Raw genomic sequence first — 57,671 nt, forward strand, 5'->3', positions numbered from 1 at the left:
TTGACGCCTTTTTGCAACGCGAAATGCTGGGTTAAATGGGTGGGGCGCCTTTCACGCTGCTAATGCGTTGTCTGCCCCCCTCAACCCCGGTCACTTACTGATGTAAGTTCCCGGGGATTTCGGGTCTTGACGCCTTTTTGCAACGCGAAATGCTGGGTTAAATGGGCGGGGCGCCTTTCACGCTGCAAATGCGTTGTCTGCGCCCGCTCGCGCTGCGCTTACCAGGGCTATAGTTGCCAGGTAGCCCGGCTAAGCGAAGCGCCGCCGGGTTCTTCCTTGGCCATGCTCCGCTTATTGGGGCTACGGCTTAATGCTTTTCCCAACCGGTCTGCTGGGCGCTAAAGCCGAGCGCCTGCATAAAGGCCGCCATCACGCCGCGGTCTTCCACCCCGCGGTCGGCGACGCGCCAGCTATTGATCGCCGGGTTATCACGCAATGTCTCTTCCACTAAATATTGCCCGACGCCGCGGCGGCGGGTCACTTCACGCACGCACAGATCGCTGAGCTCACCTTCGACGCCGCGCAGGGTAACGCGCACAGCGCCCAACAGGCGCTCGTTAAAGCGGGCGGCATAGAGACGATGGTTTTCATCCAGGGTCAGCGTCGACAGATCCTGCGACGGCCAGATTTTCCCCAGATCAATGCGATCCTGATCGCTGAAGTGCTGTAAACGGATAATAGTCAGTTTCATGGGCGGCAAGTCCAGTGCAAAACAGAGGCGCCAGTGTACCCAAAATTGCTGTCTGGCGGAGCGCTGTTTTTTGCGCATACATCAGGGGATTCGTTTTCCTGGCGTTGTTGGGGTAGCGCAATCCGTCATGGATCGAAAAATAAGCAGGATTTTAACCTAATGTGCAGCGTTTTATTCCGCCTTATGTATCGTTATTTTATGCTGCCGCATGGACTTTTTTTTGTTTATCTTCAGCAAAATACAGAATATTATCTTTGCTTAATCGACTGAAAAATAGAGATTTTAATCTGTTTTTTAGTGAAAAGCTGCGCTAAACCATTAAACTCAATGGTAAAAATGGCGTTGTTTAATAAAAGCACAGAATGCTTTTTAACCATAAAAATACAAAACATTTACACCACATCACGAACGGGGTTCTGCAGCATGAAAAGGAACGCGAAAACCATCGTCGCGGGCATTGTCGCATTAGCGATGTCGCACGCGGCGATGGCCAAGGATATTAAGGTCGCCGTGGTCGGCGCGATGTCGGGTCCGGTGGCCCAGTGGGGCGACATGGAGTTCAACGGCGCGCGTCAGGCGATTAAAGACATCAACGCCAGCGGCGGTATTAAGGGCGACAAGCTGGTGGCCGTCGAATATGACGACGCCTGCGATCCGAAGCAAGCGGTCGCGGTGGCCAACAAAATCGTCAACGACGGTATTCAGTACGTTATCGGCCACCTGTGCTCCTCTTCCACCCAGCCGGCTTCCGATATCTATGAGGATGAAGGCATCCTGATGATCTCCCCGGGAGCGACCAACCCGGAGCTGACCCAGCGCGGCTATCAGTACATCATGCGTACCGCCGGCCTCGACTCCTCGCAGGGGCCGACCGCGGCGAAATATATCGTCGAGAAAGTCAAACCGCAGCGTATCGCCATCATTCATGACAAGCAGCAGTACGGCGAAGGGCTGGCGCGTTCGGTGCAGGACAACCTGAAAAAAGCCGGGGCCAACATCGTCTTCTTTGACGGCATCACCGCGGGCGAGAAAGATTTCTCCGCGCTGCTGGCGCGCCTGAAGAAAGAGAACATCGACTTCGTCTACTACGGCGGTTACTACCCGGAAATGGGCCAAATGCTGCGCCAGGCGCGCTCCGTGGGGCTGAAAACCGTGTTTATGGGGCCGGAAGGGGTCGGCAACGCCTCGCTGTCCAATATCGCGGGCGCCGCGGCGGAAGGGATGCTGGTGACGATGCCAAAACGCTACGATCAGGACCCTGCCAACAGCGCCATCGTCAACGCGCTGAAAGCGGAGAAGAAAGATCCGAGCGGGCCGTATGTCTGGATCACTTACGCCGCGGTTCAGTCGCTGGCGCAGGCAATGGACAGAACCGGCAGCCAGCAGCCGCTGGATTTAATCAAAGATTTGAAAGCGCACGGGGCGAAAACCGTGATTGGGCCGCTGACCTGGGATGAAAAAGGCGATCTGAAGGGATTTGAGTTTGGTGTCTTCCAGTGGCACGCCGACGGCTCTTCGAGCGCGGCGAAATAAGCGCTGAAGATGAGTTATCCCTCCGCCCGCGAGCCGCGGGCGGTTTGAAAAAGGTTACCTTATGTCCGAGCAGTTTCTCTATTTTCTGCAGCAGATGTTTAACGGCGTCACGCTGGGCAGTACCTACGCGCTGATCGCCATCGGCTATACGATGGTGTACGGCATTATCGGCATGATCAACTTCGCCCATGGCGAGGTCTACATGATTGGCAGCTATGTCTCCTTCATGATCATCGCCGCGCTGATGATGATGGGTATCGACACCAGCTGGCTGCTGGTCGCCGCCGGCTTCGTGGGCGCCATTGTGATTGCCAGCGCCTACGGCTGGAGCATTGAGCGCGTGGCCTATCGGCCGGTGCGTAATTCCAAGCGTCTGATTGCGCTGATCTCCGCTATCGGGATGTCTATCTTCCTGCAGAACTACGTCAGCCTGACCCAGGGCTCCCGCGACGTGGCGCTGCCGAGCCTGTTTAATGGCCAGTGGGTCGTCGGCCACAGCGACAGCTTCTCCGCGACGATCACCACCATGCAGCTGGTGATCTGGGTGGTGACCTTTATCGCCATGCTGGCCCTGACGCTGTTCATTCGCTACTCGCGGATGGGGCGCGCCTGCCGCGCCTGTGCCGAAGACCTGAAAATGGCGAGCCTGCTCGGCATTAACACCGATCGCGTCATTGCCCTGACCTTTGTCATCGGCGCAGCGATGGCGGCGGTGGCGGGCGTGCTGCTGGGTCAGTTCTACGGCGTGATTAACCCCTACATCGGCTTTATGGCCGGGATGAAGGCCTTCACCGCCGCCGTGCTCGGCGGTATCGGCAGTATCCCCGGCGCGATGATCGGCGGCCTGATCCTGGGTATTGCCGAGGCGCTCTCTTCTGCCTATCTCAGCACCGAATATAAGGATGTGGTTTCCTTTGCGCTGCTGATTCTGGTGCTGTTAGTGATGCCGACCGGCATTCTGGGCCGCCCGGAGGTGGAAAAAGTATGAAACCGATGCAAATTGCAATGGCGCTGCTCTCTGCTGCGATGTTCTTCATTCTGGCGGGCGTCTTTATGGGCGTGCAGCTGGAGCTGAACGGCACCAAACTGGTGGTGGATACCGCCGCCGATATTCGCTGGCAGTGGATCTTCATCGGCACCGCGGTGGTCTTTTTCTTCCAGCTGCTGCGGCCGCTGTTCCAGAAAGCGGTTAAGAACGTCTCCGGGCCGAAGTTTATTATGCCGGCGATTGAGGGCTCGACGGTGAAGCAGAAGTTGTTCCTGATAGCCCTGCTGGTGATTGCCGTGGCCTGGCCGTTTATGGTGTCGCGCGGTACGGTGGATATCGCCACCCTGACGATGATCTATATCATTCTCGGCCTTGGGCTGAACGTGGTGGTCGGCCTTTCCGGCCTGCTGGTCCTGGGCTACGGCGGGTTCTACGCCATCGGCGCGTATACCTTCGCGCTGCTGAACCACTATTACGGTCTCGGCTTCTGGACCTGTCTGCCGCTGGCCGGCCTGGTCTCCGCGGCGGCTGGCTTCCTGCTTGGCTTCCCGGTGCTGCGTCTGCGCGGCGACTACCTGGCGATCGTGACCTTAGGCTTCGGCGAGATCGTGCGTATTCTGCTGCTCAACAATACCGAAATCACCGGCGGGCCAAACGGCATCAGCCAGATCCCGAAACCGACCTTCTTTGGCCTCGAATTCAGCCGCAGCGCCCGCGAAGGCGGCTGGGATACCTTCAGCAACTTCTTCGGCGTCAAATACGATCCCTCCGACCGGGTCATTTTCCTCTATCTGGTGGCGCTGCTGCTGGTGGTGCTGAGCCTGTTCGTTATCAACCGCCTGCTGCGGATGCCGCTGGGGCGGGCGTGGGAAGCGCTGCGTGAAGATGAGATCGCCTGTCGTTCGCTGGGCCTGAGCCCGACGCGCATCAAGCTGACCGCCTTTACCATCAGCGCCGCGTTTGCCGGCTTCGCCGGGACGCTGTTCGCCGCGCGCCAGGGCTTCGTCAGCCCGGAATCCTTTACCTTCGCCGAGTCCGCCTTTGTACTGGCGATCGTCGTGCTGGGCGGGATGGGCTCGCAGTTTGCGGTGATCCTGGCGGCTATTCTGCTGGTGGTGTCGCGTGAGCTGATGCGTGACTTTAACGAATACAGCATGTTAATGCTCGGCGGCCTGATGGTGCTGATGATGATCTGGCGTCCGCAGGGGCTTCTGCCAATGACGCGCGTGCAGTTGAAGCTGAAAAACGGTCAGGCGAAAGGAGAGCAGGCATGAGTCAGCCATTATTATCCGTCAGCGGCCTGATGATGCGTTTCGGCGGTCTGCTGGCCGTTAACAATGTGTCGCTGGAGCTCAAAGAGCGCGAGATCGTCTCGCTGATCGGCCCCAACGGCGCCGGGAAGACCACCGTCTTTAACTGCCTGACCGGTTTTTACAAGCCCACCGGCGGCACCATTCTGCTGCGCGACCAGCATCTGGAAGGGCTGCCGGGCCAGCAGATTGCCCGGATGGGCGTGGTGCGGACCTTCCAGCACGTGCGCCTGTTCCGCGAAATGACGGTCATTGAAAACCTGCTGGTGGCGCAACATCAGCAGCTGAAAACCGGGCTCTTCTCCGGCCTGCTGAAAACGCCGGCCTTCCGTCGGGCGCAGAGCGAAGCGCTGGACCGCGCGGCCACCTGGCTTGAGCGTATCGGCCTGCTGGAGCACGCTAACCGGCAGGCCAGCAACCTGGCCTATGGCGACCAGCGCCGGCTGGAGATTGCCCGCTGCATGGTCACCCAGCCGGAAATTCTGATGCTCGATGAACCGGCGGCGGGGCTGAACCCGAAAGAGACCAAAGAGCTGGACGAGCTTATCGCCGAGCTGCGTAACCATCACAACACCACCATCCTGCTTATCGAACACGATATGAAGCTGGTGATGGGCATTTCCGATCGCATCTACGTCGTGAACCAGGGGACACCGCTGGCCAACGGGACGCCGGAAGAGATTCGTAATAACCCGGACGTGATCCGCGCATACCTTGGTGAGGCATAAGATGGAAAACGCGATGTTAACTTTTGACAACGTCAGCGCCCACTACGGCAAGATTCAGGCGCTGCACAACGTCAGCCTGCATATCAAACAGGGCGAGATCGTCACGCTTATCGGCGCCAACGGCGCGGGGAAAACCACCCTGCTCGGCACGCTGTGCGGCGATCCGCGCGCCTCCAGCGGGCGTATTGTCTTTGACGGTAAGGATATTACCGACTGGCAGACGGCGAAGATCATGCGCGAGGCGGTGGCGATCGTCCCGGAAGGGCGGCGCGTCTTTTCGCGAATGACGGTGGAAGAGAACCTGGCGATGGGCGGTTTTTTTGCCGACCGCGATCAGTTCCAGACCCGCATCAAATGGGTGTATGAGCTGTTTCCGCGTCTGCACGAGCGCCGTATCCAGCGCGCCGGCACCATGTCCGGCGGCGAACAGCAGATGCTGGCCATCGGCCGCGCCCTGATGAGCCAGCCGCGTCTGCTGCTGCTGGATGAACCGTCGCTGGGGCTGGCGCCGATCATCATTCAGCAGATCTTCGATACCATCGAGCAGCTGCGCGAGCAGGGGATGACTATCTTCCTGGTTGAGCAGAACGCCAACCAGGCGCTGAAGCTGGCCGATCGCGGCTACGTGCTGGAGAACGGCCACGTGGTGCTGGAGGATACCGGCGACGCGCTGCTGGCCAACGAGGCGGTGCGCAGCGCCTATCTCGGCGGTTAATTCATCGCAACCCGGCGTCATTCACTTCGCCGGATAGTAGCCCGGGCGAGGCGCTTGCGCCGACCCCGGGAGCCGATCGCACAACTATTATCCGTGTCTCAGCTCCCACTTTACTTCCCCCGTCCTTTCATCGGCTTGTCATCTCTCTGACCCGTTACTATCTTTTTTTTGTAATAAAAAAGTTATTTTTCTGTAATTCGAACATGTCATGTTACCCCGCGAGCATAAAACGCGTGAAATCGCGCATCCGGCACAACAAGAGAGATAACCGATGATATCGTTACGACATACAGCTTTAGGACTGGCGCTGAGCCTGGCTTTTGCCGGTCAGGCCCTGGCGGTTACCACCATCCCGTTCTGGCACTCAATGGAAGGCGAACTGGGTAAAGAAGTGGATTCTCTGGCGCAACGCTTTAACGCGGCCAATCCTGATTATAAAATCGTTCCGGTATACAAGGGCAACTATGAACAGAGCCTGAGCGCCGGTATCGCCGCCTTCCGTACCGGCAATGCGCCGGCGATCCTGCAGGTGTATGAAGTGGGTACCGCCACCATGATGGCGTCAAAAGCCATTAAGCCGGTCTACCAGGTGTTCAGCGAGGCGGGCATCACGTTTGATGAATCGCAGTTTGTGCCGACGGTCGCCGGGTATTACACCGATTCGAAAACCGGCCATCTGCTCTCCCAGCCGTTTAACAGCTCCACGCCGGTGCTGTACTACAACAAAGACGCCTTCAAAAAAGCCGGCTTAGATCCGGAGCAGCCGCCGAAGACCTGGCAGGATCTGGCGGCCTACACCGCGAAGCTGAAAGCCGCCGGAATGAAGTGCGGCTACGCCAGCGGCTGGCAGGGCTGGATCCAGATTGAGAACTTCAGCGCCTGGCACGGCCTGCCGGTGGCGACGAAAAACAATGGCTTTGACGGCACCGACGCGGTTCTTGAGTTCAACAAGCCGGAGCAGGTGAAGCATATCGCGCTGCTCGAAGAGATGAACAAGAAGGGCGATTTCAGCTACTTCGGGCGTAAAGACGAGTCCACCGAAAAGTTCTATAACGGCGACTGCGCCATTACCACTGCCTCGTCCGGCTCGCTGGCCGATATCCGCCAGTACGCCAAATTTAACTACGGCGTCGGCATGATGCCCTACGATGCCGACGTGAAAGGCGCGCCGCAGAACGCCATCATCGGCGGGGCCAGCCTGTGGGTGATGCAGGGTAAAGACAAAGAGACCTACACCGGCGTGGCGAAGTTCCTCGACTTCCTGACCAAACCGGAAAATGCCGCCGAATGGCACCAGAAAACCGGCTATCTGCCGATCACCACCGCGGCCTACGATCTGACCCGCCAGCAGGGCTTCTATGATAAGAACCCGGGCGCCGATATCGCCGCGCGCCAGATGCTGAACAAGCCGCCGTTGCCGTTCACCAAAGGCCTGCGTCTGGGCAACATGCCGCAAATCCGCACCATCGTCGATGAAGAGCTGGAGAGCGTGTGGACCGGCAAGAAAACCCCGCAACAGGCGCTGGATTCCGCCGTTCAGCGTGGGAATCAGCTGCTGCGCCGCTTCGAACAAGCGACCAAATCGTAATCTGTAACTTGCCCGGTGGCGCTGCGCTTACCGGGCCTACGATGTGCCTTATGTAGGCCGGGTAGGGCGTAGCCGCCACCCGGCATTGTTCAGGAACCCAATCTCAATGTCATCATCCCGTCCGGTATTCCGCTCGCGCTGGCTGCCCTATGTCCTGGTCGCGCCGCAGCTGATTATCACGCTGATTTTCTTTATCTGGCCCGCGGGCGAAGCGCTGTGGTATTCGCTGCAGAGCGTCGATCCGTTTGGCCTGTCCAGCCAGTTTGTCGGCCTGGATAACTTCGTAGCGCTGTTCCATGACCCGTACTATCTGGACTCGTTCTGGACCACTATCAAATTCAGCGCCCTGGTGACCGTCAGCGGCCTGCTTATTTCGCTCTTTTTCGCTGCGCTGGTCGACTACGTGGTGCGCGGCAGCCGCTTCTATCAGACCCTGATGCTGCTGCCGTATGCCGTGGCCCCCGCGGTGGCGGCGGTGCTGTGGATCTTCCTCTTTAACCCCGGGCGCGGGCTGATCACCCATTTCCTCGGCGAGCTGGGCTACGACTGGAACCACGCGCAGAACAGCGGCCAGGCGATGTTCCTGGTGGTCTTCGCCTCGGTATGGAAGCAGATAAGTTACAACTTCCTGTTTTTCTTCGCCGCGCTGCAGTCGATCCCGCGTTCGCTGGTTGAGGCTGCCGCTATCGACGGCGCCGGGCCAATCCGCCGCTTCTTCAGGCTGGCGCTGCCGCTGATTGCGCCGGTGAGTTTCTTCCTGCTGGTGGTCAACCTGGTTTACGCCTTCTTCGACACCTTCCCGGTGATCGATGCCGCCACCGCCGGCGGCCCGGTGCAGGCGACCACCACCCTGATTTACAAAATCTATCGCGAAGGTTTCGCCGGGCTCGATCTTTCCGCTTCCGCCGCGCAGTCGGTGGTGCTGATGTTCCTCGTCATTATCCTGACGGTGGTGCAGTTCCGTTACGTTGAAAGTAAGGTGCGTTACCAATGATTGAGAACCGTCGCGGGCTGACGATTTTCAGCCACACCATGCTGATTCTGGGCATCGCCGTCATTTTATTCCCGCTGTACGTCGCCTTCGTGGCGGCGACGCTGGATAACCAATCGGTGTTCGAAACGCCGATGACGCTGATCCCCGGCGGACATCTGCTGGAGAACATGAAGACCATCTGGGTGAACGGCGTTGGCGTCAACAGCGCGCCGTTCTGGCTGATGATGCTCAACAGCTTCATCATGGCGTTCGCCATTACGGTGGGCAAAATCGTCGTGTCGATGCTGTCGGCGTTCGCCATCGTCTGGTTCCGCTTTCCGCTGCGTAACCTGTTCTTCTGGATGATTTTTATCACGCTAATGCTGCCGGTTGAGGTGCGTATTTTCCCGACGGTGGAAGTGATCGCCAATCTCAACATGCTCGACAGCTACGCCGGGCTTACGCTGCCGCTAATGGCCTCGGCCACCGCCACCTTCCTGTTCCGCCAGTTCTTTATGACCCTGCCGGACGAGCTGATTGAAGCGGCGCGTATCGATGGCGCTTCGCCGATGCGCTTCTTTCGCGACATCGTGCTGCCGCTGTCGAAAACCAACCTCGCGGCGCTGTTCGTCATCACTTTTATCTACGGCTGGAATCAGTATCTGTGGCCGTTGCTGATTATTCAGGATGTGAATCTTGGCACCGCCGTCGCCGGCATCAAAGGCATGATCGCCACCGGCGAAGGTACTACCCAGTGGAATCAGGTGATGGCGGCGATGCTGCTGACCCTGATCCCGCCGGTTGTCATCGTTTTAGCCATGCAGCGCGCATTTGTGCGTGGCCTGGTCGATAGTGAGAAATAAAATGGCTGGTTTAAAACTACAGGCAGTAAGCAAAAGCTGGGATGGCAAAACCCAGGTGATTCAACCGCTGACGCTGGACGTGGCGGACGGGGAATTTATCGTCATGGTCGGCCCGTCGGGCTGCGGGAAATCAACGCTGCTGCGGATGGTCGCCGGACTGGAGCGGGTGACCAGCGGCGATATCTGGATCGACCGCAAGCGGGTCACCGAGATGGAGCCGAAGGATCGCGGCATCGCCATGGTGTTCCAGAACTATGCCCTTTATCCGCATATGAGCGTGGAAGAGAACATGGCGTGGGGGCTGAAGATCCGCGGCATGGGTAAGGGATTGATCGCCGAGCGGGTGCAGGAGGCGGCGCGTATTCTTGAGCTGGACGGCCTGCTCAAGCGCCGCCCGCGCGAGCTCTCCGGCGGCCAGCGCCAGCGCGTGGCGATGGGCCGCGCCATCGTGCGTGACCCGGCGGTATTCCTCTTCGACGAACCGTTGTCAAACCTCGACGCCAAGCTGCGCGTGCAGATGCGTCTTGAGCTGCAACAGCTGCATCGCCGCCTGAAAACCACCTCGCTGTACGTTACCCATGACCAGGTGGAGGCGATGACCCTCGCCCAGCGGGTGATGGTGATGAATAAAGGCGTTGCCGAGCAGATCGGCACCCCGGTGGAAGTGTATGAGAAGCCGGCCAGCCGCTTTGTGGCGAGCTTTATCGGCAGCCCGGCCATGAACCTGCTGGAAGGGCGCATCAGCGATGACGGCGGTCGCTTTGAGCTGGCGGGCGGCATCCAGCTGCCGACGAATCATGAGCACCGGCGCCACGCCGGGCGTAAAATGACCCTCGGTATCCGCCCGGAGCATTTTATCTTAAGCTCGCAGGCGCAAGGCGGCATTCCGCTGCTGATGGACTCCCTGGAAATTTTAGGCGCCGATAACCTTGCCCACGGGCGCTGGGGCGAACAGAAGCTGGTGGTCAGACTGCCGCACCAGCAGCGCCCGGCGGCAGGCAGCACGCTATGGCTGCATCTGCCTTTGGAACATCTGCACCTCTTTGATGGTGAAACAGGACAACGCGCATGAGTAACTGGCCTTATCCCCGTATCGTCGCCCATCGCGGCGGCGGTAAACTGGCGCCGGAGAACACCCTGGCGGCTATCGACGTCGGCGCTCGCTACGGGCACACGATGATTGAATTTGACGCCAAGCTGTCAAAGGACGGGCAGATATTTCTGCTGCATGACGATAATCTCGAACGCACCAGCAACGGCTGGGGCGTGGCGGGGGAGCTGCCATGGGACGATCTGCTGAAGGTGGATGCCGGTAGCTGGTTCAGCCGTGAATTTAAGGGCGAGCCGCTGCCACTGCTCTCCCAGGTGGCGGAGCGCTGCCGCCGTCACGGCATGATGGCGAATATCGAAATTAAGCCGACCACCGGCCTTGGGCCGCTGACCGGCAACGTGGTGGCCCTGGCGGCGCGGGAGCTGTGGGCGGGAATGGCCGCGCCGCTGCTGTCGTCGTTTGAAATCGATGCCCTGGAAGCGGCGCAGGAAGCCGCCCCCGAGCTGCCGCGTGGGCTGCTGCTGGATGAGTGGCGTGAGGACTGGCGGGAGTTGACCACCCGGCTGGGCTGCGTCTCCATTCACCTTAACCACAAGCTGCTGGACGCCGGGCGGGTGGCAAGCCTGAAACAGGCCGGCCTGCATATCCTGGTGTATACCGTTAACAAACCCCAGCGCGCCGCCGAGCTGCTGCGCTGGGGCGTAGACTGCATCTGCACCGATGCCATTGACGTCATCGGGCCCCATTTCCAGCCTTAATAACCGCTGCGCGGCGGCTGGCCTTTACGGGTTGGTCTGCCGCAGCATCCCTCCGTTGTTGTTCGGCAGCACCTGCTGCGGCGGATTGAGATTCCCGCCCTGCGCCGCGCGCTGCTGATTGGTCTGCAGCTGGTTTTGCAAATGCTGCTGCTGGGAGCGAGTCTGATTGTTCAGATTCTGCTTCAGCATGCTCTGTTGCTGCTGTTGCTGCACCTTCATCTCATTTTGCATGCGCTGCTGGCTGGGGACCACGTAACCCGGCTGGTTGGGGTTGTTATCAATATTGATTGGCTGGGCTAAAACGCCGAGCGGCATCAGCGCCGCCAGAAATAACATCGCTTTCATGGTTTTCTCCTCCCGTGCGTGGGATCACTTAAGTGTACCTCGAATCCGCCATAACAATGATTTTTTAGGAGTTATCAACCAGGCTTAAGCGGGGAATGAAACCTACCTATCAGGAGTAAGACAATGATAAAAACAACAATCTGGCGTCAGGTGGTCATCGCTGCGTTGCTGGCGGGCGGTAGTTTTACCGTCGCCGCCAGTCCACCGCCGCCGCCGCCGGTCTCTTATGGCGTAGAGGAGGATGTATTCCACCCGGTGCGCGCCCGGCAGGGCATGGTGGCCTCGGTGGATGCGCTGGCCACCCGCGTCGGGGTGGATATTCTGCGCCAGGGCGGCAACGCCGTCGATGCGGCGGTGGCGGTTGGCTACGCGCTGGCGGTCACTCATCCGCAGGCGGGGAATATCGGCGGCGGCGGTTTTATGATGCTGCGGACGAAAGACGGCAAGACTACGGCGATCGATTTCCGCGAAATGGCGCCAGAGCAGGCCACCCGCGACATGTTCCTCGACGACCAGGGTAACCCGGACAGTAAAAAATCGCTCACCTCGCATCTGGCCTCCGGCACGCCAGGCAGCGTGGCGGGCTTCTCTCTTGCCCTGGAAAAATACGGCACCATGCCGCTGAACAAAGTGATCCGCCCGGCAATCAAGCTGGCGGAAGAGGGCTTTATTGTTAACGATGCGCTGGCGGACGATCTGAAGACCTACGGCAGCGAAGTGATCCCGCAGCACGAAAACAGTAAAGCGATCTTCTGGAAGAACGGCGAGCCGCTGAAGAAGGGCGACCGGCTGGTACAGAAGAACCTGGGGAAAAGCCTCGAGCTGATTGCCGAGCACGGTCCGGATGCCTTCTATAAAGGCGCTATTGCCGACCAGATCGCGGACGAGATGAAAAAGCACGGCGGGCTTATCACCAAAGCCGACCTCGCTAACTATAAGGCCGTGGAGCGCACGCCGATTAGCGGCGAATATCGCGGGTATGAGATCTACTCTATGCCGCCGCCCTCCTCCGGCGGGATCCACATCGTGCAGATCCTCAATATCCTCGAAAACTTCGATCTGCAGAAATATGGCTTTGGCAGCGCCGACGCTATGCAGGTGATGGCGGAGGCGGAGAAACACGCCTATGCCGACCGCTCTGAATATCTCGGCGACCCTGACTTCGTCAAAGTGCCGTGGCAGGCGCTGACCAGCAAAGCCTACGCCAAAGCGATTGCCGCCGAGATCGACGTCAATAAGGCGAAGCCTTCCAGCCAGATCCGCCCGGGCAAGCTGGCGCCCTATGAAAGCAACCAGACCACCCACTTCTCGGTGGTCGATAAAGACGGCAATGCGGTGGCGGTGACCTATACGTTGAATACCACCTTCGGCACCGGCATTGTGGCGGGGGACTCCGGCATTCTGCTGAATAACCAGATGGATGATTTCTCGGCGAAGCCCGGCGTACCTAACGTCTATGGCCTGGTGGGCGGCGACGCCAATGCGGTGGAGCCGAAAAAACGCCCGCTGTCGTCGATGTCGCCGACCATTGTGGTGAAAGACGGCAAAACCTGGCTGGTGACCGGCAGCCCGGGCGGCAGCCGGATCATCACCACTGTGCTGCAGATGGTGGTCAATACCATCGATTTCGGGATGAACGTCGCAGAAGCCACCAACGCCCCGCGCTTCCATCATCAATGGTTGCCGGATGAGCTGCGGGTGGAGAAAGGCTTTAGTCCGGATACCCTGAAGCTGCTGGAGGCGAAAGGGCAGAAAGTGGCGCTGAAAGAGGCGATGGGCAGCACTCAGAGCATTATGGTGGGGCCGGACGGGATGCTGTATGGCGCCTCCGACCCGCGTTCGCCGGATGATTTAACGGCGGGGTATTGATATGTTGCCCGGTGGCGCTGCTGCGCTTACCGGGCCAACCACTGCACGAACGTAGGTTGGGTAAGGCGAAGCCGCCACCCGGCAACATGCTACTTCATTCTCGCCATATAATATGCATCCACATATTCACCGTTGCGCAGCGCGTAACGCTTGCCTGTGCCTTCGATCTCAAATCCGTGTTTTTTGTACACCGCAATCGCCGGCTTGTTATCGGCGAACACCGTCAGCTCAATGCGGTCAATGCGCAGCCAGTTATCGCACAGGTCGATCATCTCGCGCATCAGCGCGCTGCCGATACCGCGCCCCTGATGGCCGGCGGCAACCGCCATGCCAAAGGTCGCCACGTGGCTGCGACGAGGGCGCGGTTCGACATGGAGCGACAGATGCCCGGTAACCCGATCGTCCAGCGTCGCCACCAGATGGAAGGTATGGGGTTTGGGCTGTAGCTTCTCCTGCCAGGCTTCCATGGCGGGGTAAGGGATCTGTAGCGTGTCATGATAGACCTCCGGGTGCGCCATCAGCATACGTAAAGGTTCAGCATCGCGCGGTTCGGCATGGCGTATCACGATGTCACTCATTCCCTTATCCTCTGTTTGGTGGTTGATTCTCCTTCACCATCTCTGACGGCAGCCGGGGAGTCAATGCCGTTTTTTGCAAAAAAAAGATAGACAAGTGCGAATGAGAATGATTATTATTGTCCTGCATTCAGGAAGACCCTTGCGGAAAGCCTGAAAGCACGACATTGCTCACATTGCTTCCAGTATTACTTTAGCCAGCCGGGTGCTGGCTTTTTTTTTGCTGCAACCTCAGGCGCTTTGCGGCCTGGCGGACATCACGCCGTCTTCCGCAACCAGGCCGATGAGATGACTTTTGCTTTCCGCCGCGGCCAGCACCTCGGCGCTGCCGGTGAACTGGCCGCCCTTTTTAATCGCCAGCGAGCGATAGGCGAGGGTGCCATCCAGATTGCCGTGCTCCTCAATGGTGATGCTGTCGCCGCGGCACTGGCCCTGAACCTTGCCATCAATAATCAGCTCACGGCAGCTGATGTTGCCCTCGACCTGACCTTCACGCATCACCTTAATCAGATGTTCTTTCGCCTCAATGTTGCCGGTAAGCTGGCCGTGAATATAGACATGGCCGCTGGCGACAATATTGCCGACGAAATGCACCCCGCTGGCGATGACCGTAGTTTCTTGTTTTTTGCTGGCGACCGCCTGGGATTCTGGGTTGTTTGCCGGAGGCGTGGCCACTTCTGACGTCTGAGGTTCCGTTTTATTTTTCTTAATAAACATCGCGTTAATTTTGTTCCGTTGGCTATGGAGGAGAAAGGCGACCAGTGCGCAGGCGGCCGCCAGGCGCGCCGGCACGATCGCATCGACAGACCAGGCGATCAGCGCGAGAAGCCAGAAAAAAAGGGCGCCGTTTAAGGCGAGATACTGTTTGTCCATCCGTAGCGGCTGGCTACTCCGTTAGTCATCAGCAACGTCCTGGTTTGCCCTCCACTTATCCGCAGTTTCGCCATTGAGATCAAGATATTTAACCGAAAAATGCCGATTTAATCTGTTGTTAATCAATGAGTTATTAATAATTACGTATGGATGGTACGCGACCTATTTTTTTGACGAATCTTCACGGAAAACGGACTGAGAGGATGAAGTCATGTCCCGGCTTGCGCTATGGTTGAAGGTAGCTCATTAACTAAGGACAGCGTTATGACTCTGCACTGCGCATTTATTGGCTTCGGCAAAAGCACCACCCGCTACCATCTTCCTTACGTGTTACACCGCCAGGACCGCTGGCAGGTGGCGCACATCTATCGCCGTCGGGCGAAGCCCGAGGAGCAGGCGCCGCAGTATTCCCACATCCATTTCACCAGCGATCTCGATGAAGTATTAAACGACCCGCAGGTCAGGCTGGTGGTGGTCTGCACCCATGCCGACAGCCATTTTGACTATGCGAAAAAGGCGCTGGAGGCGGGGAAAAACGTGCTGGTGGAAAAGCCGTTCACCCCGACGCTGGAGGAAGCCAAGACCCTGTTTGCGCTGGCGAACAGCAAAGGCCTGACGGTGACGCCCTACCAGAACCGCCGCTTCGACTCCTGCTTCCTGACCACTAAAAAGGTGATTGAGAGCGGCAAACTTGGCGAACTGGTGGAGATTGAAAGCCATTTTGACAACTACCGCCCGCTGGCGGAGACCAACCCCGGCGGCCCGCAAAACGGCGAGTTCTATGGCCTTGGCGTGCATACCCTGGACCAGATTATTTCGCTGTTCGGCCGCCCGGACCATGTCGCTTACGATCTGCGCTCGCTGCGCAACAAAGCTAACCCGGATGATACCTTTGAGGCCCAGCTGTTCTACGGCGATCTGAAGGCCATCGTTAAGACCAGCCACCTGGTGCAGATCGACTACCCGAAATTCATCGTCCACGGCCATAAAGGCTCGTTTGTGAAATATGGTATCGACCAGCAGGAGACCAGCCTGAAAGCCAATATCATGCCGGGCGAGCCGGGCTTTGGCGCGGACGACAGCGTCGGCGAGCTGGTGTATGTCAACGAGGCGGGGGAGACGGTGCGCGAAGCGGTCCCGCTGGAGAGCGGCGACTATGGCCGGGTCTACGACGCGCTGTACGACACCCTCGTCAACGGCCAGCCAAATTACGTCAAGGAATCTGACGTTCTTACCAATATGGAGATCCTGCAGCGCGGCTTTGAGCAGCCCTCACCGGCCACCATTACTCTGGTGAAATAAGCCCAAGCGGCTCCTCTGCGCTTGTTCATATTTTTTGAACAGAGGAGTCAATTTTCACCCTCTATGATCGTCGGCGAAATGGGTCCACACTGATTCCATCGAAAACATATGGGGGTGCAACATGATCTACTTACGCAAAGCGAACGAACGTGGCCACGCTAACCATGGCTGGCTGGATTCCTGGCATACTTTCTCTTTCGCCAACTACTACGACCCGAACTTTATGGGCTTCTCCGCCCTGCGGGTGATTAACGACGACGTCATCGACGCCGGTCAGGGCTTCGGTACCCACCCGCATAAAGATATGGAGATCCTGACCTATGTACTGGAAGGGGCGGTGGAGCACCAGGACAGCATGGGCAACAAAGAGCAGGTGCCGGCGGGCGAGTTCCAGATCATGAGCGCGGGTACCGGGGTGCGTCACTCTGAGTACAACCCGAGCAAAACCGATCGTCTGCGTTTGTACCAGATCTGGATTATTCCGGAAGAAACCGGCATTACCCCGCGCTACGAGCAGCGCCGCTTCGACGCCGCCCAGGGCAAACAGCTGGTGCTGTCGCCGGATGCACGGGATGGCTCACTGAAGGTCTATCAGGATATGGAGCTGTATCGCTGGGCGCTGCTGAAAGATGAGCAGTCGGTTCACCAGATTGCCGCGGAACGTCGCGTTTGGATCCAGGTCGTCAAAGGCGAAGTGACCATCAACGGTACCAAAGCCACCACCAGCGATGGTCTGGCTATCTGGGACGAGCAGGCGATTTCGGTTCATGCCGACAGCGATAGCGAAATCCTGCTGTTCGATCTGCCGCCGGTTTGATCATTATCTGAGGTCGTCTATACCCAAAATAATTTGAGTTGCAGAAAGGCGGCGACGCAGAGAATCCCCAGGAGCTTAGTTAAGTAAGTGACTGGGGGTGAGCGAGGAAAGCCAACGCGCATGCAACTCGAAGTATGATGGGTATAAATAAATTGCGTAGCCTTCCCTCATGTTAGGGAAGGTTGCGCTTTGTCCGTGATAAACTGAGAAAATGTTCCCCGTTGATCACAGTCAGGACGATGAAAAAGAAAAGACCCGTACTTCAGGATGTAGCCGATCTTGTCGGCGTGACCAAAATGACGGTCAGTCGCTATTTACGCAACCCGGAGCAGGTCTCCGAAGCGCTGCGTGGCAAGATTGCCGTTGCCCTCGATGAACTGGGTTATATTCCCAATCGCGCCCCTGACATTCTCTCCAACGCCACCAGCCGCGCCATTGGCGTGCTGCTGCCATCGTTAACCAACCAGGTGTTCTCGGAAGTGCTGCGCGGGATTGAAAGCGTCACTGACGCCTTCGGCTATCAAACCATGCTGGCGCACTACGGCTACAAGCCGGAAATGGAAGAGAAACGCCTCGAATCGATGCTCTCCTGGAACATTGACGGCCTGATCCTCACCGAACGCACCCATACGCCCCGCACCCTGAAGATGATTGAAGTCGCCGGCATTCCGGTGGTGGAGCTAATGGACAGCCAGTCACCGTGCCTCGATATCGCGGTCGGTTTCGATAACTTCGAAGCGGCGCGGCAGATGACGACGGCGATTATCGCCCGCGGCCACCGCCACGTTGCTTATCTCGGCGCGCGTCTTGATGAACGTACTATCATCAAACAGAAGGGGTACGAGCGGGCGATGCTCGATGCGGGCATGACGCCCTACAGCGTGATGGTGGAGCAGTCCTCGTCCTATTCATCCGGGATTGAGCTGATGCGCCAGGCGCGCCGCGAATACCCGCAGCTTGACGGCATCTTTTGCACCAACGATGACCTCGCGGTCGGCGCGGCCTTTGAGTGCCAGCGCCTGGGGCTGAAGATCCCGGACGACATGGCGATAGCCGGTTTCCACGGCCACGATATCGGCCAGGTGATGGAGCCGCGGCTGGCCAGCGTCCTGACCCCGCGCGAGCGGATGGGGCGCATTGGCGCCGAACGTCTGCTGGCGCGCATTCGTGGCGAAGCGATTACCCCTAAGATGTTAGATTTAGGTTTCACATTGTCACCGGGCGGATCAATTTAAACTGACAAGTTTGAAGTAGATCACACATATTCACATCTGGCACGAATGGATATTGCTTCTCCACAGGTCCGGCATGACAATGTTACCGATAACAGTTACCCGTAACAATTAACCGATACGCCGCCTTCGCGCTCAATGAGTCAGCCCCGGCGCGGCGTACCTGTCCGGTGGGAGGATGCTTTGAGCACGACTAATCATGATCACCACGTCTACGTTCTGATGGGCGTTTCCGGCAGCGGGAAATCCGCTGTCGCCAGCGAAGTGGCGCATCAGCTGCATGCCGCGTTTCTCGACGGCGACTTTCTGCATCCGCGCAGCAATATCACCAAGATGGCCTCCGGTGAGCCGCTCAACGATGACGACCGTACCCCGTGGCTGCAGGCGCTAAATGACGCCGCGTTTGCCATGCAGCGTACCAATAAGGTGTCGCTGATCGTCTGTTCGGCGCTGAAGAAGAGCTATCGCGACATTCTGCGCAAGGGCAACCCGAACCTCTCCTTCATCTACCTGAAAGGCGACTTCGAGGTGATCGAAAACCGTCTGAAGGCGCGTAAAGGGCACTTCTTCAAAACCCAAATGTTGGTGACGCAGTTTGAAACGCTGCAGGAACCAGGCGCCGACGAGAGCGATGTGCTTATCGTCGATATCGACCAGCCGCTGGAAGGCGTGGTGGCCAGCACCATTGAGGTGATCAACAAAGGCAGTCACTAGTGAGTACTTTAACGCTTGTTTTAACAGCAGTCGGCTCGGTATTGCTGCTGCTGTTTTTAGTCATGAAGGCGCGGATGCACGCCTTCGTGGCTTTGATGGTGGTTTCTATTGGCGCAGGTCTCTTCTCCGGCATGCCGCTGGATAAAATCGCGGCGACGATGGAGAAGGGGATGGGCGGTACGCTGGGCTTCCTGGCGATCGTCGTCGCGCTGGGCGCGATGTTCGGGAAGATCCTGCATGAAACGGGGGCGGTCGATCAGATTGCCGTCAAGATGCTCAAATCCTTCGGCCACAATCGCGCGCACTATGCGATTGGTCTCGCCGGCCTCATCTGCGCGCTGCCGCTGTTTTTCGAAGTGGCGATCGTGCTACTGATCAGCGTCGCCTTCTCGATGGCGCGCCATACCGGCACTAACCTCGTGAAGCTGGTGATCCCGCTGTTTGCCGGGGTGGCCGCCGCCGCGGCGTTCCTGCTGCCGGGACCGGCGCCGATGCTGCTGGCGTCGCAAATGCACGCCGACTTTGGCTGGATGATCCTGATTGGCCTGTGCGCGGCCATTCCGGGAATGATTATCGCCGGGCCGCTGTGGGGCAACTTCATCAGCCGCTACGTTGAGCTGCATATTCCTGACGACGTGACGGAGCCGCATCTCGGCGAAGGCAAAATGCCCTCCTTCGGCTTCAGCCTGTCGCTGATCCTGCTGCCGCTGGTGCTGGTAGGCCTGAAAACCATCGCCGCGCGCTTTGTGCCGGTGGGGTCGACCGCTTACGAATGGTTTGAATTTATCGGTCACCCATTCACCGCGATCCTGGTAGCCTGCCTGGTGGCAATCTACGGCCTGGCGGTACGTCAGGGGATGGCGAAAGACCGGGTGATGGAGATCTGCGGTCATGCGCTGCAGCCGGCGGGCATTATCCTGCTGGTGATCGGGGCAGGCGGCGTCTTCAAGCAGGTGTTGGTTGACTCCGGCGTCGGCCCGGCGCTGGGTGAAGCGCTGACCGGTATGGGGCTGCCGATCGCCATTACCTGCTTCGTGCTGGCGGCGGCGGTGCGTATCATCCAGGGCTCCGCCACCGTGGCGTGCCTGACGGCGGTCGGCCTGGTGATGCCGGTGATTGAGCAGCTGAACTACAGCGGCGCGCAGATGGCGGCCTTGTCTATCTGTATCGCCGGCGGCTCGATTGTCGTGAGCCATGTGAACGACGCCGGCTTCTGGCTGTTCGGTAAATTTACCGGCGCCACCGAAGCCCAGACGCTGAAAACCTGGACGATGATGGAAACCATCCTCGGCACCACCGGGGCGATTGTCGGCATGATCGCCTTCCAGCTGCTGAGCTAAGTCTGTTCGCCACCCGCTCGCGGGTGGCCAAAAGCCAGGGTAACGCCGTTTACCCTGGCTTCCCGGCGATAAGCCGCGCTTTTTCCCTCTTTTCTCTTCCCGCTCCTCGCCCTTATTAGCGCTACGACGATGCTCGTATCCTTCGGCAAGCCTTGCTGCACCTGGGTTTGTTGCCTCTTTTTGGCAAGGGGAAAATCAGCGGATTTCGCGCTTAATCCATAATCAGGATCAATAAAATCGCGACGGAAAATGTTCCATTCCCTGGGTGATTTCCCCGATAATCATTGCGCTTTGACGACGACCAGCGACGGTGGACAATGTGCAGGATAAGTTGCTTTTCTGATTGTTCAGCAATCATTGATTAATTTCACTTGCGACTTTAGCTGCATTTTGTAAGGTGAGGGATAATCCAGTTGGAAACTGGTCAGGCACAAACAGCACACACCTCGCAGGAATACGTTATGAAAAATGTTGGTTTTATCGGCTGGCGCGGAATGGTCGGCTCTGTTCTCATGCAACGCATGGTTGAAGAGCGCGATTTCGACGCCATTCGCCCGGTGTTCTTCTCTACCTCCCAGCTGGGACAGCCAGCGCCGTCTTTCGGCGGTAGCACCGGTGGCACGCTCCAGGATGCGTTCGATCTGGACGCGCTGAAGGCACTGGACATTATTGTCACGTGCCAGGGCGGCGATTACACCAACGAGATTTACCCGAAGCTGCGCGAAAGCGGCTGGCAGGGTTACTGGATTGACGCTGCCTCTTCGCTGCGCATGAAGGACGATGCGATCATTATCCTCGACCCGGTTAACCAGGACGTGATCACCGCCGGCCTGAACAACGGCGTAAAAACCTTTGTCGGCGGCAACTGCACCGTCAGCCTGATGCTGATGTCCCTCGGCGGCCTGTTTGCCCAGGATCTGGTGGAGTGGGTCAGCGTGGCGACATACCAGGCGGCTTCCGGTGGCGGCGCGCGTCATATGCGCGAACTGCTGAGCCAGATGGGCCAGCTGCACAACCACGTCGCGGCAGAGCTGGCGGACCCGGCTTCCGCCATTCTGGATATCGAGCGCAAAGTGACGTCGCTGACCCGCAGCGGCGAGCTGCCGGTGGATAACTTCGGCGTACCGCTGGCGGGCAGCCTGATCCCGTGGATCGACAAACAGCTGGATAACGGCCAGAGCCGCGAAGAGTGGAAAGGCCAGGCGGAGACCAACAAGATCCTCGCCACCTCGTCCGTTATCCCGGTAGACGGCCTGTGCGTCCGCGTTGGCGCGCTGCGCTGCCACAGCCAGGCGTTCACCATCAAGCTGAAAAAAGATGTCTCTATCCCGACCGTTGAGGAGCTGCTGGCCGCGCACAACCCGTGGGCCAAAGTGGTACCGAACGATCGCGACATTACCATGCGCGAGCTGACCCCAGCCGCGGTGACTGGCACCCTGACCACCCCGGTAGGTCGCCTGCGTAAACTGAATATGGGGCCGGAGTATCTGTCGGCCTTTACCGTTGGCGACCAGCTGCTGTGGGGCGCCGCGGAGCCGCTGCGCCGGATGCTTCGCCAGCTGGCGTAAGCGCAGGATGAACAGAAAGGGGGTCTTCGAGCCCCCTTTTTTTTTGCGTAATACAAGGAGTAAACGCGGATGTTAGATTTTTCCCCACGGAGGTAACTCAGCCTTGGCTATGCTTTAAGTAAGGAATTCCTTACCTGAAGGTGGGACGGAGCAGAAGGATGCAGAAAGCGCTGCGCCGTTCAGGTCAAAAAAAGTCGCCAGTTACAGGAATGAGCGACACTTACAACAGGATGAAAGCATGTCTAATCATATCGATAGAGACGTGATTAATGCGCTAATCGCCGGTCATTTCGCGGACCCTTTTTCCGTGCTCGGCATGCACCGTACCGACGCCGGGCTGGAAGTGCGCGCATTATTACCCGATGCCACCGATGTGTGGGTTATTGAACCGAAAACCGGACGCAAAGTCGGCAAGCTCGAATGCCTCGACTCGCGTGGTTTCTTCAGCGGCGTTCTGCCGCGGCGTAAAAATGCCTTTCGCTATCAGCTGGCCGTCACCTGGCACGGGCAGCAGAATCTGATTGATGACCCTTATCGCTTTGGTCCGCTGCTGCAGGATCTTGACGTCTGGCTGCTGTCGGAAGGGACCCACCTGCGCCCTTACGAAACGCTGGGCGCGCACGCCGCCACCATGGACGGCGTCACCGGCACCCGTTTCTCGGTATGGGCGCCGAACGCCCGTCGCGTCTCGGTGGTGGGGCAGTTTAACTACTGGGACGGCCGGCGCCACCCGATGCGATTCCGCAAAGAGTCCGGCATCTGGGAACTGTTCGTCCCCGGCGCGCACAATGGCCAGCTGTATAAATTCGAGCTGATTGACGCCCACGGCCATCTGCGGGTCAAAGCCGACCCTTACGCCTTTGAATCGCAAATGCGTCCGGAAAGCGCCTCGCTTATCTGCGATCTGCCGCCTAAAGTCGAACAGCCGGCGGACCGCAAAGCGGCGAACCAGTTCGATGCCCCTGTCTCTATCTATGAAGTGCATCTTGGCTCATGGCGTCGCCATACCGACAATAATTTCTGGCTGAGCTACCGCGAGCTGGCCGACCAGCTGGTGCCCTACGCAAAATGGATGGGCTTCACCCATCTCGAGCTGCTGCCGGTTAACGAGCACCCGTTCGACGGCAGCTGGGGCTATCAACCCACCGGCCTCTATGCGCCGACCCGCCGGTTCGGCACCCGCGATGATTTCCGTTACTTTATCAACGCCGCGCACGCCGCCGGGCTAAACGTCATTCTGGACTGGGTGCCTGGCCACTTCCCGGCGGATGATTTTGCCCTTGCCTCTTTCGATGGCACCGCGCTGTATGAGCACAGCGATCCGCGCGAGGGGTATCACCAGGACTGGAACACCCTGATCTACAACTACGGACGCCGCGAAGTCAGCAACTTCCTGGTGGGAAATGCGCTGTACTGGATCGAACGCTTCGGCATCGATGCTCTGCGCGTCGACGCGGTGGCCTCGATGATCTATCGCGACTATAGCCGCAAGGCGGGGGAGTGGATCCCCAACGAATACGGCGGCCGGGAAAATCTGGAAGCCATTGAGTTTCTGCGCAACACCAACCGCATCCTTGGCGAACAGACGCCGGGCGCGGTCACCATGGCGGAAGAGTCCACCGATTTCGCCGGGGTAACCCGTCCGCCAGCCGGCGGCGGCCTCGGTTTCTGGTTCAAATGGAACCTCGGCTGGATGCACGACACCCTGGATTACATGAAACTCGATCCGGTGCACCGCCGCTTCCATCACGACAAAATGACCTTCGGCATGCTCTACAACTACACCGAGAACTTTGTGCTGCCGCTCTCCCACGATGAAGTGGTGCACGGCAAAAAATCGATTCTCGACCGCATGCCGGGGGACGCCTGGCAGAAGTTCGCCAACCTGCGCGCCTACTACGGCTGGCTGTTCGCCTTCCCGGGGAAAAAGCTGCTGTTTATGGGCAATGAGTTCGCCCAGGGCCGCGAGTGGAACCACGACGGCAGCCTCGACTGGCATCTACTGGAGGGCGGCGACAACTGGCACCACGGCGTCCAGCGGCTGGTGCGCGACCTGAACCATACCTATCGCCACCATAAGGCGCTGCACGAGCTGGACTTTGACCCGTACGGCTTCGAATGGCTGGTGGTGGATGACCACGAGCGCTCAGTGTTTGTCTTTGTGCGCCGCGACCGGGCGGGGAACGAGATTATCGTCGCCAGCAACTTCACGCCGGTGCCGCGCCACGACTACCGCTTCGGCATCAACCAGCCGGGCCGCTGGCGCGAGGCGTTGAATACCGACTCAATGCACTATCACGGCAGCAACCAGGGCAACGGCGGGGTGGTGGAAAGCTATGCCATCCCCAGCCACGGTCGCGAACATTCGCTGTCCCTGACCCTGCCGCCGCTGGCGACGATCTGGCTGGTCCGGGAGGCGCAATGACCAACCTCGCGGCAGGCAAGCCTGCGCCGTTGGGCGCCAGCTATGACGGCAAGGGGGTGAACTTCGCCCTCTTCTCCGCCCACGCGGAGCGGGTGGAGCTGTGCGTGTTCGACGAGCAGGGCAACGAGCAACGCTTCGATCTCCCGGCGCGCAGCGGCGATATCTGGCACGGCTGGCTGGCTGCCGTCGGGCCGGGCCTGCGCTACGGCTACCGGGTGCATGGCCCCTGGGATCCGGCGCAGGGACACCGCTTTAACCCGGCCAAGCTGCTGCTCGATCCCTGCGCTCACCGGGTTGAGGGCGATCTGCCGGACGACGAGCGCCTGCACGGCGGAATGTGGCAGCCGGATCATCGCGATAGCGCCGCGATAGCGCCAAAATCGCAGGTAGTGGATCTGCGTTACGACTGGCTGGGCGATAAACCGCCGCGTACCCCGTGGGGGGAGACGGTGATTTATGAAGCGCACGTGAAAGGGCTCACCCTGCTTAATCCGCAGCTGCCGGAAGCCATTCGCGGAACGTATAAGGCGCTGGGCCACCCGGTGATGATCGCTTACTTCAAATCGCTGGGCATCAGCGCCCTTGAACTGTTGCCGGTGGCGCAGTTCGCCAGCGAGCCGCGACTGCAGCGGATGGGGTTGAGCAACTACTGGGGCTACAACCCGCTGGCCTGGTTCGCGCTGGATCCGCGCTATGCCAGCGACCCGACGCGCGCCCTGGATGAGTTTCGCGATGCGGTTAAGGCGCTGCATGCCGCCGGTATCGAGGTGATTCTGGATATCGTGCTCAACCATAGCGCGGAAATCGATCTTGAAGGTCCCACCGTCTCCCTGCGCGGAATCGACAACCGTAGCTATTATTGGGTAAGGGAAGATGGCGATTATCACAACTGGACCGGGTGCGGGAATACGCTCAATCTTAGCCACCCGGGGGTAGTGGAACTGGCGCGCCAGTGTTTGCGCTTCTGGGTGGATGAGTGCCATGTCGACGGTTTTCGCTTCGATCTCGCCTCAGTGATGGGGCGGACGCCGGAATTCCGCCAGGATGCGCCGCTGTTCGAGGCTATCCGCCACGACAGCGTGCTGTCGCAGGTGAAACTGATCGCCGAACCCTGGGATATCGGCCCGGGGGGCTACCAGGTGGGCAATTTTCCCCCGCTGTTCGCCGAGTGGAACGACCATTTTCGCGATAGCGCCCGCCGCTTCTGGCTGCAGCAAAACGTCTCCCTGGGGGATTTCGCGCAACGCTTCGCGGCCTCCAGCGATCTCTTTGCCCGTGATGGCAAGCCGCCATCGGCGACGGTCAATCTGGTGACGGCCCACGATGGCTTCACGCTGCGCGACTGCGTTTGTTTCAATCAGAAACACAATGAGGCGAACGGGGAGGAGAATCGCGATGGGACTAACAATAACTACAGCAACAATCATGGTATAGAAGGATTAGAAGCTAATTTTGCGGTGATTGAACGGCGACGCGCCAGCGTGCATGCGCTGCTGACGACGCTGCTGCTGGCTCAGGGGACGCCGATGCTGCTGGCGGGCGATGAGCAGGGCCACAGCCAGCACGGCAACAATAATGCCTACTGTCAGGACAACGCCCTGACCTGGCTCGACTGGCGCCAGGCGAACCCGGGATTAACCGCCTTTACCGCGGCGCTGATCCACCTGCGCCGGCGCATTCCGGCGCTCACCCGCAACCGCTGGTGGCAGGAGGGGGATGGCAGCGTCCGCTGGCTTAATCGCCATGTCCAGCCGCTGACTGCCGGGGAGTGGCAGCAGGGGGCAGCGTGTATGCAGATCCAGTTGTCGGATCGCTGGCTGCTCACGCTGAACGCCACCGCAGAGGTGGTCGATATGGTTTTACCCGAGGGGGAATGGCGCGCCGTTCCTCCATTCGCCGGAGAGGATAATCCGGTCATCATGGCTGTCTGGCATGGGCCCGCGCACGGAGTGTGCGTATTTCAAAGGTCGTAAGCCCTGAAGCTTCCGGTTGAACCCGTGGCGGCGGCGCGGCGGGATGAGCAGGAAAGCGGGGGTGTAAAAAGGAGTTAATCATGGTTAGGCTTGAAAAAAACGATCCGCTGATGCTGGCGCGTCAATTACCTATCAAATCCGTGGCGTTGATCCTCGCGGGCGGCCGTGGCACCCGGCTTAAGGATCTCACCATTAAGCGTGCGAAACCTGCCGTTCACTTCGGCGGCAAGTTCCGTATTATCGATTTCGCATTATCTAACTGCATTAACTCAGGGATCCGCCGCATCGGCGTTATTACCCAGTATCAGTCGCATACGCTGGTGCAGCACATCCAGCGCGGCTGGTCGTTCTTCAGCGAAGAGATGAACGAGTTTGTCGATCTGCTGCCGGCCCAACAGCGCGTACACGGCGAAAACTGGTATCGCGGCACGGCGGACGCGGTGACGCAGAACCTGGACATCATCAGCCGCTACAAGGCCGAGTACGTGGTGATCCTCGCGGGCGACCATATTTATAAGCAGGACTACTCGCGCATGCTGATCGACCATGTCGAAAAAGGGGCGCGTTGCACCGTGGCCTGCATGCCGGTGCCCATTGAAGAGGCATCCGCCTTCGGCGTCATGGCGGTCGACGAAAACGAAAAAATCATTGAGTTTGTCGAGAAACCCGCCAACCCGCCGGCGATGCCGACCGACCCGACCAAATCGCTGGCCAGCATGGGCATTTATGTCTTCGACGCCGCCTATCTTTATGAGCTGCTGGAGGAAGACGATCGCAACGAGAACTCCAGCCATGATTTCGGCAAAGACATCATTCCGAAGATCACCGAAGCTGGCATGGCTTATGCACATCCTTTCCCGCTCTCCTGCGTGCAGTCCGACCCGAACGCCGAGCCGTACTGGCGCGACGTGGGGACGCTGGAGGCCTACTGGAAGGCCAACCTCGATCTGGCGTCAGTCACGCCGGAGCTGGATATGTACGACCAGAACTGGCCGATCCGTACCCATATGGAATCGCTGCCGCCGGCGAAGTTCGTGCAGGACCGTTCCGGAAGCCACGGCATGACCCTGAACTCGCTGGTCTCCGGGGGCTGCATTATCTCCGGGTCGGTGGTGGTGCAGTCGGTGCTGTTCCCGCGCGTGCGGGTGAACTCATTCTGTAACATTGATTCGGCAGTCTTGTTGCCAGATGTCTGGGTGGGGCGCTCATGCCGCCTGCGTCGCTGCGTGATTGACCGCGCCTGCGTCATCCCGGAAGGAATGGTGATTGGTGAGAACGCGGAAGAGGATGCACGCCGCTTCTATCGCTCAGAGGAAGGTATCGTGCTGGTGACCCGCGACATGCTGCGGAAATTGGGGCACAAACAGGAGCGCTAATGCAGGTCTTACATGTATGTTCTGAGATGTTCCCGCTGTTAAAGACGGGCGGTCTGGCGGACGTCATCGGCGCGCTGCCGGCGGCGCAAATCGCGGAGGGTATCGATACGCGCGTGCTGTTGCCGGCGTTTCCCGATATCCGCCGCGGCGTGGTGGATGCCCAGGTGGTGACCCGCCGGGATACGTTCGCCGGGCGGATCACGCTGCTGTACGGCCACTTTAACGGCGTGGGGATCTATCTGATAGACGCCCCGCATCTCTATGACCGGCCGGGGAGCCCTTACCACGATACCAACCAGCACGCTTATACCGACAACGTTCTGCGCTTTGCGCTGCTGGGCTGGGTGGGAAGCGAAATGGCCAGCGGACTGGATCCGTTCTGGCGCCCGGATGTGGTCCATGCCCACGACTGGCACGCCGGCCTGACGCCGGCCTACCTGGCGGCGCGCGGGCGTCCGGCTAAATCGGTCTTTACCGTGCACAACCTGGCGTACCAGGGGATGTTTTACTCCTGGCATATGAATGATATCGAGCTGCCGTGGTCGTTTTACAACATGCATGGCCTCGAGTTTAACGGCCAGATCTCGTTTCTGAAGGCCGGCCTTTACTACGCCGACCATATTACGGCGGTGAGCCCGACCTACGCGCGCGAGATCACCGAGCCGCAGTACGCCTACGGCATGGAGGGGCTGCTGCGTCAGCGCCATCATGAAGGGCGGCTGTCGGGAATTCTCAATGGCGTTGACGACGGTATCTGGAGCCCGCAAAACGACCTCCTGCTGCCGATGCGCTACGATCGCGACACGCTGGAGGAGAAGGCGGAGAACAAGCGTCAGCTGCAGATCGCCATGGGCCTGAAGGTCGATGATAAAGCGCCGCTGTTTGCCGTCGTCAGCCGTCTCACCAGCCAGAAAGGGCTCGATCTGGTGCTTGAAGCGCTGCCGGGCCTGCTTGAGCAGGGCGGCCAGCTGGCGCTGCTGGGCGCCGGCGACCCGGTTCTGCAGGAAGGGTTCCTCGCCGCCGCTGCCGAACACCCGGGCAAGGTGGGGGTGCAGATTGGCTATCATGAGGCCTTCTCCCACCGCATTATGGGGGGCGCCGACGTCATTCTGGTCCCGAGCCGCTTTGAACCCTGCGGCCTGACCCAGCTGTACGGTCTGAAGTACGGTACGCTGCCGCTGGTGCGCCGCACCGGCGGGCTGGCGGACACGGTCTCTGACAGTTCGCTGGAGAACCTTGCCGATGGTCTGGCGACAGGTTTTGTCTTTGAGGACAGCAATGCGCTGTCATTGCTGCGCGCTATACGTCGCGCCTTTGTCCTCTGGTCGCGCCCATCGCTCTGGCGCTATGTGCAGCGTCAGGCGATGAATATGGATTTTAGCTGGCAGGTTGCCGCGAACTCCTATCGCGAACTTTATCAACGCTTGATGTAATCACTGGAGTCATTGTTATGAATGTACCCTTTAGCTATGCATCACCGACGCTGAGCGTTGAGGCGTTAAAACATTCTATTGCCTATAAGCTGATGTTTATCATCGGTAAAGATCCGGCCATCGCCAACAAGCATGAATGGCTTAACGCCACGCTGTTTGCCGTTCGCGATCGCATGGTGGAGCGCTGGCTGCGCTCCAACCGCGCGCAGCTCTCGCAGGAAGTGCGCCAGGTATACTATCTGTCGATGGAGTTCCTGATCGGCCGTACCCTCTCGAATGCCCTGTTGTCGCTCGGCATCTATGACGATGTGAGCAGCGCGCTGGCGGAGATGGGGCTCGATCTCGAAGAGCTGATCGATGAAGAGAACGACCCGGGGCTTGGCAACGGCGGTCTGGGTCGCCTGGCGGCCTGCTTCCTTGACTCCCTGGCGGCGCTGGGTCTGCCGGGACGTGGCTACGGGATCCGCTACGACTACGGGATGTTTAAACAGAATATCGTCGATGGCCGGCAAAAAGAGTCCCCTGACTACTGGCTGGAGTACGGTAACCCGTGGGAGTTTGAGCGCCACAACACCCGCTATAAAGTGCGCTTCGGCGGCCGCATTCAGCAGGAGGGGAAGAAAACCCGCTGGATAGAGACGGAAGAGATCATTGCCGAAGCCTACGATCAGATTATCCCCGGCTTTGACACCGACGCCACCAACACGCTGCGTCTGTGGAGCGCGCAGGCCAGTAGCGAAATTAACCTCGGTAAGTTTAACCAGGGCGACTACTTCGCCGCGGTAGAGGATAAGAACCACTCCGAAAACGTCTCCCGCGTCCTCTATCCGGACGACTCGACCTACTCCGGCCGCGAGCTGCGCCTGCGCCAGGAGTATTTCCTCGTCTCGGCCACGGTGCAGGATATTCTGAACCGCCACTATCTGTTGCATAAGACCTATGACAACCTGGCGGACAAGATAGCCATCCACCTGAATGACACCCACCCGGTGCTGTCGATACCGGAGCTGATGCGCCTGCTTATCGACGAGCATAAATTCAGCTGGGACGAGGCGTTCGAGGTGACCTGTCAGGTCTTCTCCTATACCAACCATACCCTGATGAGCGAAGCGCTCGAGACCTGGCCGGTGGATATGCTGGGCAAAATTCTCCCGCGCCATCTGCAGATTATCTTTGAGATTAACGACTACTTCCTCAAGACCCTGCAGGAGCAGTATCCCAACGATACCGCGCTGCTCAGCCGGACCTCGATTATCGACGAGTCAAACGGCCGTCGCGTGCGGATGGCCTGGCTGGCGGTGGTGGTCAGCCACAAGGTCAATGGGGTGTCGGAGCTACATTCCCGATTGATGGTGGAGTCGCTGTTTGCCGAATTCGCCAAAATTTTCCCGATGCGCTTTATCAACGTGACCAACGGCGTCACGCCGCGCCGCTGGCTGGCGCTGGCCAACCCGCCGCTCTCCAAAGTGCTGGATGAGCATATCGGCCGCACCTGGCGGACCGATCTGAGCCAGCTTGACGAGCTGAAGCAGCATATCGACTATCCGACGGTCAATCAGGCAGTGCGTCAGGCTAAACTGGAAAACAAACAGCGGCTGGCCAGCTATATTGCGCAGCAGCTTAATGTGGTGGTGAATCCGAAGGCGCTGTTTGATGTGCAGATCAAACGCATTCACGAGTACAAACGCCAGCTGATGAATGTGCTGCACGTCATTACCCGCTATAACCGGATCAAAGCCGATCCGCAGGCGGAGTGGGTGCCGCGGGTGAACATTTTCGCCGGTAAGGCGGCTTCAGCCTACTACATGGCCAAGCATATTATTCACCTGATCAACGATGTGGCGGCGGTGATCAATAACGATCCGCAGATTGGCGACAAGCTGAAGGTCGTTTTTATCCCCAATTACAGCGTCAGCCTGGCGCAGCTGATCATTCCGGCGGCAGACCTGTCGGAACAGATCTCGCTCGCAGGCACGGAAGCCTCCGGCACCAGTAATATGAAGTTTGCCCTTAACGGCGCGCTGACGATCGGCACCCTCGACGGGGCGAACGTGGAGATGCAGGAGCACGTGGGCGAAGAGAATATCTTTATCTTCGGCAACACCGCGGAAGAGGTGGAGGAGCTGCGTCGCAGCGGCTATAAACCTCGCGAATATTACGAGCAGGATGAAGAGCTTCACCAGGCGCTGACGCAGATCGGTACCGGCGTTTTCAGTCCGGCGGAACCGGGGCGCTACCGCGACCTGCTGGATTCGCTGATTAACTTTGGCGACCACTACCAGGTGCTGGCGGACTATCGTAGCTATGTGGACTGCCAGGATCGCGTCGACGAGCTGTATCAACATCCGGAAGAGTGGGCCTACAAGGCGATGCTGAATATTGCCAATATGGGCTACTTCTCTTCCGACCGGACGATCCAGGAGTACGCGAAATATATCTGGCATATCGACCCGGTAAGGCTGTAAGCCAGTCAACGTAACACAACGGGGCCATTTGGCCCCGTTGTTTCATTATTGCGGTTGGATCCGGCCTCAGGCGTTTCCCCAGGCCCGCGCAGCCGGGCGCGTTAAGACGCTAACGACAGCTCAGACTTTCCCGCATGCTGCGCCAGCCATTCGCTGATGCGCGCCTGCTGCTCGCCATTCAGCCACATGCCCTGTTTGGTTCGACGCCAGATGGCGTCATCCAGGCTGCGCACCCATTCATGCTCAACCAGATACTTCAGCTCGGCTTCATAAAACTCATGGCCGAAATCTTCCCCCAGATCGCTCAGGGCGCTGGCTTCCTTGAGGATCCACTCGCTGTTGCTCCCGTAGGTGCGGGCATAATGGCGGGCCAGTGATTCACTGATGAACGGGAAGCGACGGCGCAGTTTTGCCGCGTAGTCGTCGCGGTCGCCGCCGATATCGCCGCCGGGGAGCACCGCGGTTTTGGTCCATGCCGGGCCGATCCCTTTGTAATAGGGGGTCAGTTTTTCCAGCGCATGCTCGGCCAGTTTGCGATAGGTGGTCAGCTTCCCGCCGAAGACGGAGAGCAGCGGCGCCTGGCCGTTCTCATCGTGAATATCCAGCGTGTAGTCGCGGGTGATCGCCTGCGGTGAATCCGACTCGTCATCGCACAGCGGACGGACGCCGGAGTAGGTCCAGACGATATCGTCCCGGCTGAGGGTCTTTTTAAAGTGCGCGTTATAGACGTTCAGCAGGTAATTAATCTCTTTATCATCAATGGCCACCGCTTTCGGATCGCCCTTATACTCGACGTCCGTCGTGCCGATGATGGAGAACTCATCCATCCACGGGATAACAAACACAATACGTTTATCTTCGTTTTGCAGAATGTAGGCCTGCTTCTGGGTATGCACCCGCGGCACCACGATGTGGCTGCCCTTGATCAGGCGAATACCGTAAGGCGAGCGGAGATGCATCCCTTCGTCGAAGAACTGTTTGACCCATGGACCGGTGGCATTGACCAGACCGCGCGCCTTCCAGGTAAACTTCTCGCCGCTATCGATATCTTCCGCTTCCACCACCCACAGGCCGTTCTCCCGTTTTGCCGAGATGGCGCGAGTGCGGGTCCGCACCTCGCCGCCTTTGCGGACGACCATCTGCGCGTTGGCCAGCACCAGGCGGGCATCGTCGACCCAGCAGTCGGAATATTCGAAACCGCGCACAATTTCCGGCTTAAGTACCGATTCTGCGCCAAAACGCAAGCCGGTGGATCCCGGCAGACTGGTGCGTTTGCCCAGATGATCGTACATAAACAAGCCGATACGGATCATCCATGCCGGACGCAGATGCGGGCGATGCGGGAGACGAAAGCGCATCGGGAAGGCGATATGCGGGGCCATTTTTAACAGCACTTCGCGTTCGGCCAGCGCTTCGCTGACCAGGCGGAACTCATAGTGTTCGAGGTAGCGTAGCCCGCCGTGGATCAGTTTGGAACTGGCGCTGGAGGTGGCGCAGGCGAGATCGCGCGCTTCCAGCATCAGTACGGATAAACCACGCCCGGCGGCATCTGCCGCGATACCGGCACCGTTGATGCCTCCGCCTATCACAATCAGATCTTTGGTTTCCACGTTCTTACCCTCTCACACTTTCGTTTAAGCTCACAAATGCTCGATATCGCTCACTATAGCAAACAAACGCGCTTTTGGTAACATCAAAAAAACATTTTGGAGTGATGGGTGTAACATATTGGCGTTTCTTTACCGCCTGACGGTACACTACAGGGTAAAATTGGGCCGGCCACTGCCCGTCATGACGAGAAAGAGAAGAGAACCATGGAACAGTTTGAATGTATCAACGTTGAAGAAGCGCACCAGAAACTGCATCAGCAGACGGCGGTTTTGGTCGATATCCGCGATCCGCAAAGCTATGCGATGGGCCATACGCCGGGCGCGTTTCATCTGACCAACGATACCCTGGGCGCGTTTATGCGTGACCACGACTTTGACACGGCGGTGATGGTGATGTGCTATCACGGCAACAGCAGCAAGGGCGCCGCGCAGTATCTGCTGCAGCAGGGGTTTGATAAGGTCTACAGCGTTGACGGCGGGTTCGACGCCTGGCATCGCCATTTCCCGGCGGAAGTGGCGCACGGGACGTTTTAACGACTGGCAGGTATACTATCTCCCTTTGTGTGGAATAAGCGATTCGCTGCATGTTAATGATTACCTCTTTTGCCAACCCGCGCGTGGCCCAGGCGTTTGTCGATTATATGGCGACGCAGGGGATTATCCTGACTATCCAGCAGCACACCCAGAGCGACGTCTGGCTGGCTGATGAGAGTCAGGCCGGGCGCGTCAGGGCTGAGCTGGCGCGTTTTCTCGAAAACCCGGCGGACCCGCGCTATCTGGCGGCGAGCTGGCAGTCCGGACAGACCAACAGCGGGTTGCGCTATCAGCGCTTTCCTTTCTTTGCCACGCTGCGGCATAACGCCGGCCCGTTCACCTGGGCGATTCTGCTGATCTGCATCGCGGTGTTCATCCTGCAAAATCTGCTGGGCGATCAGCCGGTGATGATTTGGCTGGCCTGGCCCTACGATCCTTCGCTGCAGTTCGAAGCCTGGCGCTATTTCAGCCATGCTTTCATGCATTTCTCGCTGATGCATATTCTCTTCAACCTGCTATGGTGGTGGTATCTCGGCGGCGCGGTGGAAAAGCGCATCGGCAGCGGCAAGCTGGTGGTGATCACCGTCATCAGCGCTCTGCTGAGCGGCTTTGTGCAGCACCAGTTTAGCGGCCCGTGGTTTGGCGGGCTGTCGGGCGTGGTTTACGCGCTGATGGGCTATGTCTGGCTGCGGGGCGAGCGCGATCCGCAGAGCGGTATTTATCTGCAGCGCGGGTTGATACTCTTCTCTTTAGTGTGGTTAATTGCTGGCTGGTTTGACGTTTTCGGCATGGCGATCGCCAACGGCGCGCACGTGGCTGGTCTGGCGACCGGCCTGGCGATGGCGTTTGTCGATACCTTGCATGGGCGAAAACGCGCATAAAGACTTACCGACAGGGGTCGGGTAGGCGACATTTTTCCAGGGATATTTCATGAAACAAACACAACGTCATGACGCCATTATCGAGCTGGTAAAAAAACAGGGTTACGTCAGCACGGAAGAGCTGGTTGAGCAGTTCGCGGTCAGCCCGCAGACCATCCGCCGCGACCTGAACGATTTAGCCGAACAGAAAATGATCCTCCGTCATCACGGCGGCGCGGCGCTGCCCTCCAGCTCGGTGAACACCTCCTGGCACGATCGCAAAGCGACCCAGACGGCGGAGAAAGAGCGTATCGCCCGGCGGGTGGCCAGCGAGATCCCGGACGGGGCGACGCTGTTTATCGATATCGGCACCACGCCGGAAGCGGTGGCGCACGCCCTGCTCGATCACAACGATTTGCGGATTGTGACCAATAACCTGAACGTCGCCAACACGCTGATGGTGAAAGAGGACTTCCGCATTATTCTCGCCGGCGGCGAACTGCGCAGCCGCGACGGCGGGATCATCGGGGAAGCCACCCTCGACTTTATCTCGCAGTTCCGTCTCGACTTCGGCATTCTCGGCATCAGCGGCGTCGACAGCGATGGCTCGCTGCTGGAGTTTGATTATCATGAAGTGCGCACCAAGCGCGCGATTATTGAGAATTCACGCCACGTGATGCTGGTGGTGGATCATACCAAGTTTGGCCGCAACGCGATGGTCAACATGGGCAGCATCAGCATGGTCGATGCGGTCTATACCGATGTGCTGCCCCCGGCGGGCGTGCTCAAGGTCATCACCGATAACAACCTCCAGCTCGAGCTGTGCTAAGCGACAACGGCGTCGTCAGACGCCGTATCCCATCATCTTAAGCAACTGCTGGGCATGCTGCACCGCGTCCTGACGGTGGGCGACGCCCAGTTTCTGATACAGGTTGCGAATATGGGTCTTGATGGTGGTGGCCGCCACGTCAAGCTCGCCGGCAATCTGCTCGTTGCTGTAGCCGGAATAGATTAAGCCAAGCACCTGCCATTCGCGCTGGGTCAGCGGGCTGGTGCGGATAAGCTCCGGCACCTCGGGGTGATTCAGCAGCCGCTCGACGAACCCTTCGTCAAAGTGGGCGAATTTGTGGCGATGATGCTGGTTGATGTCGCGCAGAATACGCTGGGCGCGATGCTGCTCCAGCTCCGGCAGGGTGTTCAGCTGGATCAGCTGGCGCAGCTGCTGGGCCATCGCCTCGCCTTCAATCACAAAGTGGTTGATAAAGCCGGTGCGGTTGGCGAGCGTCAGGGCTTCCAGCAGGGCTTTCTGCGCTTCGCTCTTGCGTCCTGCCTGCCAGTACAGCTGGTTGAGCAGCAGCAGGTTGCGGTTGAGATCGCTCATCAAACGCAGTGAGCGCGCATTTTCGTTCAGCTCTTCCAGCACCATTTCCGCCGGTTCGAAATCGCCCAGCAGGATCTGCGCGCGGGCAATATTGCGCCACTGGCTCTGCAGGAAGTGGTTATTGGCGAATTCCGGCTTCGGCGTCTGGCGCAGCCAGTTGGCCGCCGCGGTTTTATCGCCGGTCATCTGCCAGTAGATCACCCGCACCTTGTCGGCGTTGGAGACCCAGTCGCTGTGGTAGTGACCGATACCGAGCAGGTTTTCCAGCCGGTTCAGGTGGCTACGGGCATTATCCAGATCGCCGCGCGCCAGCGAGCATTGCACCATCAGCGCCAGGCACTGCAGCTGCTGCTGCGGTTGATAAGTTGAGAGAACCGCCATCCCCTGGCGGGCGCAGGCTTCAGCCTCGTCGAGGCGCGCCCATGCCCACAGCAGCTGAGAGCGGATGCGCAGCAGGAACTCATGCATCGGCAGCTGCTCAAGATGCTGTTCGCGTACCAGATGGAAGGCTTTCTCCTGGCTCTCCCAGGCGGCCTGCAGGAAGCCCTGGGCGAACAGAATTTCGCTTTGCTGAATGATGCTCCACAGGGCGTAATGCCAGACGTCGTGACGGCGGGCCATCTGTTCGGTCTGCTGCATCACGGCGAGAGATTTGGTCAGTTTCCCCTTACAGTGGAGGACTTCGCCATGTACTGAGGTGGCGACGATGCGGCTGTAATAGTTGGCCAGCGGCAGCTCTTCCAGCGCCACCATCGACAGACGTTCCGCTTCGTCCTGGTCGCCGTCGTTAATCGCCACCTGCGCGCGCAGGGCGTTGAAGTCGCCATGCATCGCGGTATCCATTTCGACGCTCATCTCCTGCTCGGCGCGCGCCAGCAGGGTATTGACTTCGCTGTAGCGATGCTGGCTCTGCATCAGCCAGGCCTGCAGCAGGATCAGGCGCGGATTTTCCAGCAGATTTGACCAGGGCAGCGCCGACAGCGACTGCTCCAGCAGACCCAGTTCGCTATGGTTGAACATGCCCCAGGCGTGATTGAGCAAGATATCGCGCAGCATTTTGGCATCGCCGGCCGCCAGCGCATGGTGGATGGCCTCGCTGGGGAAGCCTTGCGCCATCCAGCTCTCCGCCGCGGCGCGGTGGATCTCCGGCAGTTCAACCGCCAGCTCCCACTGACAGCGCTGGCGCAGGAAACTGCCAAACAGCGGGTGATAGCGGAACCATTCGCCGGAATCATCCATCCGCTGCAGGAACAGCCCCTGACGTTCGATCTCCTCCAGCTGCATCTGGCCATTCTCTTCGCCGGTGACGCGCACGATTAACGCGTCGTTCATTGAGCGCAGCAGAGAGCTCTTCAGCAAAAAGTTGCGCGTGCGGGCGTCGACGTTATCCAGCACTTCATCCACCAGATAATCCGACAGATGGCTGGCGTTAATCCCGGCGAGGCGACGGGCGGAGTGTTGGGCGGAGGAGTTATTCTGGCGGGCGGAGAGGGCGATGAGCTGCAGCGCGGTGGCCCACCCGGCGACGTCGTCGCACAGCCGACTGCTGTCGTCGGCTTCGATAGGCGATGTCAGACGACAGTCGAAAAATTGTTTCGCTTCCTGGTGGGTAAAGGCCAGCTGCTGGCTGCCAATCTCCAGCAGCTGATCGCGGACGCGCAGGTTGGCAATGCCCAGCTGCGGCAGGTTCCGCGACAGGACCACGAGGGTCATATTCTCCGGCTGATGGCGCAGGAAAAAGCGCATCGCGTCATGGATCACCGGATTATTGATCAGGTGATAATCATCAATGACGAGGTACAGCGGGCGCTGCCAGTCGGCGAGTTCAATAAACAGCTGCGCAAAAAGAGAGGAGAGGCTGGCGTACTGGCGCTTTTGCACCATCGCTTCACTGGCCGCGCAGTGGTTGCCGGTGGCCTGCTGGATCGCCGCGATCAGATAGCTGGCAAAACGCTCCTGCTGGTTGTCGCCTTCGTCCAGCGAAAACCAGCCAAGATCGTTTTTACCTGCGGCCCACTGAGAAATGAGCGTTGTTTTACCGTACCCGGCAGGACTGGTGATCAGCACGAGACGATAATTGTTCGCGCCGGAAAGTTTCGCCAGTAAACGCTCACGAACCACGGTGTGTTCAAGGCGGACCGGACGACTTAATTTGGACGGAATCAACATAGTTCTACATTTCGCTGTGCAAGAGAGAGGTTGCGATTTTTTTTGCGCTTCGTAATTAATATCTAATAAGGTCGGTGATTATGAAATTTATTGCAAGTTATGTCCGAAGTTTATGCTCTTGAATTTGCTCTATGTCACAAATTTCGACATTGGTTGCGAATGGGTAAAAATCGCAGGCAGGACTCGTCCTCAGCGGTTTTTAGCCGGCAGCTGGCGGAGCGGGGAGAGATTTATTTTATATCGGGAGTAGTTGTTTGTTTTTATTAAATTATTGTCAGTGATTTCTTAGAAGTAATCTTTTTTGCGGAGTAATGTGATGAAATGTGCTTATTTTCCCGGAGGTCGCAATTTATTTTTTTAATAACCAGGCGAAAGGCGGGAAGCGTTTTGCCGCGTAGTGGCCTGTAACAAATTTTTACCCTGCACAGGTGACATCTCGACTGTCATACAGCGGTGATTTTTACAGCATATTTTGGCCTTCTCACCCACACTATAGTGGCCAGGATCACACTTTTCGCTCATCCCCGGTACTCCTCCCTGTCTAATCCCCGTCGGGATGAGGACGATGAATCGGGAGGTCGGCACACTAGCGCCATCGTTTTAGTAAAGGACCCGGATCTCATTATGTCACAGACTTCATTTAACAAAGCTCAGTTTCAGGCTGCACTGACGCGTCAGTGGCAGCGTTTTGGTTTACAGTCCGCTTCCGAGATGACGCAGCGTCAATGGTGGCGCGCCGTCAGCGGAGCGCTGGCGGAACTTCTGTCGGCGCAGCCGGTGGCAAAACCAGCGCAAGGACAACGTCACGTTAACTACATCTCGATGGAGTTTCTGATTGGTCGCCTGACCGGCAACAACCTGCTCAACCTGGGCTGGTACGAGGGCGTGAGCGACGCGCTGAAAGGCTATGACGTCAACCTCACCGATCTGCTGGAAGAAGAGACCGACCCGGCGCTGGGTAACGGCGGCCTGGGCCGTCTGGCAGCCTGCTTCCTCGACTCCATGGCGACCGTGGGGCAGTCGGCGACCGGCTACGGCCTCAATTACCAGTATGGTCTGTTCCGCCAATCCTTTGACGATGGCCAGCAGAAGGAAGCCCCGGACGACTGGGGTCGCAGCAGCTACCCGTGGTTCCGCCATAACGAGGCGCTGGATGTCCAGGTCGGCATCGGCGGCAAAGTCAGCAAAAACGGCGAATGGCAGCCGGCGTTCGTCATTACCGGCGAAGCCTGGGATCTGCCGGTGCTCGGCTATCGCAACAACGTCGCCCAGCCGCTGCGTCTGTGGCAGGCCAAACACGCCCATCCGTTTAACCTGACCAAATTCAACGACGGCGATTTCCTGCGCGCCGAGCAGCAGGGCATCGACGCGGAAAAACTGACTAAGGTGCTGTACCCGAACGACAACCATCAGGCCGGTAAAAAACTGCGCCTGATGCAGCAGTACTTCCAGTGCGCCTGCTCAGTGGCCGATATCCTGCGTCGTCATCATCTGGCAGGCCGCAAGCTGGCCGAGCTGGCGGATTACGAAGTGATCCAGCTGAACGATACGCACCCGACCATCGCCATCCCGGAACTGCTGCGCGTGCTGATCGACGAGCACCAGCTGAGCTGGGACGACGCCTGGGCGATCACCAGCAAAACCTTTGCTTACACCAACCATACCCTGATGCCGGAAGCGCTGGAGTGCTGGGATGAGAAGCTGGTGAAAGCGCTGCTGCCGCGCCATATGCAGATCATCAACGCGATTAACGACAAATTTAAACTGCTGGTGGACAAAACCTGGCCGGGCGATAAGCAGGTCTGGGCGAAACTGGCGGTGGTGCATGACAAGCAGGTGCGGATGGCCAACATGTGCGTGGTGGGCGGTTTTGCCGTCAACGGCGTGGCGGCGCTGCACTCGGACCTGGTGGTGAAAGATCTGTTCCCGGAATATAACCAGCTGTGGCCGAACAAATTCCATAACGTGACCAACGGCATCACGCCGCGCCGCTGGATCAAGCAGTGCAACCCGGCGCTGGCCACGCTGCTGGATGAGACGCTGAAAAAAGAGTGGGCCAATGACCTCGACCAGCTGATCAATCTGGAAAAATACGCTGACGATGCGGCATTCCGTCAGACTTATCGCGATATCAAGCAGGCCAACAAAGTTCATCTGGCTGAGTTTGTGAAGCAACGTACCGGGATTGAGATCAACCCGCAGGCGATTTTCGACATTCAGATCAAACGTCTGCACGAGTACAAGCGTCAGCACCTCAACCTGCTGCATATCCTTGCGCTGTACAAAGAGATCCGCGAAAACCCGCAGGCCGACCGCGTTCCGCGCGTCTTCCTGTTCGGCGCGAAAGCGGCGCCGGGCTACTATCTGGCGAAAAACATTATTTTTGCCATCAACAAGGTAGCGGAAGCGATCAACAACGACCCGAAAGTCGGCGATAAGCTGAAAGTGGTCTTCCTGCCGGACTATTGTGTATCGGCTGCGGAAAAACTGATCCCGGCGGCGGATATCTCCGAGCAGATCTCCACCGCGGGCAAAGAAGCCTCTGGCACCGGCAACATGAAGCTGGCGCTGAACGGCGCGCTGACCGTCGGGACGCTGGATGGCGCCAACGTGGAAATCGCCGAGCAGGTCGGTGAAGAGAACATCTTTATCTTCGGCCACACGGTAGAAGAAGTGAAAGCCCTGAAAGCGAAAGGCTACGATCCGCTGAAATGGCGTAAAAAAGACAAACTGCTCGATGCAGTGCTTAAGGAGCTGGAGAACGGCACCTATAGCAACGGCGATAAGCATGCCTTCGACCAGATGCTGCATAGTCTGCTGCAGGGCGGCGACCCGTATCTGGTGCTGGCCGATTTCGAGGCCTACGTGGCGGCGCAAAAACGGGTAGATGAGCTGTATCGCGACCAGGAGGCCTGGACCCGCGCGACAATCCTCAACACTGCGCGCTGCGGCATGTTCAGCTCCGACCGCTCGATCCGCGATTATCAGCAACGTATCTGGCAGGCGAAACGCTAAAGGAAGGCCTATGGAGAGTAAACGCCTCGATAATGCCGCGCTGGCGGCGGGCATCAGCCCCAGCTATATCAACGCGCACGGCAAGCCGCAGTCTATCGCGGCTGTCACCAAACAGCGTCTGCTGGATGCGATGCATCGCTCAACCGCCGCCACGAAAGTGGCGGTTAACCCGCTGCCGAACGTGAAGATCTTCACCCACGGCAAAAAAATGTCGCTGCCGGTGGCAGGACGCGGTGAGTATCAGTGGATCCTGACCACTGAGGACGGTAAGCAGTATCAGGGTAAAACCCGCGGCGGCGAGACGCTGCCGCTGCCGGCCAGACTGCCGGAGGGGTATCACTCCCTGACGCTCACCCAGGAGGGGGAGCGCTGGCACTGCCGGACCATCGTCGCCCCGGCCCGCTGCTATGAGCCGCAGCCGCTGAAAGAGGGGAAAAAGCTGTGGGGCACCTGCGTGCAGCTGTATACCCTGCGTTCGGAGAAAAACTGGGGGATCGGCGATTTTGGCGATCTGCGCGCCATGCTCCCGGAAATCGCCCGCCGCGGCGGGTCGTTTATTGGCCTCAACCCGATCCATGCCCTCTATCCGGCGAACCCGGAGAGCGCCAGTCCGTATAGCCCGTCTTCACGGCGCTGGCTGAACGTCATCTACATCGACGTCAACGCGGTTGAAGATTTCCAGCGTAGCGAAGAGGCGCAGGCATGGTGGCAGTCCGCTGCGACCCAGCAGGCCTTGCAGGCGGCGCGGCAAACGGATGATGTGGATTACACCGCCGTCACCACGCTGAAAATGACCGCGCTGCGTATGGCGTGGAAACGATTCTCCCGTCGTGAAGATGAACAGATGACGGCGTTCCGCGAGTTTGTTCTGCGCGAAGGGGAAAGCCTCTACTGGCAGGCCGCTTTCGATGCGCTGCACGCCTGGCAGGTTCAACAGGACCCGCTGCGCTGGGGCTGGCCGGCCTGGCCGAAGGCCTTTCAGGATATCGACAGCCCGGAGGTGAAAGCCTTCTGCGTCGAGCATGAGGACGACGTCAGTTTCTATCTCTGGCTACAGTGGCTGGCCTGGAGCCAGTTTGCCGCCTGCTGGGAAACCAGCCAGCGCGACGGGATGCCGATCGGCCTCTACCGCGATCTGGCGGTGGGCGTCGCTGAAGGCGGGTCGGAGACCTGGTGCGACCGTGAGCTGTACTGTCTGAAAGCGTCCGTGGGCGCGCCGCCGGATATTCTGGGTCCGCTGGGCCAGAACTGGGGCCTGCCGCCGATGGATCCGCATATTATTGCCGCTCGCGCCTATGAGCCGTTTATCGACCTGCTGCGCGCCAATATGCAGAACTGCGGCGCGCTGCGTATCGATCACGTGATGTCGGTGCTGCGTCTGTGGTGGATCCCCTATGGTGAAACCGCCGACCATGGCGCTTACGTTCAGTATCCCGTCGACGATCTGCTGTCGCTTCTGGCGCTGGAAAGCCAGCGTCATCGCTGCATGGTGATCGGCGAAGATCTGGGCACGGTACCGGTGGAGATCGTCAACAAGTTACGCAACAGCGGCGTCTATTCGTATAAGGTGCTCTATTTTGAGAGTGATGCAGAGAAAACGTTCCGCGCGCCGGCGCTGTACCCGGAGCAATCAATGGCTGTGGCGACGACGCACGACCTGCCCACCCTCCGCGGCTACTGGGAAAGCGGCGATCTGACGTTAGGCAAAGCGCTGGGTCTCTATCCTGATGAGGTGGTGCTGCGCGGGCTGTACCAGGACCGTGAGCTGGCGAAGCAAGGGCTGCTGGATGCGCTGCATAAGTACGGCTGTCTGCCCAAGCGTGCCGGCCATAAGGCCTCCCTGATGAGTATGACGGGGATCCTCAACCGGGGGATGCAACGTTATATTGCCGACAGCAACAGCGCCCTGCTGGGCCTGCAGCCGGAAGACTGGCTGGAGATGGCGTCGCCGGTCAATATTCCGGGCACCAGCACTGAGTACCCAAACTGGCGCCGGAAGCTGTCCGTCACCCTTGAGCAGATGTTTGCCGATGAACAGGTCAATAAGCTGATTAAGGATCTGGATAAACGGCGCAAGGCTGCGAGCAAAAAAGCCGCCTCCTGATGACTCCCCGCCGCGCGCACCTCAGCGCGGCGAAGAGTATGTCCGATAAAAAAGGCCGGTCCGCATCATGCGGACCGGCCTTTTTCTATGGCGGGAGTAACCTTACACCACCATCCCCAGCAGCAGACAGCCTACCAGGCCGCAGACCGAGATAATGGTTTCCAGCACCGACCAGGACCTGATGGTCTCGCCGATGGTCAGGTTAAAGTACTCTTTGAACAGCCAGAAGCCCGGATCGTTCACGTGGGAGAAGATAACGCTGCCGGAGCCGACCGCGATAACCATCAGCTCCGGGCTGACGCCGGTGGTGGCGATCAGCGGCGCGGCGATCCCGCCCGCGGTGATGGCGGCAACGGTCGCCGAACCCAGCGCGATACGCAGCACCGCGGCGATGGACCAGGCCATAAACAGCGGAGACATATTCGATTCGTGCATGATAGAAGCGATATATTTATCCATGCCGCTATCCACCAGCACCTGTTTGAAGGCGCCGCCGCCGCCGATGATCAACAGCATCATGGCGATGATTTTAATCGAAGAGGTCAGGGTATCGTTGATCTGCTCCATGGAGCGGCCGCGGTTCAAACCGAAGGTGAACAGCGCGATCAGTACCGCAATCAGGGTGGCCATGACCGGGTCGCCGAAGAACTCGGCAATCGGCAGGAAGGCGTGGCCCTTCGGGAGGATCATCTCGGCAACGGCGCGCATCGCCATCAGGATCACCGGAACCAGCGAGGTCCAGACGCTGACGCCAAAGCCAGGCATCTCTTCTTCAGTGAACACTTTCGGGTTATGCAGGCCTTCCGGGATCGGCTTATCAATGCCTTTCAGGAAACGGGCGAAAACCGGGCCGGCGAGAATAACCGTCGGGATAGCCAGAATGGTGCCGTAGAGCAGCGTTTTACCCATATCGGCGTGGAAGATGGTGGCGATCGCGGTCGGACCCGGGTGCGGCGGCAGGAAGCCATGGGTGACGGAGAGCGCGGCGGCCATCGGTACGCCGACGTACAGCAGCGGAATACGGGCCGAGGCGGCGATGGTAAACACCAGCGGCAGCATCAGCACGAAGCCCACCTCATAGAACAGGGCGAAACCGACGGTGAAGCCGGTCAGGACCACGGCCCATTGAATATGCTTCTTACCGAATTTATTGATAAGCGTGGTGGCGATACGCTGAGCGCCGCCGCAGTCTGCCAGCAGCTTACCGAGCATAGCGCCGAAGCCCATGATCAGCGCGAGGCTGCCAAGGGTACCGCCGACACCGTTCTTGATGGAGACGATCACTTTATCCAGCGGCATACCCTGCATTAATCCGACGGCGAGCGCCACCAGAACCAGCGCAATGAAGCCGTTCATTTTGAAACGGATCATTAACAGCAATAACAGGGCAACCCCGATAGCAACGATGATTAATGGCATGATTTACCTGGCCTTAATTTGTTATGGGTAACGTCAAAGTTTCAACCTTTACAACATTCGCTCCGACAGGGAGCAAAATAGTCTGGCACCGTAAACGCTTGCATTATCCTTACCCAGAGAAAGGATAGCTGGCTATTTTTTTGCCGGTGGCGCCTGAAGGGGATGATACGGGTAACATGTGAGGGTTGAGAATCACCTTGCGGGGGAAAATGTTAAATATGAGACTTAAGTCATACTCTTTCCCCGGTTTTTGCCGGTCGTGTAGCGGGAGATGTTGCGCGGTAACACAGAAAGGAGAAAGGAGAGCCGGCGACAGGCTGCCGCCGGAGGGAAGGCTTAGTAGTAGGAGTGCTCGCCGCGCTGGTGCTCGGTCAGATCGCGAACCCCTTTCAGCTCCGGAAACTCGTTCAGCAGCTGTTTTTCAATACCTTCTTTCAGGGTCACGTCGACCATCGAGCAGCCGTTGCATCCGCCGCCGAACTGCAGGATAGCCAGACCGTCGTCGGTGATCTCCATCAGCGACACGCGGCCGCCGTGCCCGGCCAGCTGCGGGTTAATCTGCGACTGCAGCAGGTACTCGACGCGCTCCATCAGCGGGGCATCGTCAGCGACTTTGCGCATTTTGGCGTTCGGCGCTTTCAGGGTCAGCTGCGAGCCAAGCTGGTCGGTGACGAAATCAATTTCAGCGTCTTCCAGATAGGGCGCGCTGAGCTCATCGACATAGGCGGTCAGCTGTTCAAATTTCAGCGCCGTGTCGGTGTCTTCCACCGCATCCGGTGGGCAGTAGGATACGCCGCACTCAGCGTTTGGGGTGCCGGGATTAATCACAAATACGCGAATTTGCGTCCCTTCTTCCTGATTTGCCAGCAGTTTGGCAAAGTGCGCTTGTGCAGCATCGGAAATACGGATCATAGCGTTGGCCTAATAGTTGACTATTTTACTGGGTTATAATACGCCCATCAGCGGGGGTCTACAAGGTACGGCATACACACCATACCTGAACCGTCGCGGCGCCGTTTCGCAAAAGCAGGCGGGATATCTCGGCGACGGTGCTGCCGGTCGTGACGACATCATCCACCAGAGCGATATGGAGTCCCTGCACGGCAAATTCAAGCTGAAAGGCATTTTTCAGGTTCTGCCTGCGCAGGCGGGCATTAAGCGAATGCTGCACGGCGCCCGCTCGCTGGCGCGTCAGGCCGTCGCGACGCCAGACGCACCCACGCCAGCGGGCTAACGGTCGGCACAGCTCATCGCACTGATTATAACCCCGGCGCCAGCGGCGGCGATGCCCCAGCGGCACGCCGACCAGCGCGTCTACCGGCGGCAAATCGTCACGCTGTTTAAGGCGCAGCAGCAGCAGGCGCGCCAGGGCGGGGCCCAGTTCCGGACGATGGTGAAACTTCAGCTGCCGCACCAGATCGCTCAGCGGCGGACGATAGTCATTGACCGCCACCATCCGATGCCAGGGAGGCGGCTTTTGCAGGCAGCGGCCGCAGGGATGCCGGGACATTGCCGACGGCAGTCCGCACTGCGGGCAGAGCGGGGGGCAGGCGAGCAGGGCGCGGCTGCAGCGAGAGCAGATCCCCCAGCGGGCGACCGCCAGCGGCATTTGGCATAGCCAGCATAAGCTGTGTGCTGTTAGCATATTTGGCCTTCTGTCCAGTAAAAAAGAGAACGGTAACGGATGAACGACATCTGGTGGCAAACAATCGGCGAAGGTGATTGTCATCTTGTGCTGCTGCACGGTTGGGGGCTGAACGCTCAGGTCTGGGATTGCATCACGCCGCAGCTGGCTTCGCATTTTACCCTTCACCTGGTGGACCTGCCGGGCTATGGCCGTAGCGGCGGGTTTGGGGCGATGACGCTGGAGGCGATGGCGCAGCGGGTGCTGGAGCAGGCTCCGCCTCAGGCGGTGTGGCTGGGCTGGAGCCTGGGCGGGCTGGTGGCCAGCCAGATAGCGATAAGGTGCCCGCAACGGGTGCAGGCGCTGGTAACGGTCGCCTCTTCCCCCTGTTTCGCGGCCCATGAGGACTGGCCGGGCATCAAGCCGGAGGTGCTGGCCGGGTTTCAGCAGCAGCTGAGCGAGGATTTCCAGCGTACCGTCGAGCGGTTCCTCGCCCTGCAAACCATGGGAACGGAGAGCGCCCGTCAGGATGCGCGGGCGTTAAAGCAGGCGGTGCTCTCGCTGCCGATGCCTTCCGCTGAGGCGCTGAACGGCGGTCTGGAGATCCTCAGAACCGTCGATCTGCGTCAGGCGCTGGTCGGACTGCCGATGCCGTTTCTGCGGCTGTACGGTCGGCTGGACGGGCTGGTGCCGCGCAAGATTGTCCCGCTGCTGGATAAGCTATGGCCGGAAAGTGAGTCCATTCTCTTTGACAAGGCAGCGCATGCGCCGTTTGTTTCCCATCCCGCAGCCTTCTGCGAGCCGCTGCTGGCGTTGAAAAAACGGCTGGGGTAATTTTTTTTGCCGCGCCATGGTAAAAGGGCCATTCACAGCAATACTTAGGTTGTTACGGTGGTTGATTATTTCATTCCGCCACCGTGACCTAAAATAACAACCTAATGGAGAGTAGAGGCTATGAAACTTGTTACAGGAATGGTTGCATCTCTGGTGATTGGCTGTCTGTCTTTTGGCGCATTCGCAGCGAAAGAGATCCAAAAAGAGGACGTGGCGAAGATGAATCTGACCAAGGTCGGCAGCATCACGACCTCAAGGACGACCTCGCCGATGGACGCCCGACGCGATCTGTCGAAAAAAGCCGATGAGCTGGGTGGAAAATACTTTGTGGTGATTGCCGGGCAGAAAAACGAAAAAACCGTTCACGCTAACGCTGACGTGTATAAATAATCCAGTCATAAAAAACGGGCCTGCTGGCCCGTTTTTCCCTGCTGTCGCACTCGTTTTATCCCGTGGCGCTGGCAGGCCTTACTCCCTTCATCGCAGCGCCCACCACTCCTGCTGGCACGCCGCTTTCCCTTCAGGACAGCTTTTACAGCTGCCGGAGAGACAGCCCTCGCTGGTTTCGCTGATCCGTACCACCTTACCCATGGCTTCCATGCGTTCGAGCATGGCGTCAATCAGCGGCTGAGGCGTCCGCAGGCGGGCGCTGAGCTGTTTCGCCTCCATGCGGCCCTGCAGGGCCAGCATATCGCGGACTTCCATTAACGACGCCACAGATCCTCCTTAGTGGCAATCGCCAGCCGGGCTGGAACAGCAGGAGGCCGGCGTTTTCCGGGTGGCCAGCAGCGAGACGTCAACCCGGCTGCGCGCCCGACGCAGCAGACCGAAGAGCACCACGTTGAACAATATCACCGCCAGGATACACACCAGGCTGTAGCGCGGATGGTCGCTAAAGCTGACGGTCTGGTAGTAGAGCGTCGAGAGCGAATAGGCGATATTCAGTCCCCACAGAATGGAGAAGGTCATCCAGCCGCGGCTCGATTCGCGGGCGATGGCCCCCATCACCGAGATGCAGGGGATATAGAGAAGAACGAAGATCAGGTAGCTGTAAGCCGCCGCGGCGCTGCCAAATTTACTGCCCATCACGCCCATCGCGCCGGTGGCCATTTCGCCATCGCCTTTGCTGGCTTCGATGGGGTTGGCCAGGACGCTGAGGCTGAAGGTGTCTTTCAGTCCCTGCCATGTTTCGTCGACGGCGGCCAGCAGTTCCTCGCCGAGGCTGAAGGTCTGCGGATTGAACTCCTCGTTTTGGATATCTTCGGCGGTATAGAGGGTGTTCAGCGTACCGACCACCACCTCCTTCGCCATTGCGCCGGTAAACAGGCCCACGGTGGCCTGCCAGTTATCTTCATGCACGCCGATCGGCTTAAACAGCGGAGTAATGACCCGGCTCACCGAGGCCAGCGCGGAGTCGTTGATGTTGTCGACGACCTTAGCGCTCAGCGAGAAGCTGTTCAGCGCGCTGAGGAAGATGCTGACAATGACGATCACCTTCCCGGCGCGCAGCACAAAGCCTTTCAGGCGCTGCCAGGTCTGGATAATCAGGCTCTTAATATGCGGGACGTGGTACACCGGCAGCTCCATCACGAACGGCGAGGCTTCGCCGCGCATAATGGTGTGCTTCAGCATCAGGCCGGTGAGAATGGCCATCACAATGCCCAGCACGTAGAGCGAGAAGACCGCCAGCGCGCCGTTCTGACCAAAGAAGGCGGCCGCGAAGACGGCGAAGATCGCCAGCCGCGCGCCGCAGGACATAAACGGCGCCATCATAATGGTCATCAGACGTTCGCGCGGGGCGTCGAGGGTGCGGGCGCCCATCACCGACGGCACGTTGCAGCCGAAACCGACAATCAACGGGACAAAGGATTTCCCCGGCAGGCCGAGAGCTTGCATCAGGCGGTCCATGACAAAGGCGGCGCGCGCCATGTAGCCGGAGTCCTCGAGGAAGGAGAGGAACAGATACATCATGCCGATCTGCGGCACCAGCGGCAGTACGGTGTTGATACCGCCGCCGATCCCCTGGGCGAGGAAGACGGTCAGCCAGTCCGGGAAGTGCAGGGTGTAACCCAGCCATTGAATACCGTGAATAAAGACCGCGACCGAGCCGGCGTCGAAAATCGGCTGCAGCGCGCCGCCGATGTTGATGGCCAGCAGGAACATCAGGTACATAACAAAGAGAAAAATCGGCAACCCGAGGAAGCGGTTGAGGATCACTTTGTCCATCGCCGCGGTGAAACGGCTCGGCTCGGCGGTCAGGGTGTTGCTGACGGCGTCGCAAATGGCGGCGATGGTCTGATAGCGCGCGTCAGCGATATGCAGGGCCGGGTCGTCGATCTCGTCGCTGAGATTCGCCAGGGCGATATCCAGTTTATCGGCGGCGTCGCCGGCATAGGCCCGGCTGTAGATGTCGCCCTCCAGCATCTGCAGACCGAGCCAGCGCCGCTGCCGGGCCGGGATCTGCGCTGACATCTGCTGCGCCAGCAGGTCGGCTTCGCGCAGCAGCGGCTGTGGATAGTGGACCAGCTCGATATCGCTGTTCGCCTGATGACGGTCGAGGGCAATCTTCAGCGCTTCGATCCCGCGTCCGCGGGTCGAAACCAGCGGAATGACCGGGCAGCCGAGGCGTGCGGCGAGGGCATCGATATCGATACGCACCTGCTGCTTTTCGGCAATATCCAGCATGTTCAGCGCCACGACGCAGGGGATCCCCAGCTCGAGCAGCTGCAGCGTCAAATAGAGGTTTCGCTCGAGGTTGGAGGCATCGACCACGTTAATCAGCATGTCGGCGTCGCCGCTGAGGATATAGTGGCAGGCGATCTGCTCGTCCAGCGAGGTTTGCGAAGAGATGGTGGTCAGAGAGTAGGTTCCCGGGAGGTCGACCAGCGTGACCTGGTGGTCAGTGGTGGCGAACACGCCCTCTTTACGCTCAACGGTGACCCCGGCCCAGTTGCCCACGCGCTGGCGGGCGCCGGTCAGCTGATTAAACAGGGTAGTCTTGCCGGAATTAGGATTACCAATTAAACCAACGGTTAATTTTTTCATATTTCAAACTCTTGTGCCGGGTCAGCCGTTATTGTGCAACCGCTTCCAGTTCGATTAAGGCGAGATCTTTTTTGCGTAATACCAGACTGACGCGTCGGGTTTCAATATGAACAGGATCGCCGAGCGGCGCCACGCGCACCACATGAAAAGAGGATCCGGGCAGCATGCCGAGGGAGAGCAATTTCTGACGGTATGCTGGGCTAATATCGCGGGAAAATCCGGTAATTTTCCACGCACTATCAGGTGTGAATTGCATAGGGCCTACTTGTCTATCGCTAACCGAAGAAGAATTTTCCGGACGCCTGGAGGCAGTTGCGCCGGGGACCGTAGCCAACGAAAAAGAAAAAACATTCTGCAAGCGATGATAATGAGAATGGTTTTTATCATCAATACATATGATGCGCTTTATGCCATTTTTAAAGTGAAATTCACCTTTTTATTGATATGCCGCAAAGTCCGCCAGTGATCGAAAATATGCGAAATATTATTTCGTCGCTCTAATGTTTAATTAAGGTTTCTTAAGTTAACGAAATGCAAATATTAATTTCGCTATCTGCCCGGCGCGGAATAAATGCAGGTTATCAGAAATAACTGAGAGCCATTTGCGCGAAAAGGCGGCTATAGGTCAGTGACAATGAAAAGGAAAACTGCCCCTGAAAAGGGGCAGGGAGGGATTAGCGTTTTTTACCCATCGCCGCGGCGAGGGCATCCATCATCGCGCTGTTGCCGGCAGGCTGCGCGTCGCGACCGCGGGGTTTGGCGGCTTTCGCGGCCGGGCGATTGCCCTGCGGGCGATCCTGACCGCCGCCGCGGCGGGCGTTGCTGTCGCCCGGCTGCTCGTCGAGACGCATGGTCAGGGCGATACGCTTACGCGGCAGATCGACTTCCATGACCTTGACCTTCACGATGTCGCCCGCTTTCACCACCGTATGCGGGTCTTCAACGAACTTGTTCGAAAGGGAAGAGATATGCACCAGGCCGTCCTGGTGAACGCCGATATCAACAAACGCGCCGAAGTTGGTGACGTTGGTCACCGCGCCTTCGAGGATCATCCCCGGCAGCAGGTCGTTCATAGTCTCCACGCCGTCGGCGAACTGAGCGGTTTTGAACTCAGGACGCGGGTCGCGGCCCGGTTTTTCCAGCTCTTTGATGATGTCGGTAACGGTCGGTACGCCAAATTTATCATCGGTGAAATCGACGGCTTTCAGGTTCCGTAGCTCGCTGCTGTTGCCCATCAGATCTTTCAGCGCCTGCTGAGTCGCCGCCAGAATGCGCTCGACCACCGGATAGGCTTCCGGGTGAACGGTGGAGGCGTCCAGCGGGTTGTCGCCGTGGTTGATACGCAGGAAGCCGGCGCACTGTTCAAAGGCTTTCGGCCCCAGACGGCTGACCTTCAGCAGCTGCTGACGGTTCTGGAACTGGCCGTTCTCGTCGCGCCAGGCGACGATGTTCTGCGCCATCATGCGGGTCAGGCCGGCAACGCGGGTCAGCAGCGGCACGGAGGCGGTGTTCAGGTCAACGCCGACGGCGTTCACGCAGTCTTCCACCACCGCGTCCAGCTTACGCGCCAGCTGGGTCTGGCTGACATCATGCTGATACTGACCGACGCCGATGGATTTCGGGTCGATTTTCACCAGCTCGGCCAGAGGATCCTGCAGACGGCGGGCGATGGAGACCGCGCCGCGCAGCGACACGTCGAGGTCCGGGAACTCCTGCGCCGCCAGCTCGGAGGCGGAGTAAACGGAAGCCCCGGCTTCGCTGACGATCACCTTCTGGGCGGTGACCTTCGGGAACTGCTTCTGCACGTCGAGGAAGAAACGCTCGGTTTCACGCGAGGCGGTACCGTTGCCGATGGCCACCAGCTCAACGTTGTACTTCTCGCACAGCGCGGCGACGGCGACGGCCGCTTTGGCGGCCTGGCCGGTGTGGGGGTAAATGGTGTCCGTCGCCACCAGTTTGCCGGTACCGTCAACCACGGCCACTTTCACCCCGGTGCGCAGGCCCGGGTCAAGGCCCATGGTGGCGCGCAGCCCGGCGGGCGCCGCCATCAGCAGGTCGTGCAGGTTGCGGGCGAAGACGTTAATGGCTTCGTCTTCGGCGCGCTCGCGCACGGTGCCCATCAGCTCGGTTTCGAGGTGCATCAGGACTTTGATCCGCCAGGTCCAGCTGACGACGCCTTTACGCCAGCTGTCCGCCGGGGCGTTGTTCAGGCGCAGGCCCAGGTGGTCGATAATAATCTGCTCGCCGTGGCTCTCTTTCGGCGGCTCGTCAAACTGCGGGTCGGCGTTTAAAGAGAGCTGCAGGACGCCTTCGTTGCGGCCGCGGAACATCGCCAGCGCGCGATGCGACGGCACGGCGGCGATCGGTTCGTGGTGATCGAAGTAGTCGCGGAATTTGGCGCCTTCCTCTTCTTTGCCGCTGACGACGGTGGAGACCAGGTGGGCGTTTTTCCACAGATAGTCACGGACCTTCGCCAGCAGCGCGGCGTCTTCGGCAAAACGCTCCATCAGAATATAGCGCGCGCCATCCAGCGCCGCTTTGCTGTCGGCCACGCCTTTATCGGCGTCAATATATTTTGCGGCTTCCGTTTCCGGATCGTGGGACGGTTCGTTCCACAGCAGGTCAGCCAGCGGCTCCAGCCCGGCTTCGATGGCGATCTGTCCGCGGGTACGGCGCTTCGGCTTGTACGGCAGGTAGAGGTCTTCCAGTTCGGTTTTGCTGAGGGTGGTAGTGATGGCTTTTTCCAGCGCGTCGGTCAGTTTGCCCTGTTCAGCGATGGATTTGAGGATCGCCTGACGACGGTCTTCGAGTTCGCGCAGGTAGCCGAGGCGGGTTTCCAGATTACGCAGCTGCGTGTCATCCAGACCGCCGGTGACTTCTTTACGATATCGTGCAATAAACGGCACGGTGTTCCCTTCATCAAGCAGGCGAACGGCAGCTTCTACCTGTTCGGCTCTGGCCTGAAGTTCACCCGCAATAATGCGGCAGAGCGAATCATTCATCATGGCTTTTAATTCATCTTTAGGGTCAAAAAAACAGGGACTAGTTATACGGACTGGCGGCTGAAAATGCCAGCCGCGCCCGGCGTCTCTCGGAAAGTTCTTGTCTATTTTACGTATTCGATCTTGTTGACATACCAGCTGGCTTCCCCCGCCGGCGTGTTAACGATGGCCAAATCGCCGACCTCTTTTTTTAACAGCGCGCGCGCCATCGGCGAGTCGATGGAGATATAGTCTTTGCGGCCAAAAATTTCATCGTAACCGACGATGCGAAAGCGCTTGATATCGCCTTCATCGTTTTCAATTTCTACCCAGGCGCCGAAGAAGACTTTGCCCTCCTGCTGCGGGGAGTAATCGACGATCTTTAACTGTTCCAGACATTTGGTCAGATAGCGGACCCGGCGATCGATCTCGCGCAGGCGCTTTTTGTTGTACTGGTAATCCGCGTTCTCGCTGCGGTCGCCAAGGCTGGCGGCCCAGGTCACCTTTTTGGTCACTTCCGGGCGCTCCTGGCGCCACAGGTAGTCCATCTCCTGCTTCAGTTTTTCATATCCCTCGCGGGTGATCAGCGGCGTTTTCATCGTGAGTTCAACCTTCTGACAGTCTGTCGTTGCGCACAATTTGTAGCGCGCAATAATACCGACAGGATAAATACTGTGTCTTATGATTAAATGTATACTTAACCTGCTGTTAAATATGCTTTGTAACAATTTAGCCTGGAATGTATACCAGATTTAGCTGGTGAGCGCGCCGGGCTTTTTTGAGAATACGCACTGACTATTGCAGTGAACCTTTGGGAGTACAAACAATGCAAGAGAATTATAAGATTCTGGTTGTGGATGACGACATGCGCCTGCGTGCGCTGCTCGAACGTTATCTGACCGAGCAGGGCTTCCAGGTTCGTAGCGTGGCGAACGCCGAACAGATGGATCGTCTGTTAACCCGCGAATCCTTCCACCTGATGGTGCTGGATCTGATGCTGCCCGGGGAAGATGGCCTCTCGATTTGCCGCCGTCTGCGCAGCCAGAGCAACCCGATGCCGATCATTATGGTGACGGCGAAAGGCGAAGAGGTTGATCGGATCGTGGGCCTGGAGATCGGGGCTGACGACTATATTCCGAAGCCGTTCAACCCGCGCGAACTGCTGGCCCGCATCCGCGCGGTGCTGCGCCGTCAGGCGAACGAGCTGCCGGGCGCGCCGTCGCAGGAAGAGGCGGTTATCGCCTTTGGTAAATTCAAACTGAACCTGGGCACCCGCGAAATGTTCCGTGAAGACGAGCCGATGCCGTTGACCAGCGGCGAGTTCGCGGTCCTGAAGGCGCTGGTGAGCCATCCTCGTGAGCCGCTGTCGCGCGATAAGTTAATGAACCTCGCTCGCGGCCGCGAATACTCTGCGATGGAGCGTTCCATCGACGTACAGATCTCCCGCCTGCGCCGCATGGTGGAAGAGGACCCGGCGCATCCGCGCTATATCCAGACCGTCTGGGGTCTGGGCTACGTCTTCGTCCCGGACGGTTCTAAGGCATGAAACGCGTGCGCTTTTCGCCGCGCAGCTCCTTTGCTCGCACGCTGCTCCTGATCGTCACCTTGCTGTTCGTCAGCCTGGTGACGACCTATCTGGTGGTACTGAATTTCGCGATCCTGCCGAGCCTCCAGCAGTTTAATAAAGTATTGGCCTACGAAGTGCGTATGCTGATGACCGATAAGCTGCAGCTGGAGGATGGCACCCAACTGGTGGTGCCCCCGGCGTTTCGTCGTGAAATTTATCGCGAGCTGGGGATTTCGCTCTATTCCAATGAAGCGGCGGAAGACGCAGGCCTGCGCTGGGCGCAGCATTATGAATTCTTGAGCCAGCAGATGGCTCATCAGCTTGGCGGCCCCACTGAGGTGCGGGTGGAGGTCAATAAAAGCTCCCCCGTGGTGTGGCTGAAGACCTGGCTGTCGCCCAATATCTGGGTGCGGGTGCCGCTGACCGAGATCCATCAGGGCGACTTCTCGCCGCTGTTCCGCTATACCCTGGCGATCATGCTGCTGGCGATAGGCGGCGCCTGGCTGTTTATCCGTATTCAGAACCGCCCGCTGGTGGATCTGGAGCATGCGGCGCTGCAGGTCGGGCGCGGCATTATCCCGCCGCCGCTGCGCGAGTACGGCGCCTCTGAGGTGCGATCGGTGACCCGCGCCTTCAACCACATGGCCGCGGGCGTGAAGCAGCTGGCCGACGACCGTACGCTGCTGATGGCCGGGGTCAGCCATGATTTACGTACTCCGCTGACCCGCATTCGTCTGGCCACCGAGATGATGGGCGAGCAGGACGGCTATCTCGCGGAGTCGATCAACAAAGATATCGAAGAGTGCAATGCCATCATCGAGCAGTTTATCGACTACCTGCGCACCGGGCAGGAGATGCCGCTGGAGCTGGCGGATCTGAATGCGGTGCTGGGGGAAGTGATCGCTGCGGAGAGCGGCTATGAGCGGGAGATCGCCACCGCCCTGCAGGCCGGCGAAATTCCGGTACGCATGCATCCTCTGTCTATCAAGCGCGCGCTGGCGAATATGGTGGTCAACGCGGCCCGCTATGGCAATGGCTGGATCAAGGTCAGCAGCGGCAGCGAAGCGAGCCGGGCGTGGTTCCAGGTTGAAGATGACGGACCGGGGATTAAACCTGAGCAGCGGGAGCACCTGTTTCAGCCGTTTGTGCGCGGCGACAGCGCCCGCAGCACCAGCGGAACCGGGCTGGGGTTGGCGATTGTTCAGCGTATTATCGACAATCACAACGGACGGCTGGAGATTGGCTCCAGCGAACGCGGCGGGTTACTGATCCGCGCCTGGCTGCCGGTGCACCGGGTGCTGACGCCGATGAAACCGGCCAAAGAGAGCTGATCGCGCCCGCGGTTGGCTGGTCAAAACGTTGCGCAATAAAAAGCCGGGCAAGCCCGGCTTTTTCATCTCTGCGTCCGTTAGCGCTGCGGCCCTGCCGCCACCAGCGCGGCGCCCGCTGGCGTATCGGTATACTTCTCAAAGTTCTCAATAAACAGCTTCGCCAGCTGGTCGGCTTTTTCCTGCCACTGCTCCGGGGAACCATAGGTGCTGCGCGGATCGAGGATCTGGGTATCGACACCCGGGAGCGCCGTCGGGATCTGCAGATTAAACATCGGCAGGGTAAAGGTCTCCGCGTTGTCCAGCGAGCCATTGAGGATGGCGTCGATGATGGCGCGGGTATCTTTAATCGAGATGCGCTTGCCGGTGCCGTTCCAGCCGGTATTGACCAGATAAGCCTGCGCGCCAGCCGCCTGCATACGTTTGACCAGCACTTCGGCGTACTGCGTCGGATGCAGCGACAGGAAGGCGGCGCCGAAGCAGGCGGAGAAGGTTGGCGTGGGTTCGGTCACGCCGCGCTCGGTGCCGGCCAGTTTGGCGGTAAACCCGGACAGGAAATGGTACTGCGTCTGATCGGCGGTCAGGCGGGAGACTGGCGGCAGTACGCCGAACGCATCGGCCGTCAGGAAGATCACTTTGGTGGCGTGACCCGCTTTGGAGACCGGTTTGACGATATTATCGATATGGTCGATGGGGTAGGAGACGCGGGTGTTTTCGGTTTTTGAACCGTCATCGAAATCGATTGTGCCGTCGGCGCGCACCACCACGTTTTCCAGCAGGGCGTTGCGGCGGATGGCGTGATAGATATCCGGCTCGGCCGCTTCAGAGAGCTTGATGGTCTTGGCGTAGCAGCCCCCTTCGAAGTTAAACACCCCATCGTCATCCCAGCCATGTTCGTCATCGCCAATCAGGCGGCGTTTCGGATCGGTGGAAAGGGTGGTTTTGCCGGTGCCTGAGAGGCCGAAGAAAATGGCGACATCGCCTTTCTCGCCGACGTTGGCAGAACAGTGCATGGAGGCGATGCCCTTCAGCGGCAGCAGGTAGTTCATGATCGAGAACATCCCTTTCTTCATTTCGCCGCCGTACCAGGTGCCGCCGATCAGCTGAATGCGCTCGGTGAGGTTGAAAGCGATGAAGTTTTCCGAGTTCAGGCCCTGCTCTTTCCACTGCGGGTTGGTGCACTTCGCGCCGTTCATCACGATGAAGTCGGGCGCGAATTCCGCCAGCTCTTCGTCGCTCGGGCGAATGAACATGTTCTTCACGAAGTGCGCCTGCCAGGCCACTTCGGTAATGAAACGTACGCTGAGACGGGTATCGGCGTTAGCGCCGCAGAAGGCGTCGACGATAAACAGGCGTTTACCGGACAGCTGCTGTGTCACCAGCCCTTTCAGATGCTGCCAGGTTTCCTGCGAAAGCGGCTTGTTGTCGTTTTTACCCTTGCCTTTATCGGACCACCAGACGGTATCGCGGGTGGTGTCGTCGCGCACGAGGTACTTATCTTTCGGAGAACGACCGGTAAAAATGCCCGTGTCGACGGCGATAGCACCCAGACTGGTTAATACGCCACGTTCGTAGCCTTCCAGATTGGGGTCGAGCTCTTCCTGAAACAACATGTCGTAGCTGGGGTTGTGGACGATATCCTGAACGTCATTGATACCATAAGCCTTGAGATCCTGCGGGGTTAAACCATGATTA

General features: G+C 58.9%; 46 protein-coding genes and 1 pseudogene (1 of these 47 running past the window's edge). 31 read left to right on the forward strand and 16 right to left on the reverse strand.

Annotated features, from left to right (window positions below):
- Window positions 1–307: 307 nt before the first annotated feature.
- Window positions 308–691: an aspartate 1-decarboxylase autocleavage activator PanM gene (panM, locus tag ACOI7D_RS24450; RefSeq protein WP_023291228.1), complete on the reverse strand. Its 384-nt coding sequence runs from the start codon at window positions 689–691 to the stop codon at window positions 308–310.
- A gap of 423 nt (window positions 692–1,114) precedes the next feature.
- Between panM and livK the strand changes: the two genes are divergently transcribed.
- The 10 genes from livK to ugpQ all read left to right on the forward strand — a co-directional run bounded on the left by livK (window position 1,115) and on the right by ugpQ (window position 11,198).
- Window positions 1,115–2,224 carry a high-affinity branched-chain amino acid ABC transporter substrate-binding protein LivK gene (gene livK / locus ACOI7D_RS24455; RefSeq protein ID WP_002920808.1) on the forward strand — a complete coding sequence of 370 codons (1,110 nt, stop codon included), beginning with the start codon at window positions 1,115–1,117 and terminating at the stop codon, window positions 2,222–2,224.
- A gap of 61 nt (window positions 2,225–2,285) precedes the next feature.
- Complete coding sequence (livH, locus tag ACOI7D_RS24460; protein WP_002920807.1) at window positions 2,286–3,212, forward strand: high-affinity branched-chain amino acid ABC transporter permease LivH; 927 nt, start codon at window positions 2,286–2,288, stop codon at window positions 3,210–3,212.
- Window positions 3,209–4,486, forward strand: coding sequence for a branched chain amino acid ABC transporter permease LivM (gene livM, locus ACOI7D_RS24465; protein ID WP_109546847.1), 1,278 nt, complete (start codon window positions 3,209–3,211; stop codon window positions 4,484–4,486). The genes livH and livM overlap by 4 nt, the downstream gene beginning before the upstream one ends.
- A complete protein-coding gene (gene livG / locus ACOI7D_RS24470) occupies window positions 4,483–5,250 on the forward strand; it encodes a high-affinity branched-chain amino acid ABC transporter ATP-binding protein LivG (RefSeq protein ID WP_023291227.1) in 768 nt (255 codons plus the stop codon). The genes livM and livG overlap by 4 nt, the downstream gene beginning before the upstream one ends.
- A 1-nt stretch (window position 5,251) precedes the next feature.
- Complete coding sequence (livF, locus tag ACOI7D_RS24475) at window positions 5,252–5,965, forward strand: high-affinity branched-chain amino acid ABC transporter ATP-binding protein LivF (RefSeq protein WP_004145133.1); 714 nt, start codon at window positions 5,252–5,254, stop codon at window positions 5,963–5,965.
- 271 nt (window positions 5,966–6,236) lie between these two features.
- The gene (gene ugpB / locus ACOI7D_RS24480; protein ID WP_109546848.1) at window positions 6,237–7,553 is read left to right on the forward strand and encodes a sn-glycerol-3-phosphate ABC transporter substrate-binding protein UgpB; all 1,317 of its coding nucleotides are present in this window, start codon (window positions 6,237–6,239) and stop codon (window positions 7,551–7,553) included.
- Window positions 7,554–7,659: 106 nt separating this feature from the next.
- Complete coding sequence (gene ugpA / locus ACOI7D_RS24485; protein WP_032454247.1) at window positions 7,660–8,547, forward strand: sn-glycerol-3-phosphate ABC transporter permease UgpA; 888 nt, start codon at window positions 7,660–7,662, stop codon at window positions 8,545–8,547.
- The gene (gene ugpE, locus ACOI7D_RS24490) at window positions 8,544–9,389 is read left to right on the forward strand and encodes a sn-glycerol-3-phosphate ABC transporter permease UgpE (RefSeq protein WP_008806976.1); all 846 of its coding nucleotides are present in this window, start codon (window positions 8,544–8,546) and stop codon (window positions 9,387–9,389) included. Before ugpA ends, ugpE begins: the two co-directional genes overlap by 4 nt.
- Before the next feature lies 1 nt (window position 9,390).
- Window positions 9,391–10,461 (forward strand): sn-glycerol-3-phosphate import ATP-binding protein UgpC, encoded by a 1,071-nt coding sequence (locus ACOI7D_RS24495; protein ID WP_023291224.1) that lies wholly within the window; start codon window positions 9,391–9,393, stop codon window positions 10,459–10,461.
- Window positions 10,458–11,198 carry a glycerophosphodiester phosphodiesterase gene (gene ugpQ / locus ACOI7D_RS24500; protein WP_032454245.1) on the forward strand — a complete coding sequence of 247 codons (741 nt, stop codon included), beginning with the start codon at window positions 10,458–10,460 and terminating at the stop codon, window positions 11,196–11,198. Before ACOI7D_RS24495 ends, ugpQ begins: the two co-directional genes overlap by 4 nt.
- 24 nt (window positions 11,199–11,222) lie before the next feature.
- On the opposite strand, the gene ACOI7D_RS24505 is transcribed toward ugpQ, so the two are convergent.
- Window positions 11,223–11,543, reverse strand: a complete 321-nt coding sequence (locus ACOI7D_RS24505) for a DUF2756 family protein (RefSeq protein WP_023291222.1) — start codon at window positions 11,541–11,543, stop codon at window positions 11,223–11,225.
- Window positions 11,544–11,666: 123 nt separating this feature from the next.
- On the opposite strand from ACOI7D_RS24505, the gene ggt reads away from it, so the two are divergent.
- Complete coding sequence (gene ggt, locus ACOI7D_RS24510; protein WP_023291221.1) at window positions 11,667–13,412, forward strand: gamma-glutamyltransferase; 1,746 nt, start codon at window positions 11,667–11,669, stop codon at window positions 13,410–13,412.
- Window positions 13,413–13,501: 89 nt separating this feature from the next.
- Here the strand turns inward: ggt and yhhY are convergent, their stop codons facing one another.
- Together yhhY and ACOI7D_RS24520 are read right to left on the reverse strand one after the other, a co-directional pair.
- On the reverse strand, window positions 13,502–13,978 hold the full coding sequence (yhhY, locus tag ACOI7D_RS24515; protein ID WP_072421083.1) for an N-acetyltransferase: 477 nt from the start codon (window positions 13,976–13,978) through the stop codon (window positions 13,502–13,504).
- Window positions 13,979–14,218: 240 nt separating this feature from the next.
- The gene (locus ACOI7D_RS24520) at window positions 14,219–14,860 is read right to left on the reverse strand and encodes a bactofilin family protein (protein ID WP_023291219.1); all 642 of its coding nucleotides are present in this window, start codon (window positions 14,858–14,860) and stop codon (window positions 14,219–14,221) included.
- Window positions 14,861–15,124: 264 nt separating this feature from the next.
- Here ACOI7D_RS24520 and ACOI7D_RS24525 point away from each other — a divergent pair, with 264 nt between their 5' ends.
- The 5 genes from ACOI7D_RS24525 to gntU all read left to right on the forward strand — a co-directional run bounded on the left by ACOI7D_RS24525 (window position 15,125) and on the right by gntU (window position 20,265).
- Complete coding sequence (locus tag ACOI7D_RS24525) at window positions 15,125–16,162, forward strand: oxidoreductase (RefSeq protein WP_032454242.1); 1,038 nt, start codon at window positions 15,125–15,127, stop codon at window positions 16,160–16,162.
- Window positions 16,163–16,283: 121 nt separating this feature from the next.
- Window positions 16,284–16,979 (forward strand): pirin family protein, encoded by a 696-nt coding sequence (locus ACOI7D_RS24530; protein WP_002920779.1) that lies wholly within the window; start codon window positions 16,284–16,286, stop codon window positions 16,977–16,979.
- A 239-nt stretch (window positions 16,980–17,218) separates the two neighbouring features.
- Window positions 17,219–18,214, forward strand: coding sequence for a gluconate operon transcriptional repressor GntR (gene gntR, locus ACOI7D_RS24535; protein WP_109546849.1), 996 nt, complete (start codon window positions 17,219–17,221; stop codon window positions 18,212–18,214).
- A gap of 180 nt (window positions 18,215–18,394) precedes the next feature.
- Entirely contained in the window at window positions 18,395–18,925 is a 531-nt protein-coding gene (gntK, locus tag ACOI7D_RS24540; RefSeq protein ID WP_004202126.1) for a gluconokinase, read from the forward strand.
- Window positions 18,925–20,265 (forward strand): gluconate transporter, encoded by a 1,341-nt coding sequence (gntU, locus tag ACOI7D_RS24545; RefSeq protein ID WP_004202127.1) that lies wholly within the window; start codon window positions 18,925–18,927, stop codon window positions 20,263–20,265. The genes gntK and gntU overlap by 1 nt, the downstream gene beginning before the upstream one ends.
- Here gntU and ACOI7D_RS24550 read toward each other — a convergent pair.
- A pseudogene (locus ACOI7D_RS24550) lies at window positions 20,262–20,623 on the reverse strand (hypothetical protein). The gene gntU and the pseudogene ACOI7D_RS24550 sit on opposite strands and share 4 nt — an antisense overlap.
- Window positions 20,624–20,726: 103 nt before the next feature.
- Here ACOI7D_RS24550 and asd point away from each other — a divergent pair.
- From asd to glgP, 6 genes are all read left to right on the forward strand, one after another.
- Window positions 20,727–21,833 (forward strand): aspartate-semialdehyde dehydrogenase, encoded by a 1,107-nt coding sequence (gene asd / locus ACOI7D_RS24555; RefSeq protein WP_023291215.1) that lies wholly within the window; start codon window positions 20,727–20,729, stop codon window positions 21,831–21,833.
- A gap of 238 nt (window positions 21,834–22,071) precedes the next feature.
- Window positions 22,072–24,258 (forward strand): 1,4-alpha-glucan branching enzyme, encoded by a 2,187-nt coding sequence (gene glgB / locus ACOI7D_RS24560; RefSeq protein ID WP_109546850.1) that lies wholly within the window; start codon window positions 22,072–22,074, stop codon window positions 24,256–24,258.
- Window positions 24,255–26,231: a glycogen debranching protein GlgX gene (glgX, locus tag ACOI7D_RS24565; RefSeq protein ID WP_109546851.1), complete on the forward strand. Its 1,977-nt coding sequence runs from the start codon at window positions 24,255–24,257 to the stop codon at window positions 26,229–26,231. Before glgB ends, glgX begins: the two co-directional genes overlap by 4 nt.
- Window positions 26,232–26,311: 80 nt before the next feature.
- Window positions 26,312–27,607, forward strand: coding sequence for a glucose-1-phosphate adenylyltransferase (gene glgC / locus ACOI7D_RS24570; RefSeq protein WP_002920566.1), 1,296 nt, complete (start codon window positions 26,312–26,314; stop codon window positions 27,605–27,607).
- Window positions 27,607–29,040: a glycogen synthase GlgA gene (gene glgA, locus ACOI7D_RS24575; protein WP_004202133.1), complete on the forward strand. Its 1,434-nt coding sequence runs from the start codon at window positions 27,607–27,609 to the stop codon at window positions 29,038–29,040. Before glgC ends, glgA begins: the two co-directional genes overlap by 1 nt.
- Before the next feature lie 17 nt (window positions 29,041–29,057).
- Window positions 29,058–31,505 carry a glycogen phosphorylase gene (glgP, locus tag ACOI7D_RS24580; RefSeq protein ID WP_023291212.1) on the forward strand — a complete coding sequence of 816 codons (2,448 nt, stop codon included), beginning with the start codon at window positions 29,058–29,060 and terminating at the stop codon, window positions 31,503–31,505.
- Window positions 31,506–31,606: 101 nt separating this feature from the next.
- On the opposite strand, the gene glpD is transcribed toward glgP, so the two are convergent.
- The gene (glpD, locus tag ACOI7D_RS24585; protein ID WP_004202136.1) at window positions 31,607–33,115 is read right to left on the reverse strand and encodes a glycerol-3-phosphate dehydrogenase; all 1,509 of its coding nucleotides are present in this window, start codon (window positions 33,113–33,115) and stop codon (window positions 31,607–31,609) included.
- A 204-nt stretch (window positions 33,116–33,319) separates the two neighbouring features.
- Here glpD and glpE point away from each other — a divergent pair, with 204 nt between their 5' ends.
- The 3 genes from glpE to ACOI7D_RS24600 are packed head-to-tail and all read left to right on the forward strand — an operon-like array spanning window position 33,320 to window position 35,338.
- Window positions 33,320–33,649 (forward strand): thiosulfate sulfurtransferase GlpE, encoded by a 330-nt coding sequence (gene glpE / locus ACOI7D_RS24590; protein WP_004202138.1) that lies wholly within the window; start codon window positions 33,320–33,322, stop codon window positions 33,647–33,649.
- Between the two features lie 50 nt (window positions 33,650–33,699).
- Window positions 33,700–34,530, forward strand: a complete 831-nt coding sequence (gene glpG / locus ACOI7D_RS24595) for a rhomboid family intramembrane serine protease GlpG (protein WP_004151408.1) — start codon at window positions 33,700–33,702, stop codon at window positions 34,528–34,530.
- 49 nt (window positions 34,531–34,579) lie between these two features.
- Window positions 34,580–35,338 (forward strand): DeoR/GlpR family transcriptional regulator, encoded by a 759-nt coding sequence (locus ACOI7D_RS24600; protein ID WP_002920548.1) that lies wholly within the window; start codon window positions 34,580–34,582, stop codon window positions 35,336–35,338.
- 15 nt (window positions 35,339–35,353) lie between these two features.
- Here the strand turns inward: ACOI7D_RS24600 and malT are convergent, their stop codons facing one another.
- Window positions 35,354–38,059 (reverse strand): HTH-type transcriptional regulator MalT, encoded by a 2,706-nt coding sequence (gene malT, locus ACOI7D_RS24605; RefSeq protein WP_281166501.1) that lies wholly within the window; start codon window positions 38,057–38,059, stop codon window positions 35,354–35,356.
- Between the two features lie 624 nt (window positions 38,060–38,683).
- On the opposite strand from malT, the gene malP reads away from it, so the two are divergent.
- Complete coding sequence (gene malP, locus ACOI7D_RS24610) at window positions 38,684–41,074, forward strand: maltodextrin phosphorylase (protein ID WP_023291209.1); 2,391 nt, start codon at window positions 38,684–38,686, stop codon at window positions 41,072–41,074.
- A gap of 10 nt (window positions 41,075–41,084) precedes the next feature.
- Window positions 41,085–43,178 (forward strand): 4-alpha-glucanotransferase, encoded by a 2,094-nt coding sequence (malQ, locus tag ACOI7D_RS24615; protein WP_109546852.1) that lies wholly within the window; start codon window positions 41,085–41,087, stop codon window positions 43,176–43,178.
- A 102-nt stretch (window positions 43,179–43,280) separates the two neighbouring features.
- On the opposite strand, the gene gntT is transcribed toward malQ, so the two are convergent.
- From gntT to gntX, 3 genes are all read right to left on the reverse strand, one after another.
- Window positions 43,281–44,597 (reverse strand): gluconate transporter, encoded by a 1,317-nt coding sequence (gene gntT, locus ACOI7D_RS24620; RefSeq protein ID WP_008806999.1) that lies wholly within the window; start codon window positions 44,595–44,597, stop codon window positions 43,281–43,283.
- Window positions 44,598–44,933: 336 nt separating this feature from the next.
- Entirely contained in the window at window positions 44,934–45,509 is a 576-nt protein-coding gene (nfuA, locus tag ACOI7D_RS24625) for a Fe-S biogenesis protein NfuA (RefSeq protein WP_004202143.1), read from the reverse strand.
- A gap of 58 nt (window positions 45,510–45,567) precedes the next feature.
- Complete coding sequence (gntX, locus tag ACOI7D_RS24630; protein WP_023291207.1) at window positions 45,568–46,242, reverse strand: DNA utilization protein GntX; 675 nt, start codon at window positions 46,240–46,242, stop codon at window positions 45,568–45,570.
- Between the two features lie 39 nt (window positions 46,243–46,281).
- Here gntX and bioH point away from each other — a divergent pair, with 39 nt between their 5' ends.
- Together bioH and ACOI7D_RS24640 are read left to right on the forward strand one after the other, a co-directional pair.
- On the forward strand, window positions 46,282–47,055 hold the full coding sequence (gene bioH / locus ACOI7D_RS24635; protein ID WP_109546853.1) for a pimeloyl-ACP methyl ester esterase BioH: 774 nt from the start codon (window positions 46,282–46,284) through the stop codon (window positions 47,053–47,055).
- 120 nt (window positions 47,056–47,175) lie between these two features.
- A complete protein-coding gene (locus tag ACOI7D_RS24640; RefSeq protein WP_004202149.1) occupies window positions 47,176–47,445 on the forward strand; it encodes a YdgH/BhsA/McbA-like domain containing protein in 270 nt (89 codons plus the stop codon).
- Window positions 47,446–47,532: 87 nt separating this feature from the next.
- On the opposite strand, the gene feoC is transcribed toward ACOI7D_RS24640, so the two are convergent.
- From feoC to greB, 5 genes are all read right to left on the reverse strand, one after another.
- Window positions 47,533–47,772, reverse strand: coding sequence for a [Fe-S]-dependent transcriptional repressor FeoC (gene feoC, locus ACOI7D_RS24645; protein WP_004202151.1), 240 nt, complete (start codon window positions 47,770–47,772; stop codon window positions 47,533–47,535).
- A gap of 9 nt (window positions 47,773–47,781) precedes the next feature.
- Complete coding sequence (feoB, locus tag ACOI7D_RS24650) at window positions 47,782–50,100, reverse strand: Fe(2+) transporter permease subunit FeoB (protein WP_109546854.1); 2,319 nt, start codon at window positions 50,098–50,100, stop codon at window positions 47,782–47,784.
- A gap of 28 nt (window positions 50,101–50,128) precedes the next feature.
- Window positions 50,129–50,356, reverse strand: a complete 228-nt coding sequence (gene feoA, locus ACOI7D_RS24655) for a ferrous iron transporter A (protein WP_002920506.1) — start codon at window positions 50,354–50,356, stop codon at window positions 50,129–50,131.
- A gap of 418 nt (window positions 50,357–50,774) precedes the next feature.
- Entirely contained in the window at window positions 50,775–53,105 is a 2,331-nt protein-coding gene (locus ACOI7D_RS24660) for a Tex family protein (protein ID WP_109546855.1), read from the reverse strand.
- Window positions 53,106–53,206: 101 nt separating this feature from the next.
- Complete coding sequence (greB, locus tag ACOI7D_RS24665) at window positions 53,207–53,680, reverse strand: transcription elongation factor GreB (RefSeq protein WP_023288043.1); 474 nt, start codon at window positions 53,678–53,680, stop codon at window positions 53,207–53,209.
- Window positions 53,681–53,907: 227 nt separating this feature from the next.
- Here greB and ompR point away from each other — a divergent pair, with 227 nt between their 5' ends.
- Entirely contained in the window at window positions 53,908–54,627 is a 720-nt protein-coding gene (gene ompR, locus ACOI7D_RS24670; protein WP_001157751.1) for a two-component system response regulator OmpR, read from the forward strand.
- Complete coding sequence (envZ, locus tag ACOI7D_RS24675; RefSeq protein ID WP_023291203.1) at window positions 54,624–55,979, forward strand: two-component system sensor histidine kinase EnvZ; 1,356 nt, start codon at window positions 54,624–54,626, stop codon at window positions 55,977–55,979. The genes ompR and envZ overlap by 4 nt, the downstream gene beginning before the upstream one ends.
- Window positions 55,980–56,056: 77 nt before the next feature.
- On the opposite strand, the gene pckA is transcribed toward envZ, so the two are convergent.
- A protein-coding gene (gene pckA, locus ACOI7D_RS24680) for a phosphoenolpyruvate carboxykinase (ATP) (protein ID WP_023291202.1) crosses the window boundary here: on the reverse strand, window positions 56,057–57,671 show its 3' portion. The gene runs 8 nt beyond the window's last position; 1,615 of the gene's 1,623 nt are visible here — the last part of the coding sequence; the start codon falls outside the window, past its right edge — the gene reads right to left on this strand; it ends in the stop codon at window positions 56,057–56,059.

Origin of the sequence: Klebsiella sp. C360, assembly GCF_048822415.1 — a bacterium.
In the GTDB taxonomy this organism is placed as follows: Bacteria; Pseudomonadota; Gammaproteobacteria; order Enterobacterales; family Enterobacteriaceae; genus Klebsiella; species Klebsiella quasipneumoniae.

Bases quoted from the DNA above. Each gene is read 5' to 3' on its own strand.
- panM (WP_023291228.1), bottom strand. From the start codon at position 691: ATGAAACTGACTATTATCCGTTTACAGCACTTCAGCGATCAGGATCGC.
- livK (WP_002920808.1), top strand. From the start codon at position 1,115: ATGAAAAGGAACGCGAAAACCATCGTCGCGGGCATTGTCGCATTAGCG.
- livH (WP_002920807.1), top strand. From the start codon at position 2,286: ATGTCCGAGCAGTTTCTCTATTTTCTGCAGCAGATGTTTAACGGCGTC.
- livM (WP_109546847.1), top strand. From the start codon at position 3,209: ATGAAACCGATGCAAATTGCAATGGCGCTGCTCTCTGCTGCGATGTTC.
- livG (WP_023291227.1), top strand. From the start codon at position 4,483: ATGAGTCAGCCATTATTATCCGTCAGCGGCCTGATGATGCGTTTCGGC.
- livF (WP_004145133.1), top strand. From the start codon at position 5,252: ATGGAAAACGCGATGTTAACTTTTGACAACGTCAGCGCCCACTACGGC.
- ugpB (WP_109546848.1), top strand. From the start codon at position 6,237: ATGATATCGTTACGACATACAGCTTTAGGACTGGCGCTGAGCCTGGCT.
- ugpA (WP_032454247.1), top strand. From the start codon at position 7,660: ATGTCATCATCCCGTCCGGTATTCCGCTCGCGCTGGCTGCCCTATGTC.
- ugpE (WP_008806976.1), top strand. From the start codon at position 8,544: ATGATTGAGAACCGTCGCGGGCTGACGATTTTCAGCCACACCATGCTG.
- ACOI7D_RS24495 (WP_023291224.1), top strand. From the start codon at position 9,391: ATGGCTGGTTTAAAACTACAGGCAGTAAGCAAAAGCTGGGATGGCAAA.
- ugpQ (WP_032454245.1), top strand. From the start codon at position 10,458: ATGAGTAACTGGCCTTATCCCCGTATCGTCGCCCATCGCGGCGGCGGT.
- ACOI7D_RS24505 (WP_023291222.1), bottom strand. From the start codon at position 11,543: ATGAAAGCGATGTTATTTCTGGCGGCGCTGATGCCGCTCGGCGTTTTA.
- ggt (WP_023291221.1), top strand. From the start codon at position 11,667: ATGATAAAAACAACAATCTGGCGTCAGGTGGTCATCGCTGCGTTGCTG.
- ACOI7D_RS24520 (WP_023291219.1), bottom strand. From the start codon at position 14,860: ATGGACAAACAGTATCTCGCCTTAAACGGCGCCCTTTTTTTCTGGCTT.
- ACOI7D_RS24525 (WP_032454242.1), top strand. From the start codon at position 15,125: ATGACTCTGCACTGCGCATTTATTGGCTTCGGCAAAAGCACCACCCGC.
- ACOI7D_RS24530 (WP_002920779.1), top strand. From the start codon at position 16,284: ATGATCTACTTACGCAAAGCGAACGAACGTGGCCACGCTAACCATGGC.
- gntR (WP_109546849.1), top strand. From the start codon at position 17,219: ATGAAAAAGAAAAGACCCGTACTTCAGGATGTAGCCGATCTTGTCGGC.
- asd (WP_023291215.1), top strand. From the start codon at position 20,727: ATGAAAAATGTTGGTTTTATCGGCTGGCGCGGAATGGTCGGCTCTGTT.
- glgB (WP_109546850.1), top strand. From the start codon at position 22,072: ATGTCTAATCATATCGATAGAGACGTGATTAATGCGCTAATCGCCGGT.
- glgX (WP_109546851.1), top strand. From the start codon at position 24,255: ATGACCAACCTCGCGGCAGGCAAGCCTGCGCCGTTGGGCGCCAGCTAT.
- glgC (WP_002920566.1), top strand. From the start codon at position 26,312: ATGGTTAGGCTTGAAAAAAACGATCCGCTGATGCTGGCGCGTCAATTA.
- glgA (WP_004202133.1), top strand. From the start codon at position 27,607: ATGCAGGTCTTACATGTATGTTCTGAGATGTTCCCGCTGTTAAAGACG.
- glgP (WP_023291212.1), top strand. From the start codon at position 29,058: ATGAATGTACCCTTTAGCTATGCATCACCGACGCTGAGCGTTGAGGCG.
- glpE (WP_004202138.1), top strand. From the start codon at position 33,320: ATGGAACAGTTTGAATGTATCAACGTTGAAGAAGCGCACCAGAAACTG.
- glpG (WP_004151408.1), top strand. From the start codon at position 33,700: ATGTTAATGATTACCTCTTTTGCCAACCCGCGCGTGGCCCAGGCGTTT.
- ACOI7D_RS24600 (WP_002920548.1), top strand. From the start codon at position 34,580: ATGAAACAAACACAACGTCATGACGCCATTATCGAGCTGGTAAAAAAA.
- malT (WP_281166501.1), bottom strand. From the start codon at position 38,059: ATGTTGATTCCGTCCAAATTAAGTCGTCCGGTCCGCCTTGAACACACC.
- malP (WP_023291209.1), top strand. From the start codon at position 38,684: ATGTCACAGACTTCATTTAACAAAGCTCAGTTTCAGGCTGCACTGACG.
- malQ (WP_109546852.1), top strand. From the start codon at position 41,085: ATGGAGAGTAAACGCCTCGATAATGCCGCGCTGGCGGCGGGCATCAGC.
- gntT (WP_008806999.1), bottom strand. From the start codon at position 44,597: ATGCCATTAATCATCGTTGCTATCGGGGTTGCCCTGTTATTGCTGTTA.
- nfuA (WP_004202143.1), bottom strand. From the start codon at position 45,509: ATGATCCGTATTTCCGATGCTGCACAAGCGCACTTTGCCAAACTGCTG.
- gntX (WP_023291207.1), bottom strand. From the start codon at position 46,242: ATGCTAACAGCACACAGCTTATGCTGGCTATGCCAAATGCCGCTGGCG.
- bioH (WP_109546853.1), top strand. From the start codon at position 46,282: ATGAACGACATCTGGTGGCAAACAATCGGCGAAGGTGATTGTCATCTT.
- ACOI7D_RS24640 (WP_004202149.1), top strand. From the start codon at position 47,176: ATGAAACTTGTTACAGGAATGGTTGCATCTCTGGTGATTGGCTGTCTG.
- feoB (WP_109546854.1), bottom strand. From the start codon at position 50,100: ATGAAAAAATTAACCGTTGGTTTAATTGGTAATCCTAATTCCGGCAAG.
- feoA (WP_002920506.1), bottom strand. From the start codon at position 50,356: ATGCAATTCACACCTGATAGTGCGTGGAAAATTACCGGATTTTCCCGC.
- ACOI7D_RS24660 (WP_109546855.1), bottom strand. From the start codon at position 53,105: ATGATGAATGATTCGCTCTGCCGCATTATTGCGGGTGAACTTCAGGCC.
- greB (WP_023288043.1), bottom strand. From the start codon at position 53,680: ATGAAAACGCCGCTGATCACCCGCGAGGGATATGAAAAACTGAAGCAG.
- ompR (WP_001157751.1), top strand. From the start codon at position 53,908: ATGCAAGAGAATTATAAGATTCTGGTTGTGGATGACGACATGCGCCTG.
- envZ (WP_023291203.1), top strand. From the start codon at position 54,624: ATGAAACGCGTGCGCTTTTCGCCGCGCAGCTCCTTTGCTCGCACGCTG.